Origin of the sequence: Psychrobacter sp. 1U1, from assembly GCF_051847535.1 — a bacterium.
GTDB classification, from domain to species: Bacteria; Pseudomonadota; Gammaproteobacteria; order Pseudomonadales; family Moraxellaceae; genus Psychrobacter; species Psychrobacter saeujeotis.
Genome location: NZ_JBPYDD010000003.1, coordinates 403701 through 461371, shown reverse-complemented (window position 1 = coordinate 461371; position 57671 = coordinate 403701). Strand labels below are relative to the sequence as shown.

Annotated in this window: 52 protein-coding genes (1 of these 52 only partly in view); 37 read left to right on the top strand and 15 right to left on the bottom strand. The window is 44.0% G+C overall.

The genetic code is table 11. The features are described from left to right. The 3 genes from ACS8FB_RS06475 to ACS8FB_RS06465 all read right to left on the bottom strand — a co-directional run. On the bottom strand, positions 1-848 hold the 5' portion of the coding sequence (locus ACS8FB_RS06475; protein ID WP_439261599.1) for an NADP-dependent oxidoreductase. The gene continues 202 nt to the left of window position 1, outside the view; 848 of the gene's 1050 nt are visible here — the first part of the coding sequence; it begins with the start codon at positions 846-848; its stop codon lies off the left edge, out of view. Between the two features lie 37 nt (positions 849-885). Further along, positions 886-2112 carry an iron-containing alcohol dehydrogenase gene (locus tag ACS8FB_RS06470; RefSeq protein ID WP_439261598.1) on the bottom strand — a complete coding sequence of 409 codons (1227 nt, stop codon included), beginning with the start codon at positions 2110-2112 and terminating at the stop codon, positions 886-888. 389 nt (positions 2113-2501) lie between these two features. Then, a complete protein-coding gene (locus ACS8FB_RS06465; RefSeq protein WP_439261597.1) occupies positions 2502-3146 on the bottom strand; it encodes a TetR/AcrR family transcriptional regulator in 645 nt (214 codons plus the stop codon). Between the two features lie 431 nt (positions 3147-3577). Here ACS8FB_RS06465 and ACS8FB_RS06460 point away from each other — a divergent pair, with 431 nt between their 5' ends. After that, a complete protein-coding gene (locus tag ACS8FB_RS06460; RefSeq protein ID WP_439261596.1) occupies positions 3578-5065 on the top strand; it encodes an aldehyde dehydrogenase family protein in 1488 nt (495 codons plus the stop codon). 103 nt (positions 5066-5168) lie between these two features. Here ACS8FB_RS06460 and ACS8FB_RS06455 read toward each other — a convergent pair whose 3' ends face one another. Next, on the bottom strand, positions 5169-5399 hold the full coding sequence (locus ACS8FB_RS06455; RefSeq protein WP_439261595.1) for a hypothetical protein: 231 nt from the start codon (positions 5397-5399) through the stop codon (positions 5169-5171). A gap of 156 nt (positions 5400-5555) precedes the next feature. Between ACS8FB_RS06455 and ACS8FB_RS06450 the strand changes: the two genes are divergently transcribed. Together ACS8FB_RS06450 and ACS8FB_RS06445 are read left to right on the top strand one after the other, a co-directional pair. Beyond that, a complete protein-coding gene (locus tag ACS8FB_RS06450; RefSeq protein WP_439261594.1) occupies positions 5556-6827 on the top strand; it encodes an NnrS family protein in 1272 nt (423 codons plus the stop codon). A gap of 62 nt (positions 6828-6889) precedes the next feature. Continuing rightward, on the top strand, positions 6890-7399 hold the full coding sequence (locus ACS8FB_RS06445) for an Rrf2 family transcriptional regulator (protein ID WP_439261593.1): 510 nt from the start codon (positions 6890-6892) through the stop codon (positions 7397-7399). Positions 7400-7529: 130 nt separating this feature from the next. Here the strand turns inward: ACS8FB_RS06445 and ACS8FB_RS06440 are convergent, their stop codons facing one another. Beyond that, the gene (locus ACS8FB_RS06440) at positions 7530-8360 is read right to left on the bottom strand and encodes a carbonic anhydrase (RefSeq protein ID WP_439261592.1); all 831 of its coding nucleotides are present in this window, start codon (positions 8358-8360) and stop codon (positions 7530-7532) included. 90 nt (positions 8361-8450) lie between these two features. Further along, positions 8451-9197, bottom strand: a complete 747-nt coding sequence (locus tag ACS8FB_RS06435; RefSeq protein ID WP_439261591.1) for a hypothetical protein — start codon at positions 9195-9197, stop codon at positions 8451-8453. A gap of 318 nt (positions 9198-9515) precedes the next feature. Between ACS8FB_RS06435 and ACS8FB_RS06430 the strand changes: the two genes are divergently transcribed. From ACS8FB_RS06430 to mmsB, 9 genes are all read left to right on the top strand, one after another. Then, a complete protein-coding gene (locus tag ACS8FB_RS06430; protein WP_439261590.1) occupies positions 9516-10631 on the top strand; it encodes a hypothetical protein in 1116 nt (371 codons plus the stop codon). A 430-nt stretch (positions 10632-11061) separates the two neighbouring features. Continuing rightward, entirely contained in the window at positions 11062-12216 is a 1155-nt protein-coding gene (locus ACS8FB_RS06425) for an MFS transporter (RefSeq protein ID WP_439261645.1), read from the top strand. 295 nt (positions 12217-12511) lie between these two features. Beyond that, positions 12512-14182, top strand: coding sequence for a fatty acid--CoA ligase (locus ACS8FB_RS06420; RefSeq protein WP_439261589.1), 1671 nt, complete (start codon positions 12512-12514; stop codon positions 14180-14182). A gap of 295 nt (positions 14183-14477) precedes the next feature. Continuing rightward, the gene (locus tag ACS8FB_RS06415) at positions 14478-16520 is read left to right on the top strand and encodes a propionate--CoA ligase (RefSeq protein ID WP_439261588.1); all 2043 of its coding nucleotides are present in this window, start codon (positions 14478-14480) and stop codon (positions 16518-16520) included. 319 nt (positions 16521-16839) lie between these two features. After that, positions 16840-18324, top strand: a complete 1485-nt coding sequence (locus ACS8FB_RS06410) for a CoA-acylating methylmalonate-semialdehyde dehydrogenase (RefSeq protein ID WP_439261587.1) — start codon at positions 16840-16842, stop codon at positions 18322-18324. A 166-nt stretch (positions 18325-18490) separates the two neighbouring features. Then, positions 18491-19651 (top strand): acyl-CoA dehydrogenase family protein, encoded by a 1161-nt coding sequence (locus tag ACS8FB_RS06405; RefSeq protein ID WP_439261586.1) that lies wholly within the window; start codon positions 18491-18493, stop codon positions 19649-19651. 47 nt (positions 19652-19698) lie between these two features. Further along, a complete protein-coding gene (locus ACS8FB_RS06400) occupies positions 19699-20481 on the top strand; it encodes an enoyl-CoA hydratase (RefSeq protein WP_439261585.1) in 783 nt (260 codons plus the stop codon). Positions 20482-20540: 59 nt separating this feature from the next. Then, entirely contained in the window at positions 20541-21797 is a 1257-nt protein-coding gene (locus ACS8FB_RS06395) for an enoyl-CoA hydratase/isomerase family protein (RefSeq protein WP_439261584.1), read from the top strand. Positions 21798-21908: 111 nt separating this feature from the next. After that, positions 21909-22883 (top strand): 3-hydroxyisobutyrate dehydrogenase, encoded by a 975-nt coding sequence (mmsB, locus tag ACS8FB_RS06390; RefSeq protein ID WP_439261583.1) that lies wholly within the window; start codon positions 21909-21911, stop codon positions 22881-22883. Between the two features lie 108 nt (positions 22884-22991). Here the strand turns inward: mmsB and ACS8FB_RS06385 are convergent, their stop codons facing one another. Then, complete coding sequence (locus ACS8FB_RS06385; RefSeq protein ID WP_299220082.1) at positions 22992-23750, bottom strand: IclR family transcriptional regulator; 759 nt, start codon at positions 23748-23750, stop codon at positions 22992-22994. Between the two features lie 546 nt (positions 23751-24296). On the opposite strand from ACS8FB_RS06385, the gene ACS8FB_RS06380 reads away from it, so the two are divergent. After that, positions 24297-25208, top strand: a complete 912-nt coding sequence (locus ACS8FB_RS06380; protein ID WP_439261582.1) for a hypothetical protein — start codon at positions 24297-24299, stop codon at positions 25206-25208. Positions 25209-25351: 143 nt separating this feature from the next. Here ACS8FB_RS06380 and ACS8FB_RS06375 read toward each other — a convergent pair whose 3' ends face one another. From ACS8FB_RS06375 to ACS8FB_RS06365, 3 genes are all read right to left on the bottom strand, one after another. After that, positions 25352-26116 carry a 4'-phosphopantetheinyl transferase family protein gene (locus ACS8FB_RS06375; protein ID WP_439261581.1) on the bottom strand — a complete coding sequence of 255 codons (765 nt, stop codon included), beginning with the start codon at positions 26114-26116 and terminating at the stop codon, positions 25352-25354. Between the two features lie 133 nt (positions 26117-26249). Then, entirely contained in the window at positions 26250-26792 is a 543-nt protein-coding gene (gene pal / locus ACS8FB_RS06370; RefSeq protein WP_439261580.1) for a peptidoglycan-associated lipoprotein Pal, read from the bottom strand. Positions 26793-26998: 206 nt separating this feature from the next. Then, the gene (locus ACS8FB_RS06365; protein ID WP_439261579.1) at positions 26999-27589 is read right to left on the bottom strand and encodes a DUF6231 family protein; all 591 of its coding nucleotides are present in this window, start codon (positions 27587-27589) and stop codon (positions 26999-27001) included. Between the two features lie 308 nt (positions 27590-27897). Between ACS8FB_RS06365 and pepN the strand changes: the two genes are divergently transcribed. The 8 genes from pepN (at position 27898) to ACS8FB_RS06325 (ending at position 36179) form a co-directional block, all read left to right on the top strand. Then, positions 27898-30498, top strand: coding sequence for an aminopeptidase N (gene pepN / locus ACS8FB_RS06360; protein ID WP_439261644.1), 2601 nt, complete (start codon positions 27898-27900; stop codon positions 30496-30498). A 399-nt stretch (positions 30499-30897) separates the two neighbouring features. After that, positions 30898-31410, top strand: a complete 513-nt coding sequence (locus tag ACS8FB_RS06355) for a Na+/H+ antiporter subunit E (protein WP_439261578.1) — start codon at positions 30898-30900, stop codon at positions 31408-31410. A gap of 2 nt (positions 31411-31412) precedes the next feature. Beyond that, positions 31413-31691 (top strand): monovalent cation/H+ antiporter complex subunit F, encoded by a 279-nt coding sequence (locus tag ACS8FB_RS06350; RefSeq protein WP_439261577.1) that lies wholly within the window; start codon positions 31413-31415, stop codon positions 31689-31691. Further along, on the top strand, positions 31675-31977 hold the full coding sequence (gene mnhG, locus ACS8FB_RS06345; protein WP_439261576.1) for a monovalent cation/H(+) antiporter subunit G: 303 nt from the start codon (positions 31675-31677) through the stop codon (positions 31975-31977). The genes ACS8FB_RS06350 and mnhG overlap by 17 nt, the downstream gene beginning before the upstream one ends. Further along, the gene (locus ACS8FB_RS06340; protein ID WP_439261575.1) at positions 31965-32903 is read left to right on the top strand and encodes a hydrogenase subunit MbhD domain-containing protein; all 939 of its coding nucleotides are present in this window, start codon (positions 31965-31967) and stop codon (positions 32901-32903) included. Before mnhG ends, ACS8FB_RS06340 begins: the two co-directional genes overlap by 13 nt. Then, positions 32903-33220 carry an NADH-quinone oxidoreductase subunit K gene (locus tag ACS8FB_RS06335; RefSeq protein WP_439261574.1) on the top strand — a complete coding sequence of 106 codons (318 nt, stop codon included), beginning with the start codon at positions 32903-32905 and terminating at the stop codon, positions 33218-33220. The genes ACS8FB_RS06340 and ACS8FB_RS06335 overlap by 1 nt, the downstream gene beginning before the upstream one ends. Then, a complete protein-coding gene (locus ACS8FB_RS06330; RefSeq protein WP_439261573.1) occupies positions 33220-34671 on the top strand; it encodes a complex I subunit 5 family protein in 1452 nt (483 codons plus the stop codon). The genes ACS8FB_RS06335 and ACS8FB_RS06330 overlap by 1 nt, the downstream gene beginning before the upstream one ends. Next, positions 34668-36179 (top strand): complex I subunit 5 family protein, encoded by a 1512-nt coding sequence (locus tag ACS8FB_RS06325; RefSeq protein WP_439261572.1) that lies wholly within the window; start codon positions 34668-34670, stop codon positions 36177-36179. Before ACS8FB_RS06330 ends, ACS8FB_RS06325 begins: the two co-directional genes overlap by 4 nt. Positions 36180-36362: 183 nt before the next feature. Here ACS8FB_RS06325 and ACS8FB_RS06320 read toward each other — a convergent pair whose 3' ends face one another. Both ACS8FB_RS06320 and ACS8FB_RS06315 read right to left on the bottom strand, forming a co-directional pair. Further along, the gene (locus ACS8FB_RS06320) at positions 36363-36539 is read right to left on the bottom strand and encodes a hypothetical protein (protein WP_439261571.1); all 177 of its coding nucleotides are present in this window, start codon (positions 36537-36539) and stop codon (positions 36363-36365) included. Positions 36540-37031: 492 nt separating this feature from the next. After that, the gene (locus tag ACS8FB_RS06315; protein ID WP_439261570.1) at positions 37032-38114 is read right to left on the bottom strand and encodes a 3-deoxy-7-phosphoheptulonate synthase; all 1083 of its coding nucleotides are present in this window, start codon (positions 38112-38114) and stop codon (positions 37032-37034) included. A gap of 404 nt (positions 38115-38518) precedes the next feature. On the opposite strand from ACS8FB_RS06315, the gene lpxB reads away from it, so the two are divergent. The 3 genes from lpxB to ACS8FB_RS06300 all read left to right on the top strand — a co-directional run bounded on the left by lpxB (position 38519) and on the right by ACS8FB_RS06300 (position 42300). Beyond that, positions 38519-39787, top strand: a complete 1269-nt coding sequence (gene lpxB, locus ACS8FB_RS06310; protein WP_439261643.1) for a lipid-A-disaccharide synthase — start codon at positions 38519-38521, stop codon at positions 39785-39787. Between the two features lie 39 nt (positions 39788-39826). Beyond that, positions 39827-40699, top strand: a complete 873-nt coding sequence (locus tag ACS8FB_RS06305) for a ribonuclease HII (RefSeq protein ID WP_439261569.1) — start codon at positions 39827-39829, stop codon at positions 40697-40699. Positions 40700-40986: 287 nt separating this feature from the next. Then, entirely contained in the window at positions 40987-42300 is a 1314-nt protein-coding gene (locus ACS8FB_RS06300) for a CAP domain-containing protein (RefSeq protein ID WP_439261568.1), read from the top strand. A 92-nt stretch (positions 42301-42392) separates the two neighbouring features. Here the strand turns inward: ACS8FB_RS06300 and ACS8FB_RS06295 are convergent, their stop codons facing one another. Continuing rightward, the gene (locus tag ACS8FB_RS06295) at positions 42393-43058 is read right to left on the bottom strand and encodes a DUF924 family protein (RefSeq protein ID WP_439261567.1); all 666 of its coding nucleotides are present in this window, start codon (positions 43056-43058) and stop codon (positions 42393-42395) included. Positions 43059-43148: 90 nt separating this feature from the next. Here ACS8FB_RS06295 and ACS8FB_RS06290 point away from each other — a divergent pair, with 90 nt between their 5' ends. From ACS8FB_RS06290 to betT, 5 genes are all read left to right on the top strand, one after another. Continuing rightward, the gene (locus ACS8FB_RS06290; RefSeq protein ID WP_439261566.1) at positions 43149-44363 is read left to right on the top strand and encodes a carboxynorspermidine decarboxylase; all 1215 of its coding nucleotides are present in this window, start codon (positions 43149-43151) and stop codon (positions 44361-44363) included. A 284-nt stretch (positions 44364-44647) separates the two neighbouring features. Beyond that, complete coding sequence (locus ACS8FB_RS06285) at positions 44648-45922, top strand: saccharopine dehydrogenase family protein (protein WP_439261565.1); 1275 nt, start codon at positions 44648-44650, stop codon at positions 45920-45922. A gap of 109 nt (positions 45923-46031) precedes the next feature. Further along, positions 46032-46649, top strand: coding sequence for a hypothetical protein (locus ACS8FB_RS06280; protein WP_439261564.1), 618 nt, complete (start codon positions 46032-46034; stop codon positions 46647-46649). Between the two features lie 61 nt (positions 46650-46710). After that, positions 46711-47505: a hypothetical protein gene (locus ACS8FB_RS06275; protein ID WP_439261563.1), complete on the top strand. Its 795-nt coding sequence runs from the start codon at positions 46711-46713 to the stop codon at positions 47503-47505. 99 nt (positions 47506-47604) lie between these two features. Continuing rightward, positions 47605-49806, top strand: a complete 2202-nt coding sequence (betT, locus tag ACS8FB_RS06270) for a choline BCCT transporter BetT (protein WP_439261562.1) — start codon at positions 47605-47607, stop codon at positions 49804-49806. A gap of 314 nt (positions 49807-50120) precedes the next feature. Here the strand turns inward: betT and ACS8FB_RS06265 are convergent, their stop codons facing one another. After that, positions 50121-50579, bottom strand: coding sequence for a DMT family transporter (locus ACS8FB_RS06265; protein WP_439261561.1), 459 nt, complete (start codon positions 50577-50579; stop codon positions 50121-50123). A 9-nt stretch (positions 50580-50588) separates the two neighbouring features. Next, the gene (locus ACS8FB_RS06260; RefSeq protein ID WP_439261560.1) at positions 50589-51020 is read right to left on the bottom strand and encodes a DMT family transporter; all 432 of its coding nucleotides are present in this window, start codon (positions 51018-51020) and stop codon (positions 50589-50591) included. Positions 51021-51189: 169 nt separating this feature from the next. Here ACS8FB_RS06260 and ACS8FB_RS06255 point away from each other — a divergent pair, with 169 nt between their 5' ends. The 8 genes from ACS8FB_RS06255 (at position 51190) to miaA (ending at position 57412) form a co-directional block, all read left to right on the top strand. Further along, entirely contained in the window at positions 51190-51774 is a 585-nt protein-coding gene (locus ACS8FB_RS06255; protein ID WP_439261559.1) for an HD domain-containing protein, read from the top strand. A gap of 32 nt (positions 51775-51806) precedes the next feature. Continuing rightward, the gene (locus ACS8FB_RS06250; protein ID WP_439261558.1) at positions 51807-52271 is read left to right on the top strand and encodes a methyltransferase family protein; all 465 of its coding nucleotides are present in this window, start codon (positions 51807-51809) and stop codon (positions 52269-52271) included. A gap of 62 nt (positions 52272-52333) precedes the next feature. Beyond that, complete coding sequence (locus ACS8FB_RS06245) at positions 52334-52663, top strand: DHCW motif cupin fold protein (RefSeq protein WP_299220130.1); 330 nt, start codon at positions 52334-52336, stop codon at positions 52661-52663. 51 nt (positions 52664-52714) lie between these two features. Continuing rightward, positions 52715-53044 carry a YnfA family protein gene (locus ACS8FB_RS06240; protein ID WP_439261557.1) on the top strand — a complete coding sequence of 110 codons (330 nt, stop codon included), beginning with the start codon at positions 52715-52717 and terminating at the stop codon, positions 53042-53044. A gap of 155 nt (positions 53045-53199) precedes the next feature. Continuing rightward, positions 53200-53814: a 6-pyruvoyl trahydropterin synthase family protein gene (locus tag ACS8FB_RS06235; RefSeq protein ID WP_439261556.1), complete on the top strand. Its 615-nt coding sequence runs from the start codon at positions 53200-53202 to the stop codon at positions 53812-53814. After that, positions 53814-54332, top strand: coding sequence for a tRNA (adenosine(37)-N6)-threonylcarbamoyltransferase complex ATPase subunit type 1 TsaE (gene tsaE, locus ACS8FB_RS06230; protein ID WP_439261555.1), 519 nt, complete (start codon positions 53814-53816; stop codon positions 54330-54332). The genes ACS8FB_RS06235 and tsaE overlap by 1 nt, the downstream gene beginning before the upstream one ends. A 44-nt stretch (positions 54333-54376) precedes the next feature. After that, positions 54377-56164 carry a DNA mismatch repair endonuclease MutL gene (gene mutL / locus ACS8FB_RS06225; RefSeq protein WP_439261554.1) on the top strand — a complete coding sequence of 596 codons (1788 nt, stop codon included), beginning with the start codon at positions 54377-54379 and terminating at the stop codon, positions 56162-56164. 111 nt (positions 56165-56275) lie between these two features. Then, positions 56276-57412: a tRNA (adenosine(37)-N6)-dimethylallyltransferase MiaA gene (gene miaA / locus ACS8FB_RS06220; RefSeq protein WP_439261553.1), complete on the top strand. Its 1137-nt coding sequence runs from the start codon at positions 56276-56278 to the stop codon at positions 57410-57412. Positions 57413-57671: the final 259 nt, after the last annotated feature.

Genomic DNA, 57671 nt, shown 5'->3' with positions numbered 1-57671 from the left:
ATAGTGAGACGACGGCTCAACACATTGCCCATTAATACACTCAAACGATCCTTGCCATCAGGTAGTTCAGTCGCGTTGTATTGTGAGACCAGACCACATACTGGGATACGTGCATGAGCGTTTAGTAATGGCATGACCGCGTCAAATACTTTACCGCCGACATTTTCGTAATAGATATCGATACCATTTGGGCAAGCAGCTTTTAATTGCTCAGCGAAGTCGTCCGCTTTATGGTCAATACAGACATCAAAGCCTAGCTCATTGACAGCGAAGTCGCATTTTTCTTTACCGCCTGCGATACCAACGGTACGGGTACCATATTGATTACCCACTTGACCAACCGTTGCACCAACGGGGCCAGTTGCAGCAGCAACGACCAGCGTCTCACCTTTTTGTGGTTTACCAATATCTGTCAAACCCATGTAACCAGTAAAGCCTGGCATACCGAGTACGCCTAAACCATAAGAGGGGTTTGGCATATCCTTGTCTAGTTTCAGCACACCCTCGCCATCACTGACGCTGTAATCCTGCCAGCCTGCGTTTGCAACAACCAAATCACCGACGGCAAATTTATCAAGGTTAGATTCAACGACTTGAGCAACGGTTGCACCCATAATGACATCACCAACCTCTAATGGGTCAGCATAGCTTTTGGCATCACTCATACGTCCGCGCATGTACGGGTCTAATGATAAATAGACAGTACGTAGCAACATCTCATTGTCATTTGGCGTTGGGATATCGCTGGTTGTCATGTCAAAGTTTTCAGCTTTTGGTTCGCCGTGAGGGCGACTGGCCAATTTAATTTGACGGTTTGTTTCTTGGTTTTGCTGTTTATCAAAGCTCATTTTAATAATCCTTATTTTATTTATTGGTTTAAAGTTTTTAAGCGGCACTGGTTAACGAACGCTCTAAGATACGACGTGATACTTCTAAATCATTGTTACCATGTTCGCCCAGTTTTACCATATTATGCTCCTCAAGCTGCTTGATAATAGGGTCAATCGCTGACTCATCAAGCTTTTCATCTGCCAAGCTAACTGGTAGGCCAAGGCTACGGAAGAAGTTCTCAGTCTTAACGATAGCAGTCTCGATGATGCTGTCGTCGTCTTGTTTTGTATCATTGTTGCTATCAATCGCCCAAACGTTACGTGCATATTGAAGAAGTTTGTCTTTTTTGCTTTCTTTAAGCTCACGCAGTACTGATGGCAATAAAATAGTAAGGGTACGGGCATGATCAATGCTATGTAATGATGTTAACTCATGACCAACCATATGCGTGGTCCAGTCCTGTGGTACGCCAGTACCAATGAGGCCATTAAGCGCCATAGTAGCTGTCCACATAATGTTTTTACGGGTTTCTAAGTTTTCTGGGTCAGCTTTGACCGCTGCGCCTTCTTCGATCAAAATCTTAAGTAAGCTCTCAGCAAAGGCATCTTGCACTTTTGCATTGACTGGATAAGTCAGATATTGCTCCATCACGTGGACAAAGGCATCCGCAACACCGTTCATAACCTGACGTTCAGGCAATGTGAGGGTTTTGGTCGGATCTAAGATTGAGAATTTAGGGAAGACTAATGGACTGCGAAAAGGTAGCTTTGCTTGACGCTCGCTATGATTGACCACGCCGCCATTGTTCATCTCAGAACCCGTCGCTGGGATAGTCAGTACAGCACCCAAATCGATGGCAGTGTCTATATTTGCACAACCACTAAGCAGTGCATCCCAGGCTTTTTCACGTGAGACAGTGCGGTCTGTATTGTCATATTCGGTAAGTGAGGAGACTAATGCGACAAACTTACTGCCATCAATGACTGAACCACCACCAACGGCTAATAGGAAGTCAATGTTATGTTCATTGACCATATCAGCCGCTTTAAGCAACGTATTGAACTCTGGGTTTGGTTCAATACCGCCAAACTCAAAAACTTCGCGATTTCCGCTCGCTGATAACGCTTTTCTGACTTCATCTAGGGTACCTGTGCGTTCAGCTGAACCGCCACCATAAGTAATCAGTACTTTTGCATCGTTAGGTACTAAATCTGCTAATTGTTCGATTTGACCTTCACCAAAAACGATACGTACTGGGTTGTAATATTGAAAGTTATTCATAAAATTCCTAAAACTTATTGAGTGTTAATTGAATAAATGGTTTGCAAAAAATTGAGCAATCGTCTGATTCGTTTTTGTTATGTGGGCATTGTACAGTAACTAGACCGGTCGTCTAGTGCTGTTTACAAAACTCTCGTATATTTATAATTTATGCGAAACTGAGTATAAAATAAGAAGGTGAAAATATTCGTGCAGAACTTAGGGTGCAAGCCTAATAGCTCATCTGCTGTTAAGCGCTACTCGGTTTATTTTGAGAGTATCTTAGTTAGAATTAGGTGACCGGTGACAAACAAAGGCACATATCCAAAAGAGAGTAAGTCTTAACAATACTTTTACAAAATCGAGGTTAAGTATAGGAAAGAACTAGCTACAAAGGCAAAGAGCCGCTATTAGCGACCCATCTCAGTGGTCGTCATTTGCCATACTTCTGCAAGTGGCGTATTGGTTTGGCTAATTTTAGCGATCAAGCTGGCACCAAGCCAAGCAAAGTACCATCGCTTCGCCATACTCTCTGCGGCTATATTATCCAGTTTTGGTACAGAGTTATCTGCCCAGCCTGCTTTGATTTGTTCGGCGAGCCAGCTAATGGTTTGCTGGTAGCCAGCATAGAGTACTTTACGCATGGGCTCTGACATATCGGCAACTTCAGCACTGAGCTTAACGACCAAGCATTTTTCGTGATCGCAGCCGTTTTGCTGAGTGTCATACCAGCTTTGAAAGTAGTCATAAAGCTTTTGCTGTGCGCTGATATCTTGTGCGTCAATAGTCTCAAGGCGGTTCTTATAATTAGTAAAGTAATGATTGATAATGGCTTCACCAAACGCTTCTTTTGAAGCAAAATAATGATAAAAAGACCCTTTAGGCACGCCTGCTGTATCTAATATTTGTTTGATACCGACAGCGGTAAAGCCTTTTTGAGCGATCAGCTGATAACCTATTGCTAATAGGTGAGTTTTGGTATCTAACGACGCACCACCAAGTACAGTGCTATCTGCAGACTCAATACTCGGTGATGTAGTAATCTTAGTAGACATAAGAGCTATGTTCTCCTTGGAACGTTGCTATTTATTTTTATAGTTATATGAAGTAGGTATATGAACAAGATAGATTTTAAATAAAGTATTAAGTTGTGATAGGTAAGGATCGTTACGAGATTCTACAACTCAACAATGCCATTCAATGCTATTTTATATATTTTACGATTTATCAACAATGTTTAGTGTCGAAGCGGTCTTGTTTTGGTTGCTCTCTATGTTAGCATTAGACCAGTCGTCTAGCAAGTCCAGCTTTTGACTCGCTAGGCATACAGCTTGGACTTATGGATGATTTATATTATAGATAGTCTAGCCTCTAGTAAGCTCTCTTCTGATTTGCACAAAATATTTTTATAAAGAATAATTTTAATTAATACCTCACTAACAATCATTACACTGATAATTATCAAAATCAACTAAGGATAGTAGTTATGACCACTAATACTGAAAGTAATAACAACGCGTATAGCGACTTTCATCTGCAGTATATTGCAGGGGAGTGGCAAAGCGGGCAAGATGACAGCGTCAATACTGATGTCAACCCATACAGTGGCGACACGCTGGTCGAGATTAAACAGGCGACCAAAGAGCAGCTTAATGACGCTTATCAGGCAGCAAACACAGCACAAAAAGAATGGGCGAAAAAGACGCCAGCTGAGCGTGCTGCGGTCTTATATAATGTCGTCAAGGTCTTAGATGAACGTCAAGATGAAATAGTCGATTGGCTCATTAAAGAGTCGGGCAGTACGCGCATCAAAGCAATGGTAGAGTTTGGTAGTGCGCGTGCGATTACGCTTGAAGCGGCAACTTTTCCTAACCGCGTCCATGGTGAGATTCGTCCATCGAATATACCTGGTAAAGAAAACTTCGTGTATCGTGAGCCAATCGGTGTCGTAGCCGTCATTAGCCCATGGAATTTTCCGCTACACCTCACTCAGCGTTCTATCGCACCAGCGCTCGCACTTGGTAATGCAGTCGTACTAAAGCCTGCCAGTGATACCCCTATTACAGGTGGCTTATTGCTCGCCAAAATATTTGAAGAAGCAGGTCTGCCAAAAGGATTGCTTAACATCGTCGTTGGTGCTGGTAGTGAGATTGGTGATGCCATCGTCACGCATGATATTCCAAGCTTTGTATCCTTTACTGGTTCGACCTCTGTTGGTAAGCACATTGGCGAGCTGGCTAATGGTGGTGATTATCTCAAACAAGTCGCGCTTGAGCTGGGCGGGAACAGTCCGTTTGTGGTATTAAAAGATGCTGACATCGAGCAAGCAGTCAAAGCCGCTGCTTTTGGTAAGTTTTTGCACCAAGGTCAGATCTGTATCGCTATCAATCGTATTATCGTTGAAGATAGTATTTATGACGACTTCGTAGAGCGTTTTTTAGCGCACGTTAAGAATTTAAACGTTGGTGATCCAAGTAAACAGGATACGGCAGTCGGTCCAATCATTAATGAAAAACAAGTTAAATCACTAAAAGAAAAAATCGCTAAAGCACAAGAAGAAGGTGCCAATATGGTTTTAAGCGGTGAGATTAAAGGTCAGGTCGTGCCGCCGCATATCTTTACCGAAGTGACTCGTGAAATGGACTTGTCATGCAACGAGGTGTTTGGACCATTGGTTGGCATTATCCGTGCTAAAGACGAGGACGATGCGTTATCTATAGCCAATGACTCCATGTATGGTCTATCTAGTGCGGTATTTACAGCAGATATGCAAAAAGGTCTGCGCTTTGCTCACGGTATCAGAGCTGGTATGACCCATATTAATGATATCTCAGTGAACGATGAGAGCAACGTACCATTTGGCGGTGAGAAAAACTCAGGTATTGGCCGCTTCAATGGTGAATGGATACTTGAAGAGTTTACCAGAACGCATTGGATATCAGTACAGAATGAACCACGTCAATATCCATTTTAATAGCATTAGGTTTAATTAAAATGCATAAAAAAGACCGCTCCAATGGCGGTCTTTTTTGCGTGAGTCTGGCATCTAAGCATCAGTCGTCTTATCTATGGCAGTCCTAATGAGAATGAAAACCTAGCAGAGCGCTAATTTCTTCGACAGTCATATTTCTAACGAGCGCTTGCTCTTCTACTGATAGACGATTGGTATGTTCTTTTATCATTGTATGGATGCTACGAGAAATCTCAGAGGTCGTTGCATAATACATTTGCGGCTGTTCTTTGGTAAGGATCATCAAAAACTTATTGACGATTTTGCGCTTTTCTTCCGGTGCATTTTCTTCAGTCATAGTATTCTCCTAGAAGTGAACCATTTAAGCAGCGAAGGTCATAACAGTCAATGAGACGTGTGTAATGTCAGTGATAAGATAGCATTAATATTTATAGTCATTCGTTGTATAATTTATAAGATTCATATAAAATAAATTTTATAAATATCTCCTTATATGATTGAGAAAGCAGTCATGCAATCCATCAATTTACCTAGCAAGCCGCCAAGCTCTCCGCATCCTATTCTTAATTTAAGCTTTCGCATATTTTTTAGTGCAGCAGCGATATTTGCCGTAGTGATGATGGTGCTGTGGTCATTTGTGTTTACAGGCCATACTGATATTGATGAACAGGTTTTAAATCCGCTATATTGGCATGGTCACGAGATGATTTATGGTTATGCCTTGGCAGTGGTAGCAGGGTTTTTGCTGACTGCGGTCAAGACATGGACAGGGGTAATGATGCCACACGGCTACAAGCTACTGGCTATTTTTGTTTGCTGGCTATTGGCACGGCTTAGCTGGCTTGTTTTTGGGCTTGGAATGACGATTGCAAGTGGCAGTATATCGTTGTTATATGTAGCAGCAGTATTCGATTTATTGTTCGTCGGCTCGATGGCTTTTGTTATCTTTCGAGCAGTATTGCAAGTCAAACAATATAAGCAGATGGGTATTTTAGCCAAGCTGGCTTTATTAACGTTGGGCAATGGCTTGTGTTACTGGGGTATTGTCAACGCAGACATGAGTACGACCAGAGTAGGTATCTACTTGGGTTTTTACTTAATTATCGGTTTGGTATTGACCATTGGTAGACGCGTGGTGCCATTTTTTATTGAACGAGGTCTTAGCGTAACTAATGCTGAAGGCGTTAAAGAAACCGTCACTTTACGTAATAGCAAAGCGCAAGATATCGCCAGCCTATTGTTCTTTTTGGCGTTTTTTATTGTTGATGTGTTTTATCCTAATCCGTACTTGCTTAGTGTTACCGCGTTTGGGGTAGCAGTGGTCAACATCGTACGCCTAGTTGGTTGGTATCACCGCGGTATTTGGCAAAAGCCCTTATTATGGTCGCTATACATTGCGTTTTTGGGTATGTGTTTGAGCTTCTTGTTGTACGCGTTACAGCCATGGCTCGGTTACGCGCATAGTATTGCGATGCATGGATTAGCAATTGCAGGTGTTGGGATGATGACGGTGGCGATGATGACGCGGGTCTCACTTGGGCATACGGGACGCAGTATTCACCAGCCGCCTAAGACCGTAAATATAATGTACGGCCTAATGGTGCTGGTATTTGTTAGTCGAGTATTATTACCCCTCGTTGATGTGAGTCATTATCTATTATGGATTATGATCGCTCAAGGTGCGTGGATTGCTTGCTTTGTGCTATTTTGCATAAGTTATCTACCGATGCTCGCCCGTCCTAGACCTGATGGTTTATTTGGGTGATATAATTAAAGTCTAGAGAGATAAGTCTTTAAGTAATTTGAATGAAACAGGGGCGCAACTTTATGCGACTGACCAATTATAGTGATTATGCATTGCGCTCGTTGATTTACTTAGCAGTAAGGCCAGAGCCAGAGACACTGGCAAATATCAGTGATATCGCCAGCAGCTATAATATTTCCAAAAGTCATTTGACCAAGATTATTCATCAATTAGGTCAGCTTGGTTATATAGAAAGTGTGCGCGGTAAGAATGGCGGTATTCGGCTGGCTTATGCGCCTAAAGACATTAATTTGGGTGTATTGATTAAGCAGATAGAGCCTGATTTTGATTTGGTCGAGTGCTTTGCCACGCCAGTGAGCAGTGAGGATCGAAAGCCACGCTCGATAGGATTGCCAATCACGCTTATTGATGAAGAAGTCAATAAATCTGTCGGCTGTGTGATTACGCCAGTATGCCAACTCAAGGGTGTGTTTTTTGAAGCGTTAACGGCATTTATTACCGTCCTTGAAAAATACACCTTGGCAGATGTTATTGATAATAAGGATGAGTTAAGTCAATTTTTATTCTCATAAAAGCGATATAGAAAAGATATAAAAACAATAAAAAGGCTCAAAACTAGCGACACTAGATCGCAACTTTTGAGCCCAAATGTTAAGCATTCAAATTTATCATTCTTCAAACAATAAATGATTTAGTTTACAATTAATGACTAATCTGCTCTACCTTACGCGAGCCTTGTGGCTGAATAGGGCGGTTGTTGCCTTCATACAGATCAGACATAATCGCGAACTGATCACTAGCGAGAGTCAGAGGTTGCTTGCTGACATACCATTGTACTTCTTCTGAGCAAGGCGGCGTCGTTAGCGAGCCACTATAATGATAGAAGGTAGGTTTTATAGGTGCTAAAGCAGATAAGTCAACTGCATTAGCCGTGTATTCATCGTCGTTTTGAGTTGTTATCTCAGTGCCGTTTAGTAACACCCGTAGTACGTCGTTGGCCTCACCAATTTGCAACATGATACCCACTACAGCAAGATTGCCTTCGCTATTGGCATGCACAAAATGGATCTCGCCTGGGTAGTTCTGACTACCAAATTGATGCTCGCTTGGGGCATGATAGTGAAACTGCTTGAGTACGTAGCGTTCATTGTCTAATACAATAGCATTGTCTTCAGTCGTTGGCGTATAGACGACTGTATGTCCATTGTCATGAATGCGAATGTTGGTCGATTGAGCATAGTTAATGACAGGCGCAGCTGAGCTACTGGCGGTAACGTTTGTAATGTTGATGGGCGATTGCTGTTTCCCAATCTTGCAGGCATCAGCGCCTTTAACATCACCCCAATACTCGGGACCTGTATTACCTTCGTATGACCACTTAGGATGATGGACACCACCATTGCCTTGCGGTGTCACTACGGTCACATTGGCATCAGTCGGCTGATCTGTCAAAGCCTGCTGATTAGAGGTACAAGCAGAAAAACCTAAAGCGCTTACTGCCAGCACAGCAGTCGCTAAATAATGACGATTCATATTACAGTCCTTTTTATAGTCAAAATGTCCATGTTACCGTTAATTCAAAAGTGAATGAACGATAAGGTGTGTCTGTTAAAGCTTAAAAAATTAAGACTTCTCAAGCTTAGGGCGTGCTTTTTCAATCGCTTTTAATAATGCCTTTTCAAACCCGCCAACTTCAAATGTGATCAAGCTTGAGTGGGCAGCACAGAAATTATGAGTATCGCGCCATTGATGCGCAATCTTAGTCGCCCAATCACAGTATTGCTTGCCAGCATCTGGTTCATCCTTAAGCGCTTGTTTGGTTGTAGGATGCAAGAGCAGCTCGGGTAGTACAGCCTCAAGCACCTTTGCCGGTGGGCTCATAAAAGTATCATCTACATGTAAGCTTCTGCTGGCCGGATGATAGGCCAATAACGAGCCTGCATGGATTTTTTCGTTAGGAGAGATATAGTAGATACCTTGAGATAAAGAAAATTTGAGCTCCGGATAACGTTCGGCTACTGCATCACTCTCTACTAAATCGTCTGCCCATGGTATTTGGGGTACTTGTTTGTGGTGGCGACGACTACCATAAAATTCGGCTTGCGGAAAATCTTTTGCCATCTGCTCACAATGTACGGTATGAAAAGGATGAAGATTCAACACAGCTTCGACATCTTGGCCATCGTTGGTCAAGGCCATGACTTGATCTCGCACATCACCAGTCAGCTCGTAGCTGTCCAAAAAGACAAACTTGCCTGACTCCAACTGTACGAGCGAGCACTGGGTACCTATGTCAAGCACACCGCCTAAACGAAAAGATCCGCGTATGTTCCAAAATCCTGCACCTAGATTATAAATTTTATCTGCCATCTTTATTGCCTCTTATTGTTTAAAGATTGATGTAATGGTTTATCAAAACAGCTGCTAGCTTAACTGTCATTACATTATTTTTAGAGATTATGAACTCAAGGTTTGCCAAAGTCTGTTATAAAAGGGATGTGGAATGTATAGATAGTTTAAGTCAAAGTCAGCTAAGCAACTAAAGTAGAACATAGTATAGTTATAACAATGAACAAATAGTTTTAACGAGTTTAAAAATTATGTATTGAGACATTTGGTAGGCAATGCTTGACAGTATGTACTAGCAATTGGTATAAAGCATCTACCTACACGAATATAGATAGACAAATGCCTACATCATCAGACTCAACCCTTAAAAAGATATATGTTAAAGATTACCGCTCACCGCAAGCGGCGATAGACCACGCTAAGTCTATCGGCGGTGCTCGGATTATATTCCCCAATGGCGACTATCCTTGTAGTTTGGTAATTGATAGTCCGAATATTGAGCTATTTAGTGAGGGTAATACCATTTTACGGGCAAAAACACCTTCTACTGTCGTTGACGTACAGGCAGGCGGAGTAAACTTCGTCCTAGATGGATTTGATATACGTGGTCAAACCTTACGAGATGAGCTTACCTCTAACAGAAATGGCACGCACAAAAACACCAAAGCTCTGCACTGTATTCGCATTCAAGAGCGCGGCGCTCGTCTCAGAAACTTTAAGACAAGTGGCGCACGTTATGATGGTATCTACCTTAAATATAATGGACAGATTGACTTTGAGGCTCAGGATTTTTTGTGCGATTCTACCGCTCGTAACCCAGTATCTATTATTTCAGGCCAAGGCTTTAAGTTTATACGCGGTAAAATGCGTTTGGATAATAAATTCTCTGCCGGACAAGGTAAACTAAGAAGCGGTATATATTTATTTGATTGTGAACCCAATAATATCAACGATAAATATCGTGATATTAAATTCACAAACGTGGTCTTTGAAAATGCTGGCACGCGTTACGGTAACAATCAAGTTATCTTTCAAGACACCAATATAGGCAATTCAAACGATTTGGGTGTGTACTTTAAAGACTGTGATTTTATTAAGTCTGGTACAGCTACCGGATCTGCTTATGTACGCCTCAAAGCTGATGGAAAATTGAAAGAGTTTAGTAACATTCACTTTGAAAGAACCTATCATCAAAACAGAGCCATAGCAATTGCTAGCGGTCGCGAGCTATTACTTAGAAATTCGTCCTTTAACGATGTTGTTATTGATGATCGAAACCTAACGTTTGCTATTAAGTTATCATCTGGCACGGTTGTTAATAATGTGCGCACAACAGCTGATAAATCATCGGCTAAATCTAAAGCCCCAGCTGTCCGGACATCGTTAAATAAGCCTGTCAATTTGCTCTTAGATAAAAAAAGCAATGTCAAAGTTACAGATGTTCCAGGGTACTAAAGTCAAAGTGCTGAGCAATATAAGTCGCCTTGAGCGGCTTTTTTTGTGTTTTAAGAGTGGATAGAATCATTCGTAGTGTATTAAATGGTTCATCAATGCGATAGATAGTGAATAGTGGTATATTTAGAATACAAGATTGCTCCTGTTTAAGGACCAAAATTACATAACATTTTGCATCTTAAGCTTAACTGCCAGTGTGATACCATGATGCGCTTGTCATAATGACTATAAGTTTAGGCTTTTGTATATTTATAGCCTGTTCCTACCACCCACGCCGATATCATGCGCGTATAACATAGTCAGTAACTTTGTGAATCACATACCAGATAACGCCTCAACGAACAACACGTCACATGACAGCGCCAATCAAACTGTCTCAGCGCAATCATCAGTCATACCGCATACTTCGCAGCCCAGTCCGCCGTCTTGGGTGTTGAAGCTAACTGTTGGTTTGATTGGGATGTTTGCTTTTTTGCAAGTATATTCTATTCAAGCAGTCTTACCTGTACTGATGGTGGACTTCGCTGCCACCGAAGTACAAGCAGGTATGGTCGTTGGCGCGACAGTGATGGCGATTGCTATTATGTCGCCATTTTTAGGCATGTTATCTGATGCTGTAGGGCGCAAGTCTTTTATCGTCGGAGCTTTGTTGTTTTTGGCGATACCGACAGCGCTTATAGCCCAAAGCCCAGATATTGGCTGGATGGGTCTGTGGCGGTTTATGCAAGGCTTGTCAGTACCTGGTATTACGGTAGTGACGATTGCCTATATTGGTGAGGAGTTTGAAGGACGAGCAGTCACCGAGCTGATGTCATTTTATGTCTCAGGTTCAGTGCTTGGCGGTTTTTTGGGACGGTTCTTGCTTGGGCATTTGCATGAGCTTATAGGCTGGCGTCATGGCTATTATGTGATGGCCGCGATGACATTGGTCGGTGCATTATGGGTAGGTAAAATGTTGCCTTCATCACGCCAGTTTGAGGCCAATCCAAACTTCCGCTCAGCCATGCAAACATTAGGTGAGCATCTGACCAATCGCTACGTAGTGACAGCTTGCTTACTTGGCGCGTGTGTGTTGTTCTCTTTGGTAGGCTGCTTTACCTTTATCAATTTGCATTTGGCCAAGACTCCATATGAGCTAAGTACTGGACAGCTTGCCAATATCTTTGCTGTGTACCTAATAGGCGTGGTCATTACCCCATTATCGACTACTTTATTACGCCGGTTTGGCGCAGCACGAACGGTGCGAGTTGCTGTGATAGTGTCTATGATAGGGGTGCTATTGACCTTAGTATCACCGCTGTGGGGTATTGTTATTGGACTTGCTGTTATGTCGTCCGGAGTCTTTATCACCCAAGCTGCGACCATCAGTTACATCGCAGTCAATGTCAAAAAAGGGCGCAGCTTGGCTTCTGGTCTATATTATATGAGCTATTATGCAGGTGGTACGATAGGAGCTTGGCTATGCGGTATTGTTTATGCGCGTGGTGAATGGCCAATGACAGTATGGCTGCTATTGGCCTTGCAGATTCTTGCATTACTCATAGCAAGCTTTGGTATGATTAAAACCAAGTTTCGTACTGCATGAGCCTCGTACTGTTTAAAACAAGTCTTGGCTAACATATTGTGGTAGGCAGTGGAATTACTATTCTCGAATGCTGAGTATCGTCATGCTTACGTGTGCACGCTTTACATAGTATGGGTTTTTTCTTACTATCAATAAGTAATCGGCTAAAAAGCAGATTTTTAAAAAGTAGATACCTCAAATAAAGTAAGCTTTTATCCAGATAGTAGTCTGCTTCTAAAAAGTATAAACACGACCGCACTCAATTATTTATAGTAATAAAACGTTCACGATAACGACAAACAAGGAAGTCTCATCTATGTCAAATATCTATGATAGCGCACCATCAGCCTATGAATTTCCGTTACTTATTAAACAACTACTAAACCGTGCCAAGACCGTCTCATTGGATCAAGAGATTATATATGCGGACAAAAAGCGCTTAACTTATAAGGATTTATTTACCCGCATTAACCGTTTAGCCAATGTCTTAGCAGATTTAAATCTCGATGCAGGTGATGTGGTAGCGGTTATGGACTGGGATAGTCATCGCTATCTTGAGTCTTATTTTGCAGTACCTATGTCGCAATATATTTTGCAGACGGTCAATATCCGTCTGTCCCCAGAAAAAATTCTTTATACCATTAATCATGCCAAGCCTAAAGTATTGATGCTCAATTCTGAATTTGCGCCTTTGGTTAAAGATTATCAGTTTGAAAACTCAAGTATTGAGCATATTATTTGGTTAGATGACAATGGTGTGTCGCATGAAGGTGTCTTTGGTGGTAATCAAAGTCGCGTAACAGGTGAGTATGAAGCGTTATTAGCAGCGGCTGACACTACCTTTGACTTTCCGGATTTTGATGAAAATACTATTGCCACAACCTTCTATACTTCAGGAACGACAGGTGATCCAAAAGGCGTGTTCTTTAGTCATCGCCAATTGGTATTACATAGCCTAGCGGAAGCTGCGTCACTTGGTATGCTGCCCAATAAGCAAGGCGTCAGCTACGGTGATGTCTATATGCCGATGACACCGATGTTCCATGTCCATGCCTGGGGCTTTCCGTTTACGGCCACGATGATTGGTTTAAAGCAAGTTTATCCAGGACGTTATGCGCCCGATACTTTGTTAGATCTAATCATTAATGAAGAGGTCAGTATTACCCACTGCGTACCAACGATATTACAAATGGTACTCAAAGAGGCGCAAGATCGAGATGTTAGCTTTAATGGGCTAAAAATGATCATTGGTGGTTCAAGGTTAACAGAAGGTTTAGCCAAATCCGCATTGGCGCAAGACATTGAGGTATATACAGGTTACGGAATGTCAGAGACCGCACCACTTATTAGCTTAACTGACTTTAGCCTCAATGAACCTGATATGACTGAGGAAGAAGACATTAATCGCCGCTGCATGACGGGTAAGCCAGTATTGATGGTCGATGCACAAGTCTGGAGCACAGATAATAAGCCAGTAGGTGTCGGTAAAGAAAATACTGGTGAGCTGGTATTACGGGCACCTTGGTTGACTCAAAGCTATCTTAAAAACAATGACGCAGGCAAGGAGCTGTGGGAAAATGGCTACATGCATACCCAAGACATCGCTTACGTCAAACCTGATGGTTATATCAAAATAACTGATCGTCTCAAAGATGTCATCAAATCTGGTGGGGAGTGGATCTCATCATTGGAGATTGAAACCATTTTATCATTGCATCCAGCAGTAGCCGACGTGTCAGTCATCGGTGTCCGTGATAAGCAGTGGGGAGAGCGCCCATTGGCGTTAGTAGTCTTAAAACCTAATAAGCAAGACACTAGTGCTGATGATATTATTGCAGTTGCAGAACAAGCGGTCAGTAAAGGTATTATTCCTAAATATGGTGTACCAAGCGAGTTTAAGTTCGTTGATGAGCTGCCTAAAACCTCTGTTGGTAAGCATGATAAAAAAGTGATGCGAGAGATGTATGCCAATCAGACACAAGTTTAATTGATATTAACTGTAATCACATCGCAGTTTATGCGCTAAACAGTTGACCTTTATTACTAGCTCTGCTACATTTTAAACCGATACTTATCAAACCGATACACTATGTATTGTTTTTATAGGTATCGGTTTTTTGTTTCTGGCAGGGAAAGCCAGGGCAACCATACTTAAGCAGTCATATAAATTTGCTATATTATACTTATAATATATACAGCGACTCTTCCAACTTCATTAGCTATTTCATATAGCATATATAGTCGTGTTGCATCACATTTCGTTTACGCTAAGGATAGCCATTATGAGCGAGCAAGCTACCAATATAGATTCTAACCAAGCCTTTAATAATACCGATATCTCTGTGCAAGATTCTACTTTTGCTGATATTTATAGTGACTCGATCAATGATCGAGAGCAGTTTTGGGCAGAGCAAGCAAAGCGTATCTACTGGCATAAAGAGCCTGAGCAAATTCTTGATGACAGTAATCTACCGTTTGCTAAGTGGTATGTCGGCGGCGAGACCAATCTTTGCTATAACTGCGTAGATCGTCATATCCCCGAACGAGCCGAGCAAGATGCTTTCATTTGGCTCTCATCCGAGATCAATCAAGAATTGATAGAGACTTATCCAGCAGTCGTTGATGCCTTTAAGGACTTAGGAAATAACGTTGAGTTTTATACGGACTATACCAAGCGTCGCTTAACCTATAATGATCTTTATAAAGAAGTCAATTACTTCGCGGACGTCCTACAGCGTCATGGTATCGAGAAGGGCGACCGCGTCGTTATTTATATGCCGATGATTTTGGAGGCAGCCTATGCCATGCTTGCCTGTGCTCGTATCGGTGCGGTGCATTCGGTGGTGTTTGGTGGCTTTGCGGCGCATAACCTCGCCATTCGTATGGATGATGCTGAGGCAAAAATGGTCATCACTGTCGATGCTGGCCTGCGCGGTGGTAAAGTAGTCAATTATAAAAACCTTGTCAATCAGGGGGTTGAGCAAGCAAGCATAAAACCTGAGCATGTGCTGGTAGTCAACCGCGGGGTGTTGCCGTTTAAACCACAAGACATCGATGTAGATTATGCAACCGAGCGCCGCATCAGCTGTGAAGCCGGTGCTGTGGTGGAGCCAGTTTGGCTTGAGTCAAATACGCCCTCTTATCTGCTTTATACCTCTGGGACGACCGGTACGCCAAAAGGTGTGCAACGTGATACGGGCGGTCATGCAGTTGCCCTGACTACCTCAATGGACTATATCTATGATGGTAAGGCGGGCGAGACCTTTTGGGCGATCTCGGACATTGGCTGGGCAGTTGGGCATTCTTATACTATCTATGCGCCATTGCTGGCTGGCATGACCAGCGTGATGTATGAAGGCTTACCGCATCGTCCAAACCCCGGTATCTGGTGGCGAATTGTAGAGGCCAATAAAGTCAATATCTTATTTACCGCACCGACGGGTGTGCGTATGCTCAAAAAGCAGGACGAGACTTGGATGACCCGCTATGATGTCTCAAGCGTTAAGTCTTTCTTTTTAGCAGGTGAGCCCCTTGACGAATCAACGGCCAATTGGCTGACCAAGCATTTAGGTGTGCCAATTTTAGATCATTATTGGCAAACAGAGTCTGGCTGGCCAATTTTGAGCAATACGCCCAAGTTTGATCACAAACCACACAAACAAGGCTCACCTGGCTATCCCATGTATGGCTATGATGCCCGCGTCCTCAACGAAGAGACAGGCGAGCCGTGCGGTGCAGGTGAGAAAGGATTGCTAGCGATTAGCGCGCCATTGCCACCGGGTTGTCTCACCACTGTATGGCGCAATGATGAGCGCTTTATGAGTAGCTACTTTGGTCTATTCGATGGCAAGCAGTACTCAACCTCAGACTATGCGGTAACTGACGAAGATGGCTATTTTTATATCTTAGGACGCACCGATGATGTCATCAATGTCGCCGGTCACCGTATCGGTACCCAAGAGATTGAAGAGGCGATCAGCACCCATCCAGAGATGGCCGAGTGTGCGGTCGTGGGCATACAAGATGAGCTAAAAGGGGAGTTGCCGATTGCCTTTTGTGTGCTAAAAGATCATGAGCAAGTAGCAACGACCGAAAACCGTTTCCGTATTGAGCAGCAGGTGATTGGTGCCGTGGTCAAATCCCTTGGCGGTATCGCAAGACCGGCGGCAATTTATTTTCCGCAAGCACTGCCAAAGACGCGCTCAGGTAAAATCTTACGCCGTGCTATTCGCGCACTGGCAGAGAATAAGCCTACTGGCGATATGTCAACGCTTGACAATCCAACCGCGATCGATGCCATTAAACAGTCTATGAAAGACTATTGATTGAAATGAAAGGATAATTTGTATTCGCTAGTTATAAATAACTATTTTAAAATCATATAAAAGCTCATGAGTCGTCATGGGCTTTTTTTATTGACTCAACTAATTTATCAACGAAAAGAGTTAACGTTACCAAAATTTCAACAAAGCACTTGACCCCAAAATTGATTTGTTGTTATAGTCAATAACGATACGAAATAAATCATTTTAAAATAAAACGACGTTAATAGTAAACTATTGCGCCTAATACTTTTAAGCTTAGTACTTTTAATAATCCCAGACGCGTCTAGCAGCAGTCTTAAAAACAAGATAAGGATATCTTATGCATCATGTTCAGCAGCTCATTAATGGACAATTTCTCAAATCAACGACCAATGAATGGCTTGATATTACTGATCCAGCCACACAAGAAGTCATTGCCAAAGTCCCACAAACCACTGACGATGAGATCAATCAAGCAGTTGCAGCCGCCCAGACGGCTTTTCAAACATGGCGCAAAACGCCAATTACCACGCGTGCGCGTATTTTTCTAAGGTATCAACAGCTGATACGTGAGCATATGGATGAGCTGGCAGAAACCTTAACTGCTGAACAAGGCAAAACCATTGCTGATGCCCGCGGAGATGTGTTTCGTGGTTTAGAAGTGGTCGAGCATGCAGCAGGCATTGCTAACTTGCAGATTGGTGATTTCGTTGAAAACGTTGCCTCAGGCGTTGACACTTATAGTGTTTGGCAGCCACTAGGCGTTTGCGCTGGTATTACACCGTTTAACTTCCCAGCGATGATTCCGCTATGGATGTTCCCAATGGCGATTGCTACGGGTAATACTTTTATCTTAAAGCCGTCCGAGCAAGACCCGATGGTGACCATGCGTTTGGTAGAGCTGGCTGTCGAAGCTGGCGTACCTGAAGGGGTACTAAATGTGGTACACGGCGGCAAAGCGACGGTTGATGCCATTTGTGATCATCCAGATATCAAAGCGGTTTCATTTGTCGGCTCGACCGCCGTTGGTAAGCATGTCTACGAGCGCGCCAGCAAATCTGGTAAACGTGCCCAGTGTATGATGGGTGCCAAAAACCATGGCGTTATTCTACCTGACGCCAATAAAGAACAAACCCTCAATCAGCTAGCGGGTGCTGCATTTGGTGCGGCTGGTCAACGCTGTATGGCACTGTCTGTTGTGGTATTGGTCGGTGCAGCTGGTGAGTGGATTGACGATATTAAAGCCAAGGCTGAGGGTCTTGTAGTATCAGCGGGTAAGCATGATAAAGACTTGGGTCCACTGATTTCTCCAGCTGCGAAAGCCCGCGTCGAGCATTTGATTGATACAGGGGTAGAAGAAGGCGCGAGCTTATTACTTGATGGCCGCGGTATTACTGTCGAGGGCTATGAGAAAGGCAACTTTGTAGGGCCTACTATCTTTGATAACGTCACAAGTGATATGCAAATCTACAAAGAAGAAATCTTTGGTCCTGTACTTTGTATCATGCGTGCAGCGAGCCTTGATGAGGCTATAGAGATGCTTAATGCCAATCCGCATGGTAACGGTACGGCTATCTTTACCCAATCAGGCGCAGCGGCGCATAAATTCCAGCAAGATATTCAGGTCGGGCAAATTGGTATTAACTTACCGATTCCTGTGCCACTACCGATGTTCTCATTCTCAGGCTCACGTGCCAGTAAGCTTGGCGATCTTGGTCCTTATGGTAAGCAAGCGGTACAGTTCTATACTCAAACCAAAACCGTTACGGCGCGCTGGTTTGACGATGAAGCAAGCCGCGGGGTGAATACTACTATTTCAATTTAATCGTTTATTCCTTGTATTTGCGGTGTCGTGTTAATCTTGTTTGGTATGTTTCTTACTATTTAAGCACAGTTTTACGATTGTCACGATGTCGCTGTTATACTGTATGAATGACAACGATATAAAACCTAATTCACCATATTTGTAATGCATGCACAAGGATGACCCTATGGACTTTTCATTAACGGATGATCAAATCGCCTTTCGCCAAACCGCTCGGCAGTTTGCGCAAAAAGAGCTCAAGCCGAATGCCGCTGAATGGGACCGTACCTCGCATTTCCCAGTTGATGTGATTAAAAAGTCAGGAGAGCTTGGTTTTTTAGGACTCTATACCAATCCAGATTATGATGGCTTAGGGCTACCGCGCTTAGACTCTGCGATGGTATTTGAAGAGTTGGCATGGGGCGATACTTCAGTGGCTGCCTATATGAGTATTCATAATATGGCAGGTTGGATGATCGGCGAGTATGGCAGCGATGTACTATGTAAAAAGTATTTGCCAAAAATGGTCAGCGGTGAGTGGCTTGGCAGCTATTGCTTAACAGAACCCAATGCTGGTTCTGATGCAGCGTCATTACGTACCAAAGCCGATAAGCAAGGCGACTATTATGTGCTGAATGGCGAAAAAACTTTTATCTCAGGTGCAGGCTCGACCGATGTATTAGTAGTTATGGCGCGTACAGGTGATGCTGGGCCAAAAGGGGTTTCAGCTTTTGTAGTAGATGCTGACAGCGATGGTATTGAGTATGGTAAAAACGAGCATAAAATGGGTTGGAAAGCGCAGCCGACGCGTGCTATTAGCTTTAAAGACGTCAAAGTGCCAGCAGAAAATTTAATCGGTGCAGAAGGGCAGGGCTTTCGTATTGCGATGAAGGGCTTGGATGGTGGCCGTATCAATATCGGTATTTGTGCCGTCGGTACCGCGCAATCAGCGCTAGAGACCGCGACCAATTACGTACAAGAGCGTAGTCAGTTTGGTAGCCCAATCGCAAGCTTACAGTCGGTACAGTTTAAGCTTGCTGATATGCTCACCCAAACCATTACCGCACGGCAAATGCTGTATCTGGCGGCCAATAAAGTCGACAACGGTGATGGACAAGCCTCTACCTACTGTGCGATGGCAAAACGCCTCTCCACTGATCTTTGTTTTGAAGTTGCCAATCAAGCATTACAGCTACATGGGGGTTATGGTTATCTCAATGAGTATCCGCTTGAGCGCCATGTACGGGACTTGCGTGTCCATCAAATATTAGAAGGCACCAATGAGATCATGCGGGTGATTGTCTCGCGTCAGCTTATGCAAGATGAGGCGCTAAGCCAGTTGCGCTAATCTTGGTATTAGGTTTTTAGCAATTGTATAAAAATAAAGGACTATTTATGACGGATTATACCAATCTTAACCTATCTATCGACGGAAACACTGCTACCGTCACCTTAAACAACCCACCTGCTCATACGTGGACAATGGACAGCTTACCTGCTCTTAAGCAGCTGGTTACTGATCTCAATGCCAATGATGATGTTTATGCCTTAATTGTCCATGGCGATGGTGAGAAATTCTTTTCAGCAGGTGCGGACTTAAATAATTTCTCAGACGGTGATAAAGGTCTTGCGATTAGCATGGCCATCGCTTTTGGTGAAGCGTTTGAAGCGCTATCAGCGTATCGTGGTGTGAGTATCGCAGTTATCAACGGCTATGCAATGGGCGGTGGACTTGAATGCGCGCTGGCCTGTGATATCCGTATCGCAGAATCGCATGCACAAATGGCCTTACCAGAGACCGGCGTGGGACTTCTGCCATGCGCGGGCGGTACGCAGAATCTGCCTTTACTGGTTGGTGAAGGCTGGGCGAAGCGTATGATATTGTGCGGTGAGCGTATCGATGCCGATACTGCATTACGCATTGGCTTAGTCGAAGAAGTCACGGCAAAAGGTGGAGGTTTATTAGCGGCACAAGCATTAGCGCAAAAAGTCGCTAAGCAATCACCCGTTGCCGTCACTTATTCTAAACAGCTTATCCAAGCCGCAAGAAATACCCCGCCTGCACAAAACCTTATCCATGAGCGCGAAGCTTTTGTTAAGTTGTTCGATACCAAAGATCAGCGCGAAGGCGTGCAAGCGTTCTTAGAAAAGCGCAAGCCTACTTGGCAGAATAAATAAACACAATAAATCCATTTTTATTCTAATATTCTTGTTTTCAAACTTGATAGGTCGATTTTATGACAGCGACGGATAATATTAACAATCAAAAAGCCGTAGAGACAAGTACTCAAGACGCGCCCGTATTATTTGAGACCGAGTCGACAGACTGTGGTCATCTGATTGGCATCATGACACTCAACGCACCCAAATCTCTTAATGCGCTTAGCGTTGAGATGTGTCAGTTACTAGCCCACCAGCTGGAGCAGTGGGAAAGTGACGATCAGATAGTGGCACTCATCTTAAAAGGAGCTGGCGATAAGGCATTTTGTGCTGGCGGTGATATTCGTAAGCTGTATGACAGTATGTCTACCAGTGCGCCGCTACCGAACCCTTATGCGACAGAGTTTTTTGGTCATGAGTATCGACTTTATCGGCAAATGCATTTTTATCCAAAGCCATTAATCCTCTGGGGCGACGGGATTATCATGGGTGGCGGCATGGGCTTGATGGCAGGTTGTAGTCATCGAATGGTTACTGAGCGCACCCGATTTGCAATGCCAGAAGTCACCATTGGACTGTTCCCTGATGCTTCTGGCAGTTGGTTTCTACAGCGTATGCCAGCAAAAACAGGTTTGTTTTTAGGGCTAACGGGTGCGATGTGTAACGGCAACGACGCGCTATTAGCCAATCTTGCAGAGTATGCCGTTGCCAGTAGTGATTATGACGCCATCATACAAAGTTTAAAACAGAGTGATTGGAAAGCAGCAGCTGATAACACTGATAAATGTCATCAGCACAGTGCTCATAGTATTGCTAGCCGTGCATTAGCTGCGCAATCAGGTGCTAAATTACCTGCTAGTAAACTGGCGACGTACTGGCAGCCTATCCAGCAGTTGATGAACAGTGGCGGACTGGGGGATATCGATGCGCTCCTACAAAACGATGAAGCACTCGTAAAATTAGATGAAGACTTTGCTAGTGACAGCTGGACGCAGCGGGCAGTGACTACTTATCGTCAAGGCTGCCCTGTGACTGTCGCTTTGACTTATGCGCTTTATCATAAAGTTACGGACTTATCGATAGAACAAGTTTTGTATTTAGAGACCAATGTGGCAGTACACTGTGCGGCCAATCCTGACTTTAAAGAGGGCGTACGCGCATTATTGATTGATAAAGACCGCACGCCTCACTGGTCGCGCTCATTAGCAGACTGTCTCAGCACAGAAGGACAAGAATACATACATCAGCATTTTGTAAATCCTTATGCTAAAGGTGAGCATCCTTTGGGCGATTGGTTGGGTGATAAGGCCTTGGCTAGCCAGCTTGTGCGATGAGAGCTTGTAGACTCATTATAAGAATCAGGTATAAATTGAAAAACGCAAAACTATGTATAGCACTGTCTGCATATATATGTAAATAATAAGCAATCATCAAGGAGCGATGAGATGGGTACAAAGGATACAGAGTTGAATAATAAAGAATCAAACAAGGCTACTACGTCTGACAATAACACTGATAAGCCAAATATTGCCTTTATTGGACTTGGAAATATGGGCGCCCCAATGGCAGAAAACTTGTTAAAAGCTGGTTATACGCTATCAGTCTATGATTTGTCAGCAGACGCCACTCAGCGTCTAGAGCAAGCAGGTGCTAGCATCGCAGATAGCCCTAAGAGCGCTGCGAGCAATGCACAAGTTGTCATCAGCATGCTACCCGCTGGTAAGCACGTGCATTCTGTCTATCTAGGCGAAGATGGAACCAACGGTTTGCTTGCAGAGTTACCCAAAGGTACGTTGGTCATCGATAGCAGTACCATCGCTGCGGCTGACGCAAGATTGGTGGCAGAGGCAGCAAGTAAGCTTGGGGTAGACTTTTTGGATGCCCCGGTCTCTGGCGGTACGGGCGGCGCCATCGCTGGTAGTTTGACTTTTATCGTTGGCGGCAGCGTTGAAGGATTTGCTAAAGCTGAGCCGATACTTGCCGTCATGGGCAAAAATATTTTTCATGCAGGCGAGCATGGCGCTGGACAAGTTGCCAAAATTTGCAACAATATGCTACTAGGGATACTAATGGCAGGGACGGCAGAAGCGATCAATTTAGGGGTCAAAAATGGCTTAGATCCCAAAGTATTATCAGATATCATGCTGCAAAGCTCAGGGCGCAACTGGACGCTCGAAGTCTATAACCCTTATCCAAAAGTGCTAGAAAATGTTCCTTCTAGCAATGGCTATAAAGGAGGATTTATGAGCAAGCTTATGCAAAAAGATCTTAATCTTGCCATGCAAACTGCAAAGGATACTGAGGTTGAGACGCCGATGGGCGCTAAGGCCACAGAGCTTTACGAAGCGCATGCACGCGATAATGGCGATAGAGACTTTTCTAGTATTATGGCCTATCATGATCATTCAGTATTGTCTTAAGTCTATCTAGGCGTTTTAAGACAATATATCGCTTATCGATATATTAGCGCACAAAAAAGGTCTTCATTATCATTATAGTGAAGACCTTTTTTATGCAAGACATAAAAGCTAACTTTGTAATTCATAAACCAAGGCTTGTATATCCTGCGCTGCTGTCTGTAAGCGCGGTACATGTTCGAGTAGCTCATCGAGAGACACTCGTACAGTAGGCGCATGCACATACAAGGAGGCCAAATACCGCGATTTTTTGTCTAGGATGGGTACTGAGACTGCCACCATCTCTGAGATAAATTCTTCGTTATCTACGCCGACTCCCATTTTAGCGATACGATCAAGCTCAGTGTTTAAAGCATCGATATCTATGATGGTGTTCTTAGTGAATTTATTTAACGTCAGATTACTCAGCATTTTACGACGGCTTGAAGCCGACAGCTGGCTTAAATAAAGTTTGCCAGTAGCCGTACACCACATAGGAGACTTGGCGCCAACGGGCAAGTATATTTGTAGGGGCAGTGTGGTTGTCACGCGATTGGTGTAGACCATGTTCATATGATAAGGGATACCGATACCGCAAGTTTCTTGAATATCCTCGACCAGTTTTTGCAAAATAACTTCACGCTCATTGAAGAACTGACGCTGTTGCCATAATGCCACGCTTAAGTTGCGCACTCGCTTACCAGGAATGATACCGCCGCCAATATCAACAGCCACAAACCCTTCATCAACCAAATTTTGAATCAAACGATGAATCGTCGGTTTCGGTATATCAAGCTCTTGAGAAAGCTCAAGCGGAGAGATAGGTTTGGGTGCATAGGATATCTTTTCTATGATCTCTAATACACGCGTAATTGAAGACACTTTAGGCATATAGGTAGCTTAATAATAAGTGGTAAATAACATGATGTATCGCACGATTAGACACACTAACGACTTATGGCGAATATCATAGAACAAACGCTATGATTTATATTATAAAAGAAAATAGGCTATAAATGTCACAGGTATCACAAACTTTTTTTGAGAGCAACTATTGATACATCATCTGACAAATCACAACAAACAGAAGTAATAAACTATATAACCATTATTGTATTAATTAATCGAGTAAGACATTATGTTTACATACTTTGCAGCACTGTTGCACAAGCTTTTAGTATTTAGAGAGTATGTATACATACTTATAATTACTTTGAGCGTATCTTGTAACGGTAAAGCGATTTTTTACAGGTTAGTGTAGCAATTATTACAATTTCTATGCAATCTTTACATAATGGCAAATAAAATGCCTCTATTCAGGGGTGACTTTTAAAGCCAAAATTGTTTTAATCTGCTCAACAAAAACGGTTGTTTAAAATACAAAAGAAATAATCGTTTTTTTGGGGCTAGTTATTTCATATCTTTAGGAGAACAAACATGAAACTTATTAAACTAACTGCAATTTCTGCCGCTGTTCTAGCGTCATCTGCTGCTTTAGCCGCTGAGCCTGTAATCGTTGTAGATGATACTCAAGCTGCAACTGCAGATGCTGTTGTATATGAAGCTGAGCCGGTAGCTGTTGCTTATGAAGCTGAGCCAGTTGCTTATGAAGCTGAACCAGCTCCTGCCGCTAATAATAACGACGCGGGTATCATCCGTAACACCACTGGTGCTATCTTCGGTGGTACTAAGACGCTATTTAACACAGCTATCAATCCAGCTGCTGTAAGCGCTGAAGTTGGTACTTTAGGCTATGGTGCTAACGTAGCATGGAGCATCAACGACAAGACTGAACTACAAGCTGGTTGGGCAGGTGGCGATGTTGCTGACCTTTTTGGCGGTGATTTCGATGCTGATGATGTAAACTATGATGTGGATGCTGACTTTAGCAACCCATATCTAGGCGTACAACTACGTCCTGCTGGTAACTGGTTCACGATGGGTGCTGGTGTTATTGTCCCTGATAACGATATTGATGTAACTGCTAATGCTGAAGGTGATTTCTTCGAACTTGATGGCATTCAGTATAATGCTGCTCAAACTGGTAACTTAGAAGGTAGTTTAGAGCATCGTAACAAGCTTGCTCCATATGGTACTATTGGTTTCCGTCCAAATATCGGTAATAACTGGGGTGTATTTGGTGAAGTTGGTGCAGCATATATGGGTAAAACGGACGCTACTGTTCGTTCAACTAACCCAGATGCCGATGTTAATTACACAGACGCACAAGGCGAAACTCAGTCTATTAAAGGTAGTGAAGTTGCTAGCATCGCTGAACGTGAGCTAGAAGATAAAGATTGGTTAGAATGGTTCCCAATCGTTAAAGTTGGTGCAACTTACCGCTTCTAATCTGATGACAGTCTCAGTACTGTTGTGAGAAGAAAAGTAAGTGTATAAAAAACGACCCTAAAAAGGGTCGTTTTTTTGTCTGTAATAAAGTAATTGGATTAATATAATGTGAAAATCTTAATAGCTTATCAATGTTTAGAACCTTAAAATATTATTACCGTTTGATAAGAAAACAAAATAACGATCTGATAGGGAAGTGGCTGATTGTCGGTCAAGGTAACAAGCGTCTTATTTTGTTCAAGGTTAGTGGCGATGTCAGAGATGAGATGCTGGTAGTTCATTCCAAGCCCTTGTGCAAGGGTATGATGGTTGATCTTGATAAAGCTCTCTTTTACTTGCCAAAGTAATTTGACCACGGTATCACGCTGATCTAATGGTAACGCTTGTAATAGGGTGATTTCGTTAGGATGATAAAAACGTTGGGCTACGTGCCAAGCAACTTGATTGGTCTCTATGTCAATACCGACCATACGTTGATGGCTAATGACCACTGCAACGCTAGCATTTGGATTATCATTACTATTATTGACACTGCCAGTACTTGAATGGCTAAAGCACACATAGTAATTACTACTATTAAGACGATAGGGAAACTGGGCTTCGTTTAACGTATCATCGATTTCTAATTTGGTGAGAAGCTCTTGCAATAATCGTCGTACGCCCATGCGTTGCTGTCGACGTTGTCTTTGGGCGTTTTTTTGTACTGATGAACCATGAGTAGGTAGACGGTATTGCCATTCAAGAGTGGAGAAGTTGATAGAAGAGGCATGTAAAGTATCGGCTATTGACAACCAAGGTAGCTCATTCCACAAGCGTAGACTGATAGGAATGCTCACATAAGCGGTTGCGCACCACGTCGTGGGACTGAGCTGCGTATATTGAGTGTCATAAAGATGCGGAATGTGCATAATTTATAGATCAGGTATTTAAGAAACAAAGCGTTTGCTAAAGTTAATATAAAAGCCCAACAATGTCACTCTTGTTGAGCTTTTGATATTATTACATTTTTAGTAAAAATATAATAATTGTGTCTACTAAATCTTAGTAAGAAAGCTCAGCACGGCGGTTCTGTGCATAGGCTTGTTCGGTAGTACCAGCAGCAGCAGGATGCTCTTCGCCATAGCTAATGACGCGAATGTTGTTAACGCTAATGCCTTGAGCTGCAAGGTAGTTACGAGCTGCTTGCGCGCGGCGCTCACCGAGTGCCATATTGTACTCACGGCTACCACGCTCATCAGTATGACCTGCAATCACAACACCAGCGGCAGGATTTGAGCTAAGCAAACTTGCATGTTGGTTTAGTACACTGGCAGCTTGTGGGGTGATCTCGCTGCTATCAAAAGCGAAATATACCACCGCTTGTAAGTTTTCTGCGCCAGTTACGATAGCACTTGAATTGTCTACGACCACAGCGCCAGTATAACCAGCTTGACCACCTGGGATACCTAAAGGAGCCACAACGACTTCTGAAGTAGCGCGCTTGGTTGCACAACCAGTTGTTAGGGCAACAGCGCCTGACAATAGAGCAAGGGTAGCGATTTTTGCAAAACGGCTGCTGGATACTGAGCTAAAATAAACTGACATAATAAACTCCTAAAATTTTGATAGAATTGTTTTTTTTGGAATACTTACCATAAAGCTTAGGCATAAATGCCCATAGAAAAATCAATGTTACGTTATGTAAATAACATTACCATAAATCATGTCAAAATTTGTCAACTATTACAATACGCTTTTGGCAACTTTTGGTGAGAATCAGTAATTTGTTAATTTATGCTACTACGACGCTATTACCAACGATGCTTATCCCAGTTATCAGGGTTGGCCCAATAGTCTGCATTCAACCAATTTGGCAGCTTTTTATAATCATACAAATTAAATTGCCATAGCGTTAACGATGCTGGTAAGTTTGAAGATGAGTTAGGCAAGCGAGTGTCACCTAAAAGGTTAAGGGGCGTAAATCCGTAAGCTCGTAGATCTAAAGTACTATCAAGGACGATAAGTAGGTGAGCAGCGTAGAGGTCGCGGTAGCGCATGAGCAAAGGAATAGAAGCTTGCAATATGTCTGATGATAGATTGGGTAGCCAAAAGCAGGCCAGCTGATAGCGCTGTGATAGCTGCTTCGTATTTAGTGCTGGCAATGTAGTTAAATGAACTAAAGTGTCGGTCTCATCGTCGTTCAGACTCAACTGCGTCCTCAACTCAGCTATCATTTTTTGATCTTCAGCTATCCATAACAACTGAGACGTCTTTTGTCTGTCTTCATCTGTTTTTTTATCATTCGAATCTGCAAGGGTGGGTAACAGTACCTCGATATATTCGCGCAATATTGTAAGAGCCGTCATATCAAGTTCAGGTGTGTTTGCCGAGAGGTCAGTCATGAAGTAGTGCCAGCTGATAAATAAATGAGTTTTATTATAAGGGATAAACATAAAGTTTGGCGACTGATCTTAAAACCGTTTTACGCTTGAAATTTCGTAGATTAAGCCAATCTAGCAGTATAATTAACCACTATACAATATTTATGCAATTACAATACTTTGTAAATATAGGATGCAACTTATCTTATAGTTTTATTCGATAGCCATGCTCACTATACTGACAACCATTACCTAAAATGTAAACATCCCAAATAATAGGAATCTTTATGTCTGTCTCTGAAACCGATGCGCAAATCATCAATCCTGATATGCCTGATGTACCACCACATGCCCCTAGAAAAATCCACCTGACAGACTATCAGTTACCAAGTTTTGATGTGGATACTGTAGATTTAGATATAAAGATATTTGACGACCATGCAACGGTCGATAGTAGGCTGGTCATGAACCGTCAAGCGGCAGGTGACTTGGTACTATATGGTGAAGATGTTGAGCTAGTTACTATTAAGATTGATGGTGAGACTCTTAGCTCTGAGCAGTACAACCAAGCAGATGGCAAACTCACGATTGCTAACGTTCCTGACAACTTAACATTAGAGTTGCAGGTTCGCATTCATCCGCAGACCAATACGGCACTCGAAGGTTTGTATATGGCAGGCACTGGCAGTGATACCATGTTTGTCACTCAGTGTGAGCCAGAAGGCTTTCGCAAGATTACTTTTTATCCAGATCGTCCCGATGTACTGGCGATATTTACCACGCGCGTTGAAGCGGATAAACGCTATCCGACGCTGCTTGCCAATGGTAATTTGGTGGAGCAAGGTGAAGTTGCAGATGCGCCAGACCGTCATTATGCTATTTGGCATGATCCGACCAATAAGCCAAGTTATCTGTTTGCCTGTGTTGCCGCCGATTTAGATGTGCTTACCGATCATTATACGACCAGTGAAGGCCGTGAAGTCCTGCTTGAAGTGTACGCTAAGTCTACCGATATTGATAAATGTCATGTCGGTATGCAAGCATTAAAAGACGCCATGGCATGGGATGAGGTCAATTACGGCCGTGCCTATGATTTGGATCGTTATATGATAGTCGCGGTCAGTCAGTTTAATATGGGTGCAATGGAAAATAAGGGCCTAAACATATTTAATACTGCCTGTGTCTTATCTAGCCCTGAGACCACAACCGATGCGCGTAGCTTCAATGTCAAAGCCGTCATCGCTCATGAATACTTTCATAACTGGACAGGCAATCGTATTACCTGCCGTGACTGGTTTCAATTGTGTTTAAAAGAAGGTTTTACCGTCTACCGTGATCAATCGTTTTCAGCGGATCAGCAGTCAAGTGCAGTACAGCGTATCGATGACGTAGCGACATTGCGAGCACATCAGTTCACGGAAGATGCAGGACCACTGGCGCATCCCGTACGTCCTGAGAGCTTCGTTGAGATCAATAACTTTTATACCACGACTGTCTATGAAAAAGGCGCTGAAATCGTGCGTATGCTGGCTAATACATTGGGATCAGACAATTTTCGTAAAGGCACTGACGAATATTTCCGTCGTTACGATGGTCAAGCCGTCACAGTTGAGGATTTTTTATCAGCCTTAAGTATCACTGACGATAAAATTGAGAACTTCATTGATTGGTACCGTCAACCAGGTACACCGATGCTGTCTGGTCATCAAAACTATGATCGTGAGACGCAAACGTTGACCATTACTTTAAGTCAGCAAACGCGTCACGTTAGCGGATTTGAAGCGCCTAAGCCTTTACCAATTCCAGTCGCGACAGCATTATTCGATAAAGCGTCTGGTGACATAGTTGGCGAGCGTATGTTGCTGTTAGATCAGGCTGAGCAAACTTTTAGCTTCGATAATATTACCAGTGAACCTGTCGTGTCATTGCTTCGTGATTTTAGTGCACCAGTGCAGCTTAATTATGATTACCAAGATGAAGACTTGGCATTTTTGCTCAAACATGAGACCAATGGTTTTAACCGCTGGCAAGTAACGCAGATGCTAGTCAATCGTATTTTACTGCAAGGTCAGGGCGCTAAAAGCAATCCGGAAGTGTATCTGCAAGCATTGGCACAGACATTACCAACGCTAGCCACTGATGATGCCATGTTGGCTGCACGCTTGCTCGATATTCCGTCGGCGCAAGAGTTGGCCTCTGCCATTCACAAAAACTATGATCCGGTATTGATTAAAGAGCAGCGTGAAGGCTTGTATCGCCAAGTGGCGGAGTCGCTAGCGGAGCAGTGGACAACGCTATATGAACAACTACCGCTACAGTCCTATGAAGATAACTCTGAGGCTCGCGGGAAGCGCGCATTGCGTAACGTAGTATTAGATATGGCATTGACTGCCAAAGTTACAGGCGCAGCTGAATGGGCGCAGCAGCAGTATGATAATGCTAGCTGTATGACCGAACGCTTTGGTGCTTTAAAGGCGATGGTCAATTATCAGGTCGCAAAGGCTGATGAGTATTTGGCAGATTTTTATAATCGCTTTCAAGCAGACGATTTAGTGATTGATTTGTGGTTCAGTGTGCAAGCCGCTGCTGACAATGTGAATACGGATAAGATTAACGATCTGCTGACTCATGCAGATTTCGATTGGAATACGCCCAATCGTGTGCGCTCAGTAATTAGTGCTTTTGCTTCGCAGCCAACTATACTTTGGACGCCAGACGGTTTAGATATCTATACCAATGTTATTCAAAGGTTGGATGACGCCAATCCTGTCTTGGCATCACGCTTATTGCAAGTGCTCGCACGCTGGTATACATTGGTTGAACCGCGTCGTCAAATGGCGCATGAGCAGCTTATCAGCTTGCAGAAAAAGGTATCTTCTAAGCATGTACTTGAGAGCTTAGATAGCGTGCTTGGTGCGGCTAAGTGTTAGGTTGTTTAATAGTCTTTATTAGCTAAACATAGAAATCTTATCTATTAAGCTAGACCCCATTAGTTGGATGCAACTTATGGGGTTTTTTTTCGTTACGATATATATTTTAGGTATAAACCCTCATAAGCTAACAGCTTTGAGAGATGGTTGCATAAATAGTAATCAATTAGTCTGTAATGTATTTGCATTCTTTGTTAGGCTAAATTAATAAATAAGGATTTAAAAAACAAGCGTTTAAGTCGTGTTAAGGGTTGATTTATAAGAAAAAATCAGGTCTGTATTAATAAGATTATTTGGATATCTTACGTTATTCTCGGAATAATAAGTTCCACTGTAAGACCGCAATGAATATAGCGGAAATACGTTAGAGCCAATTATCCTAAATCAGGAAGAGGGCATATGAGAATAAAGGGACAACAAATTAACAGTTCAGCGATCGTAGCGCGGCTACTACTATTCTCAATCATCTGGTGGGCTCTCTCCGATGGTTCAGCTGCTTCATGGTTAATTGGCGCGCCAGCGGTGCTCTGCGCGTTGGTAGTCAGCATTACATTGTTACCTCCGGTAAGGCTGGTATGGTGGCGGCTGGCAGCTTTTATACCCTTTTTCTTTTGGCAGTCACTAAAGGGCGGTGCGAAGGTGGCACAGCTAGCGTTTCAACCGAGTATGCCTTTATCTCCAAAGCTTGTTGAATACCACCTGCACCTGTCCTCAGGCCTAGCACGAGTAGCTATGATTAATATAATAAGCATCTTGCCTGGTACTTTAAGCACCAAAATAAACGGAGATACATTAACCATACATGTGCTGGACAGCCAAGGGGATTTTCTAGTCGCTCTACAAGATTTAGAACGGGGTTTGGCGCAAATATTTCCAAACTCTGTTGAACCTGCTTTGATGGAGGATGAATGATTATGCAAAGCATATACCTTGCACTAGCGTTGTTCTTGCTGCTCAATCTGAGTGCTGGTATGTGGCGTGTACTGCGCGGACCCACGGCTGCTGACCGTATGTTAGCGGTGCAGCTATTTGGTACTACCGCTGTCGCTGTTTTATTGCTGCTGGCCGAAGCATCAAGTAGTGCAGCCCTGCGTGATGTGGCGCTGGTGTTTGCGTTGTTGGCTGCAGTGACTGCAGTAGCCTTTGTACGCCGTGCTTGGGACTTTGTGGAGGATAATGATGACCGCAAGTGATTATTTCTCTGCCTTAATGTTGTTCACTGGTAGCGTGTTCTTTCTGGCAGGTACGCTAGGTTTGCTACGCTTCCCAGATGTTTTTACTCGGCTACACGCGCTTACCAAAGCCGATAACTTGGGACTGGGTTTTATAGTGGTTGGCCTAGCGGTACAAGCGGAATCTTGGGCTGTGGTGGTTAAATTAATATTTATATGGCTGCTGGTGTTGCTTGCTAGCGCGAACGTGTCTTATCTGGTCGCACGCGGAGCACTGCAACGGGGGATTCGGCCATGGAGACGCTGATTGGTTCTGTTATTGATTTAGTCATTGTACTGCTGGCGTTAGGGTTGGCTTGGGGTGCACTTGCTAGTGCTAAGCTGTTTAGAGCTATTGTGCGATTTATTGCCTTTGGCTTAGTGATGGCGCTGGCTTGGGTGCGCCTGAATGCACCAGATGTTGCACTGGCAGAAGCCGCTATTGGAGCAGGTTTGACCGGTGCGTTATTCCTGGCAGCCTACGCCAAGCTGCGAGGAAGTACATCGATTATCGATATAGAGCTTGCCAGCCGCTTTAGCGGTATTCGTGTGGTCACGGGTCTGGTGCTTATGCTGTTTGTAGCGGCAGCACTGGGATATGCTGTATGGATGTTACCACCAGAGGCTGCTGGACTCAGCGCTATTGTCGCCGCCGATCTTGATAACAGCGGTGTCAGTAACCCAGTGACGGCGGTACTACTGAATTTCCGTGGTTATGACACCTTGCTTGAGTTATTTGTACTGTTGCTCGCGCTACTGAGCGTATGTTCGCTGGGTTTGCCAACACCACAACGAGAGGCAGCGCCGGGATTGGTTCTGGATACTCTGTCGGGGCTGCTTGCGCCCTTACTGATTCTGGTAGCGGCGTATTTACTATGGGTGGGCGCTTATGCGCCTGGCGGTGCTTTTCAAGCTGGCACTGTACTGGCAGCTGCAGGAGTACTAATGCTCTTGTCGGGTGCGCAGTTACCGGCTGCGCTGGCCAGTTGGCCTCTGCGTTTTGTGCTGGTGCTCGGGCCGACGATATTTTTGCTGCTTGGCATTATCATGGGACTTTTAGAAGGCAAGCTTTTACAGTTTCCACCGGAGTGGGCTGGAGCACTTATCCTGGTTATTGAAACCACCGCTACTATCTCAATCGGGACTACACTTATTGCGCTATTTTTGGGCATACGCCGACAGGAGAAGCTGTAATGAGTACAGTGCTTATATATGGGCTAGCGGGTATAGGGCTTTTTGCAATTGGCTTGCATGGTTTGCTGAGCTATCGCCATCTACTACGCAAGATTTTGGCGTTAAACATAATGGGTAGTGGCGTATTTCTGGTGCTTGCAGCGTTGGCGACGCGCACTGCTACAACCATACCAGACCCAGTGCCTCATGCCATGATCATCACTGGTATTGTGGTGGCAGTGGCCGCTACTGCGCTGGCACTAGTACTCATGCTCAAGTTGACAGCAGTGACCGGTCAGCCGGTACTACCAGACAAGCACAAGGAAACAAACACCTAATGGTTGATGTTTTGTTGAATGTTCCATGGGCGGTTACCCTGATTGTTTTACCGTTTATGACTGCGATGATAGTTTTTATGTGGCCCCGCGCTGCGCGATCACTGGTGCTGCTGTGTAGCTGTTTGATGGTGGTGGCCGTGTCGGGTTTGGCCTTGCAGGTCTGGAATCAAGGCGTGTTTCAGCACTCGATTGGGGGGTGGGGAGCGCCGCTGGGCATCGAATGGTACGCCGATGGCTTTAGTCTTGTGCTACTGGCTGCGACGGCTCTAGTAGGAGCTGGATGCAGTTTTTATGCCTCGGTGTATTTCAGTGCAGAACAGGCGCAACGGTTTTGGCCTATATGGCTGCTTTTGCTAGCCGCTTTAAATGCGTTATTTTTATCAGCCGATTTGTTTAATCTGTACGTTACGCTAGAGTTGATGGGACTTGCCGCTGTGGCCTTAACAGCGTTGTCTGGCAGTCGTGACGCTCTTAGTGGTGCTATGCGTTATCTGTTAGCGACGATGGTAGGGTCTATCACTTATCTGCTGGGCGTGGTGCTACTGTATCACACCTTTGGCAGCGTCGATATTTTCATCTTGGCAGAGCGTATAACCCCAGAGCCCGCAGCTTGGGCGGCATTGGTTTTGATGATCGTTGGGCTTGTGCTTAAAACCGCACTGTTTCCGCTGCATTTTTGGTTGCCACCTGCTCACGCCAGTGCTCCATCTCCGGTCAGTGCTGTGCTCTCATCGTTGCTGGTAAAGGCTTCGTTCTATATTTTAGTGCGTTTATGGGTGTCAATTTTTGACCCTATGTCCGGCGATGTTGTGGCAGAGCTTCTTGGCATGATGGGGGCAGTAGCCATTCTATGGGGGTCTGTTCAGGCCTTGCGCCAAACTCATTTAAAACTGCTGGTCGCTTATTCTACAGTGGCACAGATCGGCTATCTGTTTTTGGTATTTCCACTAGCAGCGTCGCCACGCGCTTGGAGTGCGGTGGCGATACTAATACTATCCCATGCGTTGGCGAAGTCGGCGATGTTTTTGGCAGCGGGTAACCTGTTCCGCTTTGGCGGTCACGATCGCATCTTAGATCTTGATCGTGTTGTGCAGCGCTTGCCTATCAGTGTCTTTGCCTTTGCTTTAGCTGGAGTTGCTATTATGGGTTTGCCGCCAAGTGGTGGGTTTATTAGTAAGTGGTTATTGTTAGAGGTAGCATTGGTACAAGGACGTTGGGATTTGGCGTTAGTGATACTGCTTGGCGGGCTGATTGCCGCACTTTATGTTTTTAAAGTGCTAGGACGCTGCTTTACACAAGCTAAGGTCACCCACGAGCCCAGGGCAGTTCCTGCACGTATGGAATGGGCAGCATTCTTATTGGCATGCGGCGCCATTATTCTGGGGTTTGCGGCAGTACCTTTCATCTCTTTATTGCAGATTGGTACACCTTTTAGCGGGAGCGGATTATGAATTCCAGTGCTCTATTGCCTTGTTTGGTTGTGCTAGGCTCGCTACTACCAGCACTTATCATATTCAAACTATCTGAGAAAAGTGTGACAGTTCGTACTGTGCTCAATTTGGCTGGTGCTATCTTCAAGCTGGGGCTTGTAGGATGGATGCTATGGGGCGTTACTCAGGGTTATAGCTATGAGGTGCAGTTCGTCTTGCTACCAGGTATTGAGCTGGAATTGAAAGCTGATCCACTGGCCTTGTTTTTTATGAGCTTATCGGCATTTTTGTGGCTACTCACCACAATCTACGCAGTGGGTTATTTAGAAACTGAGCCCCACCGAAGTCGCTTTTTTGGTTTCTTCAGCCTATGTGTTACCGCAACCACTGGTGTGGCTTTGGCTGGTAATCTGCTAACCTTCCTGATTTTTTATGAACTACTAACGCTCACAACATATCCGCTGGTAGTGCATCGCGGTAGTGAAGCGGCGCGTAAAGCTGGGCAAACTTATCTGCTGTATACTCTTGGCGGTGGCAGCCTGATGCTGCTGGGGACGGTGTGGCTTTATACTCTGACTGGCAATCTGGAATTTATCGAGGGTGGTTTTCTTAGTAGTTTGAGCGCGCAGCATCATACTTCGTTGGTGGTTGTTTTTATTTTGTTGATGATTGGACTGGGTGTAAAAGCCGCGTTAGTACCGTTACATGGTTGGCTGCCAAAAGCTATGATAGCGCCTGCGCCCGTCAGTGCTTTGTTACATGCTGTTGCAGTGGTGAAAGCCGGCGCTTTCGGTATCGTGCGTGTGGTCTATGAAGTGTTTGGTATAGAGTTTGCGCAGCAGCTTAATCTTTTGAGGCCACTGGCTATTGCAGCGGCTGTGACCATTATATGGGGCAGCCTGCGTGCACTGTTTCAAAACGATCTAAAAAAACGGCTGGCCTATTCTACCGTCAGTCAAGTCTCCTATATTGTTCTAGGCGTTGCCTTATTTGGCCCTATGGGCACTATTGGGGGGCTTGTACATTTAGTGCATCAGGGCATTATGAAGGTTACCCTGTTTTTTTGTGCAGGCAACTACGCTGAGACTCTAGGTGTTCACAAGATTAGCGAGATGAATGGAATTGGACGACGTATGCCGCTCACCACAGTGTCATTTAGCATTGCCGCTCTAGGCATGATGGGCGCGCCCTTAACGGCAGGGGCTGTTAGCAAAGCTTGGCTCATGGAAGGTGCTGCAGCCGCACAAATGCATTGGGTGGTCTGGCTATTATGGACATCAAGCTTGCTGAACGCGACATATTTTCTCCCTATCTTATGGCGCACATGGTTTCGCCCAGCACCTTCTGCATGGCCGAATAAATCCTTGGCCGCGCAGCCTTGGCCAACCACTTCTTGGCTACTGCTGCTACCACCAGCGATAACCGCCGCGACAGTGATTGCCGCTAGCATATTGGCAATGTATGATATTGGACCAATCGCTTGGGCACAGCTTATTGCTGATCGTGAGTATTTTAACACTAAGCTATGACAATAAGACTGCTTCGTAACGGTGTGGCTATTTGCTGACTGCTCCAAATAGTAATACAAGCTTCGGACATAAAAGACCCTATGATCCAAAGCAAAGCATATCGACAAATGGCTCATAATAAACTGACAGTCTGGCAGTGGCATGCTTCATTGAATTTAGAAAAAGACATATATACAGTCAAAGTCAAATCAATATTATACTGTCATTAAATGAGCTGTAACTATTATAATTGTCAAAAAACCTAGGCTGCAATCGATGATACTTAGAGAGTATAATAGCAGTACCTTGCACCGTTTTAATAACCGCAATGACAGAGGCATCAGCATCATAAGCTTTATTGGCAAGCCAAGTTTGGCTCATACTACATCCAAAGCTTAATGCTTGATAAGCAAAAAAACGCTGATGCTATTGCTGTTCGCCAAACCAAAGAACAAGGGGTTATAAATCATGAAAGCTAAAAAAATAATAAAAATGGTAGACGAATATATGGAGGTTGAAAACGTAAAGAGAAGATAAAATACTTAAAGCAAGCCCTCAAAAAGCTGAGCAAGCCTGAAAAAAAGCTGGAACTAAAATTTGTAGAAGAAGATGGCAGTAAAGAGAAAATATCTAATGAGCTTGCCTTGATTCATGCCCATAGAAAAAAGGACTACGCCTATTAAAACAACTTGAAGAGGAGCGTAGAGAAGCAAAAAAGGCGAAAGAAGCCAAAAAACAAGCGAAACCAAAAGGATAAAGAAACATAACCACGAACTAATACAAACCAATATGAAATATGACAACCAAAAAGCCCATCTAGCACTTTATTGATAGCACAAGATGGGCCTGATGTTTTTTATAAACGGTTATTAATTAGCGATTGGGCAAAATGTCTTTAACCATATCGCGTAGATTATGTATAGCAGTGACGGTACTATCCCAATCGAGACAACCATCGGTGATAGATTTACCATACTCAAGCTGACTTAAGTCCGCTGTCAGTTTTTGGTTGCCGCCTTTGAGATGGCTTTCAATCATCATGCCAATGATAGACTTGTTGCCTTTTTGAATTTGCTCTGCGACATTTTGAATGACCATAGGCTGTAAATATGGGTCTTTGCCTGAATTTGCATGACTTGAGTCAATCATAATTTTGCTGTTGGTTTTACCTTTTGCTAGCTCGTTTTCAGCTTGAGCAACTGCCGTCTCATCGTAGTTGGGCTTGCCATTACCGCCACGCAGTACGACGTGTGCATAAGAGTTGCCTTTAGACTTAATGATAGAGACCTGTCCATCTGATGATAAGCCTAGGAAGCTATGACCTTCTTTTACTGCTTGCATAGCATTCACAGCGACTGTCATGCCGCCATCAGTACCGTTTTTGAAGCCTACTGGGCATGATAAGCCTGAGCTCATCTCGCGATGTGTTTGACTCTCTGTCGTACGTGCGCCAATCGCTGACCAGCTGATCAAATCTTGCATGTACTGCGGCGTATTTGGATCCAAAGCTTCAGTGGCACAAGGTAAGCCCTTCTCATTTAAATCAAGCAAGAGTTTACGAGCAGTACGCAGGCCTTTTTCGATATCGAAACTGTCGTTCATATCAGGATCATTAATCATGCCTTTCCAGCCGACAGTGGTACGCGGCTTTTCAAAATAGACACGCATCACGACAAAGATAGTATCTTCGACTTCTTTTGCTAATACGGCTAGACGATCAGCGTATTCGTGTGCCGCTTTAATATCGTGAATAGAGCAAGGTCCGATAACCACAAATAAGCGCTTATCTTTGCCATCTAAGATGTCTTGAATAGTATGACGACCCTTTGAAACAGTTTCATAAGCTTCGTTTGAAAGAGGTAGCTCAGCTTTTAACTCAGCGGGAGTAATCAAGGGGATGAGTTGTTCAATATTCACGTCATCAATATCTGCGTTGTGGGTAGCTGTTATTGTCATAATTCTACTTCATATAGCTAATATATAGGGATATTCATTATGCGGTCAAAATAGCGGGTTGGCAAGGGCAGTCGGCGAGTTAATTGACTGATAACTGGAATGTTAAAACCAAAATTTTGTTATACTTGCCTATTATTATAGGATGTAGGGCATATTTTTGATCTGTATAGCGCAGTTATAGGCTATGTTTTTATGCACTCTATATATAAACGTGCTTAGTAGGTCGATTAACATACATCATGTCTGTCGGATTTTAAGCGTATGATTATTATATGTTTAGCCTAAGCGTCGATATATTTTAAATGGTTCGTCATTTGTCTTTGCGTTGTTAATATTGAGAGTTTGTCATGATTGATTCTGCCTCACCTTTTCAAGGTACCCAAGCGTCTGCCGACCCGTTTGGTATGGTAAAGGATGAACAACATTTACCCCATAAACCGTTGGTGATTGGTATTGTAGCAGGTGAAGTATCTGGCGATAGTTTGGGCGCAGACTTTATGCAGCAAATGAATAATCTGCGTGATGATATCGTATGGGTCGGGGTTGGCGGTGCAAAAATGCAAGCGCAAGGGCTACATAGTATTTTTCCATTAGCGCGTCTAGCAGTGATGGGATTGGTAGAGGTTTTGTCGCAATTATCTGACTTGCTTAAAGCCCGCCGTGAGTTGCTATCTGCCTTTCAAACTGCGCATATAGACTGGTTTGTCGGTATTGATGCGCCTGATTTTAATCTAAGGGTTGCAAAGAAGCTCAAACCAAAAGGGGTGTTCTGCGTGCAGTATGTCAGCCCATCAATTTGGGCATGGCGTGAGTCGCGTATACATGGCATCAAGGCGGCGACCGACTTGGTACTGTGCTTGTTTCCATTTGAGCTGACAGTGTATGAGCGCCACAATCATCCTGCCGTATGCGTCGGTCATCCGCTACTACGAACCTTAAACCAAGACTTGGTAAATACTCCAACCAATCAGCTGCGTAGTGAGCTGGTTTGGCAAAATGATGGTTTACAGCAGTTCTTCGTTGAACGTTTTGATGAGGTAAGTCAGCTGATTTGTGTGATGCCAGGGTCGAGACGCGGCGAGATAACAGCGATTTTGCCACTGATGTTAGAGGGTATTCAAAAGTTATTATTGGTCGATCCTAAGTTGTGTTTTATCATACCGACTGTTGATCAAAACCATCAATATATCGTGCAAGATGTGATTGATCAACGCTCAGAGCAGTTGCGTGCAGCCATCGTCGTAGTCTATGACCAAAGTCAGCCAACCTTTAGTCAACAAGCCATGGCGGCCTCTGATATTATTATGCTAGCGTCAGGTACAGCGACACTTGAAGCCATGCTCCTTGAGCGTCCTATGGTCGTTATCTACCAATTAAACCAGCTGACTTATCAAATTGCCAAACGTTTGGTAAAAGTGCCTTATGTCGCATTGCCCAATATATTGGCAGCAAAAGCCATCGTGCCTGAGCTGATACAAGAGCAAGCAAACGGAGAAAACATTTGCCGAACAGTCACAAAACTATTGCAGCCTCGCGCCTATGCCGAGCAGCTACAGGCTTTGGTCGATACCAAGCGAACATTACAGCAGCAAAGCAACCATGAACCGGCCAATAGTGTCATTATGCAATGGTTTGCTCAAGATAGTCAAAAGCAGCAAAGAGATAGCTATTAATAGCAATCAATAAAAATATATACAAGAAGTAGGCTGTTTATGAGTCACAAAACCAGTTTAGATAATCATATTATCCATATCAAAAGCGATATTGTGCTTATAGATATCAAAGGACAATTTATAGACTTAGTCGCTCCAGTTCGTTTGCATGGTCACGTAAAGCTTACTGACGATTTATGTCAGATGATTGCAACTACAGGTCATGAAACAGAAATAATGCCGCTACAGATTGGTGTTGATGAAGCAGGGCGGGGGCCTTTGCTTGGTAGTGTGAATGTTGCTGGCGCAATTTTGCCGCGCATATGGTCAGATCTGATAGAAAATCAGCCATTGCTAAACACCCCTCTATCGATATTGACGGACTCCAAAAAGTTGAGCGAAAAAAAGCGCGATAAGCTTTATCCGTTGGTGCAGCAACATGCTTTGGGTTATGTTATCGCTGAGATCCCAGCTGCGGTCATTGATCAGCTCAATATACTGCAAGCGACTATGCTCGGTATGCGCTTATGTACAGAAGCCTTACTGACAGCAGTGGCAACGCATTGTGCAGATACTATGAGTAGTGCATCTTGTAAGCTGCAAGCCCAAGTATTATTCGACGGAAACCGCTGTCCAGATCTGGATTATCTGACACTTGCAACGCTTGGTATAGCTGAGTCCAGTATTGATTGCCAAGCTTGGGTAAAGGGAGATGCACGGCACACTAGTATTGCAGCTGCCAGTATCTTAGCAAAGGTGAGCCGCGATCAAGCTATGTATCAGCTAGATTCATTGTATCCACAATACGGTATTGCCAAACATAAAGGTTATCCTACTCGCGCTCATATGAAAGCTGTGGACCTTTATGGCCCATTGCCAGAGCATCGTCGTAGCTTTGCGCCGATAAGAAAAGCATTAAATAATGAAAGATAGAGTAACCATAAAAGGGCTATTTACTTCATTGATTCCTGTGTGTCTTAATTAAGCTAGGCAAAAGAAAATAGCCTAAGCAAAGCATTGTACTATTCCTAAAATGTCCCTTAAAACCATCCTTCAAGTTGTGTCTTTAAGCACTTACAAAATTCACGTTTTATCAAACCGTCTACTACAGACGGTTTTTTTATGGTCATAAACGGTTCTATTTATCTTCAATTGGCATACTTATTGCTCATTCTGATTATGGTCACCCAATATGCTCATTTTACGATATAGGATAAACGATGAATTTTATTACCTCAAAGAAAAGCCTTGTCATGGCTCTCTCCTCAGCGCTTCTTTTAACGGCTTGTGGCGGTGGTGGCGGTAGTGACGGTGGCAGTGACAAGAGCGCTGATACAGGTTCGAGTAGTAGTCCAGACACTTCTAACTCGTCTGAAACTGTAAGCCCAACAGTACCTAACGACACTTATACACCCTCAAAGCCTACCATCTCTCCTGAAACATCAGAACCTACTACTCCAACGCCATCAGATACTAATACGACAAATACAAAGCCTGTATTGAAGACTGAAGTTGATATGAGAGGCGTTGAAAGCAAGAGCCATAAAGGGGCTGCGCAAGTAGGATCAAATCTACTAAGCTCACAAAGACAGGCGTGTGCGCTTGGCGGAATGGCAGATAACGATGAGCTAACCAAAATAGCCACGCAGCATGCACAGTATATCCAGCATGTGTTTTCAAATAGCAGTCCGACGATTTTTAATGCTCATGGCGAAGAAGAGATTTCAGACATAAGGAATTGGACAGGAAAAAATAATCCGTTCTTTACAGGTACTAGCTTTAAAGATCGTCTGCTTAAAGCGAGGTATTCAAATTTGGCTTATGGCGTCGTGGAAAATATCTCGAGAGTTACCTACTACAGCTCAGCTGGTAAAGTTGCCTCACCAGATTATGCAGCACACTCAATGACAAAATCTTTATTGGCGGCCCCTTATCATATGCGTCTACTGGTAACGCCTAACCTTAGCCAAACAGGCTCAGGTATGATAGCTTACAAACCTTATGGCAAAGCTGCTGACAAAAGCCAAGGTTATGTCCTTGTCAACGCATCATCAGCCGATAAAAAAACAGAAAATCGTACGGTTAGTGGACTGTTTACTTATCCTTGTACTGACGTAGTAGATACTAATACAGCGCTTTACAATGAATTTCCAAGCCCAGTCGCAGGGACAGGCCGTAACCTAGGTACTGACCCTATTGGCCAGCCTATCTATATCAATATGCCATCAGCAAAGAGCATTAAAGTGAGCAACATTAAGTTTCGCGACGTCAAACGTAATATAGATGTGCCAGTTGATTTATTGGACTATAGTAACGACCCTCATAAGAGAACCGCTTATGAGTTACCGAAAAATGAAGCCTTTATTTTACCCCTTACCGATAGTTTACAAAGTTGTGAAAAAGGGCGGAGGAAAGGTAAGAACTGCGGGCTTTATGGTGATAGTGAATATCAAGTTAGTTTTGATGTCTTAGTGGACAACAAGACCCAAGAGACTAAGAAAATCACCTTTACTACAGGTGAGGTTAACTACTAGCTAAATAGTTCATATAAGTATTATATATACCTCACAAAAGAAGGGCTGAATCGCATTACTGATTCAGCCCTTCTTTTATAAGGCGAAAAGCTTTAAAACGACGAGTTCGGCTGTTTTAAAAACTCTTCTTCAGCATCAGTGGACTCTCGATCTAATACCCCGTTACGATGGGGAAAACGACCAAACTGGTCGATAATGTCTTTATGACGATGCTCAAAATCCAATGTTTCAGAGTCGTCTAATTGCTCAAACAGTGGCAGATAGCGTTCATGAATCATTGCCGATTCAGAATGCATAAACGGCATGATGATAAATTTGCGCCATGACGTTGGTAGTGTGTCAAAATGTGGTTGTTTAATAGCTTCTTGAGCCAACACCAGCGCCATTCCATCTTGTGCAAAAGCGTCTGCTTGCTTGCGACACAGATTGCGCGAAAACTGATCTAACACGATAATCTCTGCCAATCGTCCTGCCAAAGCAGTGATTGAGCTATTACTGTCTGCTGGCGCGTCTGCAATACGCCATGTTACGCATTCGCCTTGCTGGGCTGCTTGCCAAATATCACCAAACTTCTCTTTTATTTGATTATCAAAGTTATTGTTTTGTTCGAACCAATACTGCTCGTTATCTTTATCGAACCAAAAATCTAAGACCGCACGTGCATCAGCGTCAAGATATTCTAAATTAATATGTTCTAGATCAAGTTGCGATAAATTAGCTGAGCTGGTAGAGGTGGAATAATCAGTTGATAGTGACATAAGATATTCTAATTGTGATGGATTTAGTCTACTATAACGCAAATCTTTATATCTGTCATGATGCCGACAGCCGCTATTAGGTAACCTCTTATGCATTCTAACAATCCCATAAAAACCAGCCATTCGTTAACACCGTCAACGCCTTATTATTTGCTCGATGAAGCGGCAATCGTTACCAATATGCAGATTATTGCACGGCTATGTGAGTTATCAGGGGCAAAGGCATTGCTTGCGCTAAAGTGTTTTGCCACGTGGGGCGTGTTCGATGTGATGACTCCCTTTTTGCATGGCACAACCTCGTCTTCGCTCAATGAAGTACGGTTAGGCTATGAGACTTTTGGTGATAACGCGCCTGATAGTGAGAATAAAAAAGAAACCCATGCTTATAGCGTGGCTTATAGCGCGGACGAAATCGATGAAGTCTTAAGCTACGCCGATAAGATTATTTTTAATTCCATCTCCCAGCTAAACGCTTTTAAGGGTCAAGCAGTGGCAAAAAATGTCCCAGTTGGGCTACGATTAAACCCCAAGACCAGCAACTCGTCGTTTATCATTGCAGATCCGGCACGTCCTTTTAGCCGTTTAGGCGAGCATGACAAAGATAAGATTGCCGCGGTACTTGGTGACATCACAGGGGTGATGATTCATAACAACTGTGAGAATGATAGCTTTGAAGCCTTTAGCGCTAGCTTGGCTGATATCGAAGACAGATTTGGTGATGTTTTAGCGAAACTTGAGTGGGTAAGCTTGGGCGGTGGTATTCACTTTATCGCGCCTGATTATCCACTAGAAAAACTAGCGACACGGTTAAAAGGCTTCAGCGAAAAATATGGGGTACAAGTTTATCTTGAGCCGGGTGAGGCCAGTATTCATGGCGCAGGTACGCTTGTCACGACTGTCTTGGATACCATGCACAATGAAAAAAACCTCGCCGTCGTCGATGCCTCCATCGAAGCGCACATGCTAGATTTGCTGATTTATCGTGAGTCTGCGCCTATTACAGCGCTCAATGCAGAGTCAGTAGAGGTAATGCCTATCAGACAAGAACAACAAGACGCTGCGGACAATACTATTATCTATGGACGCTCTTGCTTGGCAGGGGATATTTTTGGTGAATATCAATTGGCAAAACCGTTAAAAATTGGCGATACCATAAGCTTTGGTAATGCGGCAGGCTATACCATGGTGAAGAAAAACTGGTTCAATGGGGTCAACATGCCAGCGATTATCATTCGTCGTCTAGATGGCAGTATTGATGTGCAGCGCGAATTTGATTATCAAGATTACAAAGCCAGCTTGTCTTAAATTAACCATTCTCTTAACTTATTTAAACTTTTAGAAACAAAGGTTTAGGTCAAGTTGTTAAGATTTTTAAGCAGTCTATTTTTTAAACATTATTTTTACCGTTAACTGAATAAAAATTGTTATAATCGCCTCGGGCAAATCACCATTAGCAAAATGGTGCTTGCTCGACGGGTGCGTGGGTTTTCCTCGGTCTTCCTTTTTAATTCACGCATATCATTCACTCGTTTCTGTTTTGCATAGCCAATATCAATGGTATCGACAGGGATACAAAGGAGGATTGTTCATTGAACACAAACCAACAAGTTAAGCCCAGCAAAAAAGACGTACTCATCATCGGTGCAGGCGGTGTCGCTCAAGTGGTCGCGCATAAGTGTGCGATGCATAATGATGTGCTCGGCGAGATTCATATCGCTTCACGTACTAAAGACAAATGTGATGCCATCGTTCAAAGCGTAAAGGATAAAGGTAGCTTTAAGCAAGCTGCCGTCTTGCATACGCACCAAGTCGATGCTATGGACAGCCAAGCTGTCGTTGATCTTATCAATGATACCGGTATTCAAATCCTAATCAACGTCGGCTCGGCATTTATCAATATGACGGTATTGGAAGCTTGCATTGAGACAGGTGTGGCTTATATCGATACCGCCATTCATGAAGATCCGCGCAAGATTTGTGAGACGCCGCCATGGTATGAAAACTACGAATGGAAACGTAAGCAGCGCTGTGCGGACAATAATGTCACGGCAATCTTGGGTGCAGGCTTTGATCCCGGTATGGTCAACGCTTATGCGCGTCTGGGCTATGACATGATGGATGCCGGTTCAGTGACTGATATTGATATTATCGATATCAATGCGGGTAGCCACGGCAAATATTTTGCCACTAATTTCGATCCTGAGATTAATTTCCGTGAATTCACTGGTACGGTTTATTCTTGGCAGGACAGCCGCTGGCAGTCTAACAAGATGTTTGAAGTCAAGCGTACCGACGATCTGCCTGTGGTCGGCGTGCAAAACAGCTACTTAAGTGGTCATGACGAGATTCATTCACTATCGGCCAATTTGGACGTGCCAAACATTCGCTTTTGGATGGGCTTTGGTGAGCACTATATCAATGTCTTCACCGTGCTACAAAGTTTAGGTTTACTCTCCGAGCAGCCGGTGATGACTGCGGAAGGGCAAGAAGTAATACCATTAAAAGTGGTCAAAGCGGTACTGCCAGATCCAAGCTCGCTTGCACCAAATTATACAGGCAAGACCTGTATCGGTGACAAGGTTAAAGGACAAATAAACGGCGTTGAGACTGAAGTGTTTATCTACAACGTCTCAGATCATAAAGATGCTTACAACGAGGTCGGTAGCCAAGGTATCTCGTATACCGCAGGCGTGCCACCCGTCGCTGCTGCGATGCTGGTTGCGACTGGCGAGTGGGATGCAGGCAAGATGGTCAACGTCGAAGAATTGGATGCCAAGCCATTTATTAATCTATTGAATAAGATTGGTTTGCCAACGCGTATCAAAGATAGCAAAGGTGATAGGGCGCTAGAGTTCGATATTTAAAATTGAATTATTTATGAGCACTGACACCATATCAAGTTAGCGTTTGATATGGTGTTTTTTAGTTTTAATAACTTTAATAGCTCTGCCAATATAATAAAGAGGATTGGTAATGTCCCTTACTCAATACGAAGTTGGTGATTTAATTATCAATGCTGAGAAATTAAAGGTCTTGATGGTTTTAGAGTCGCCATATGTCAATGAAATTATCCATAATCATCCAGCGGCAGGCGAGTCGGCGCTTGATCTGACGCGCTTGTTAACCCGCCAAGGCTACGTACCATCCTTTAACCCAGATGTGCCTGTAGGCTGCAATATCCAAGCCTTAAACTACGCGCCGCTGGGTATTTTAAACTGCTCACACCTGCCCATGAACGCTGATGCTTATCCATGTGGTCTGCCCAATAACGCGCAATCACAAGTCGATAATCTTGCCACTCTCAAGCAGCGTTTGGCACCGCATCATCAACCAGACGTCTCAATAACATTGGCAAATACCGCCGTTTTTACAGACTTTTCGCGGCGTCTCACGTCGGTACTGAGGCAAAACCCTAACGTGGCCATTGTTCCTTGCGGTCAGACGGCATCAGGCTTTATCGATAGCTTTGTCGCTACCACGGATCAGTCACCAAACATCATCGCACGCCTGCCGCATCCCACAGAAGACGCGTGGCAAAATGTAGCCAACACAGATTTGCATGCCATTATTGACCCTGCGATGTTGCCCTAAGCTTGTCAAAATACACTATGATTGCTTTGACAACCAAACATAGCAGTCAAGGACGATAGCCATGAGCGATAACGCGCCGCCTGTCACACCCATATGCTTAGACTCAATCCGCACCTGGCTGATTGCCACCACGCGCCTGTTTGCTAGGTTTTCGGTCATATTGATCGTGCTGGCTGGCGCTTTGATTGCCAGCTTTTTGCTGCACTTGCCGCTCATCATGTCTTATGGGCTAATTCTTAGCATATCAGCTGTCCTCTTTATCATGCTGATTATGATGTCCATTAAAAACATCGTTTATCTGTATCTAAAGTTCAGCGTTTGGGGGCAAATCGTTTTGTATTTGCTCGTCGCGCTCATCAGCGCGCGCTCGTATTTGTGGGCGATTGGGGCCATCAATCGTATATTTTTGGTCGATCCGAGCAACCTTGCGCTGACCACGACGGTATTGACCGCCATTGTCTTTTTTAGATACGCCATTATGATTTTGCTTGCAACTTATCTGTTGGCCCTCGGCCTGTATTTTTATGTGAGGCAAAAGGATGGGGTTCAAAACAACGACCGGCAAAAACTGGCCAAAAAACTATACGCGGGCGCCGCTTTTGTGGTCATCGTCGGCTTGAGTGTCATCGCTGCTGGCAATATCTCAAAATACAGCGATCAGATGATTCAAGCGTTTGCGATCCATATTGATTTTTATACCCATCATGCTTGTATCAATGATGATAAGAGCATGAAGGACAGTGATGGGATTTTGTTTTTATCAGCGCGTGATATTTTAGTGGCCAAAAAGGCGGGGCCCATGCAATGGCAATACCAACACGTCCGCTGTCAGACGCTCCAAAACCCGCTACGCTAACAAATCGCCCACCAGCCAACCCATAGTGAAACCGTGAGGCTGTGCTAAAATTTGCGCCTTTGGCACATTAATATAAACCATCCTAATGAGACCGTTATTATGAGTTCGCATCCTACAGACGACAAGCCTACCCAGGATTCGTCGACGCCCGCCCCATCCGATACAGGTGACAAAACAGCGCAAACCCCCTTTGAGCGCAAGCAATTTGGCGGCTCAGAGCGTCGATCTAAGCCTCATTTGGATGAGGATATGCCCATATCGCGTAGCGATCTAAAAAAGGGCGCCCAAGCGTTGTCACAAGACACCGAAGCGCATGTGAATTGGAGCGTGCTCATCATCTCATCAGTTGTGATTGCAGCTTTCTCCATTTGGGCCATTATCATGCCGATGGCTGCCAGTACCACGATGAAGACCGTCGTCGATTGGATCGCCACCAATCTTGGGTGGTATTACGTGATTACGATGGTGATAGTGATCGGTTTTGTTTTGTGGGTGGCGTTGTCCAAGGCGGGCAGTGTGCGGCTTGGGCCGGATGACTCACGGCCGCAGTATAAGCTGGGTACGTGGGCGGCGATGCTGTTTGCCGCAGGTGTCGGTATTGACCTCTTGTTCTTCTCAGTGACTGGGCCTGTGGTGCAATATCTAACCCCGCCATCCGGTAGCGGCGCGACTGCCGATTCGATGCAAAACGCGGTCGTCTGGACGATGTTTCATTATGGTATTGCTGGCTGGTCCGTTTATGCGCTGCTTGGTATGGCGATGGGCTACTTTGCCTATCGCTGGGGCATGCCACTATCGATTAGGGCGGCGCTATACCCCTTATTCGGCAAGCGTGTCAACGGCCCTATCGGTCATGGTATCAGTATTTTGGCACTGGTAGGTACGGTGTTTGGCGTGGCAACCACGATGGGTATTGGGGTGGTGCTATTAAACGTCGGATTCTCGAAGATTTTTGGCTTAAATGAAGGCTTGAGCTTGCAGATTGCGCTGGTGATCGGCGCGGTTGTCTTAACCATTTTGGCGACCACCTCAGGGGTTGATCGCGGTATCCGCTGGATATCAGAATTAAACCTGTGGAGCGCGGTGGCGATGATGGCGTTTATCTTAATCGCAGGTCAGACGGCGTTTTTGTTAAATGCACTGGTCGAAAACTTAGGACAGTTCTTTGTCACTTTGCCTGCGCGCATGTTCAAAACCCTAGCTTACGTGCCGGGCAGTAGCGAGTGGATGGGCAGCTGGACGCTGTTTTTTTGGGCGTTTTGGCTGGCGTGGGGGCCCTTTGTTGGGGTGTTTTTGGCACGAATATCACGCGGCCGCACGCTACGAGAGTTTGTGATTGCTGCCATCACCGTACCTGTGCTGTGTGACTTTATCATCGTCTCATTCTTTGGTAATTCAGCACTTTATGAGGTATTACAAGGCAATACAGCCTTCGCCCAGCTGGCGATTGAGAGTCCCGAGCGCGGCTGGTATGCCTTGCTTGATATGTTCCCTGGGGCGACCTTTTTAGTGATACTAGCGACGCTCTCAGGCTTGCTGTTTTATATCACCAGTGCCAACTCAGGGGCGATGGTGATGTCCAACTTCTCCGCCTCCATCCCTGATCCTAGCGAGGATGGCCCTAAGTGGCTGCGTATCTTTTGGGCAGTACTGACGGCTATTTTGACCATCTCTATGCTGATCGCAGGCGGCGTGATCACCATGGAATACGCAACGCTCATATTTGCGCTACCTGTGACCGTTATCGTCTATTTGGTGATGTTTTCGTTTTTTAAAGCGCTTAAGATAGAGCAGGCTGAGCGCGAAGGCACCGTACTGCGTCGCCCCTCTATCGCGCCTAGTGGCGGTCACGTTCCGGAGCGCTCATGGACGCAGCGTTTAGGGCAGATGCTTACTTATCCTTCTAGGCGTGAAGCTATCAGGTTCCTTGAGCGTACCGTCCGCCCGGCACTAGATGACGTCGCTGATGAGTTTCGTCGCCAAGGCTATGTCGCTGAGCGCATCAACGCCGACCACAGCCTAACCGCACCTCTTGACGCGATGAGCGGACCCTTGCTGCGCTTATCGACCGCTGCCACCGACGATTTTTATTATCAAGTGTTTATGGTTGAGACCCCAGCGCCCACCTTTAGCGGTAAGCTGGCCTCTGACAGCGACATCTATTATCGGCTTGAGGTGAGCACCCAAACCGGCTCCGGCGGTTATGACCTTATGGGGCTCACTCGCCAGCAAGTCATCGATGATGTACTCGAGCAGTATCAAGCATATCTGACATTTTTGAGCATGCCTGTCTCAAAATAAAAGCCGAGGTTAAACGCTTATTTTGTAGGTTGGGTGTTGCAAGCGCCACCCAACCTACGAGATATTGGTGCACCAAATGTGCTTTATAACCTTATTGTTTTACATGGGTAGGTTGGAGCCGAGGCACAAGACCTAACATTTTGTTGATTTTAATTAACGGTTTAATGTCGTAAGCCACCTAATATAAAGACTAAAAATTCCAACGTACGCTTTTAAACACGCCTTCTGCATTTGCGCCAGTATTTTATTCTTCTTCTGTACAGACCTCTATGAGCAAAAAGGCACCATCAACATTCGATAAGCACTCTAATCACCTAAACTGTAACCCGCCTTTTATCACTCAAATAAATCAAGTACAGCGCCCCTGCCAGCAATCCTAACGCCGCTGTGCGTTTGATATCAAGTGGCAACTGACCATTGCCAAACCAGCCAAAGTGATCAATGATTAGCCCCATCATGACTTGTCCTGCGATGATGCCCACAATCGTCGCTGCCGTACCGATGCGCGGCACGGCAATCACGATCGCCACCATACAAAAATTACCAAACAGCGCGCCGGTATATTGCCAGATAGGCACGCTAAGTATTTTCTGTATATCTAGTGGCTCAAATAGCAGTATAAGCATTAGTAAGATAACAGAGGCTACCACATTAGTCAGCCACGCTGTCGTAACCACATCGGTATGTAGGCTTAGTGACCCATTGATAGTTGACTGCACAGCGATCGCCATACCGCCTAAGAGCAACAATGGAAAAGCAAAGGTGAGTAACATCACCGCCCCTTAATAGATTAGCACCAGTGCTATAAGTATCAATACCAGCGCACCGATACGATAGCCATCAATTTGACGGCGCACGCTACCCAATATGCCAAAATGATCAATAGCAAGACTTGCGGTAATCTGCCCGCATAAGATACCTACCATCGTTGTACCGACGCCCACCAAGGGCGTGGTGATGGTCAATACAATAGTATAAATAAAACCGATAACGCCGCCTGTGAGTAACCATAATGGCTGACGCGTTAGTGCCATAATACGACTACGCTTGCGAATAAGCATGACAAGACTAAACACGATAACGCCGATGATAAATATCGATAGCGATGCGGATAATCGCCCAATCTGCTTACCTAATGGTCCTAATATCGCCGCTTCAATCGCAAGCGACATTCCGCCTAATGCGACGAATAGCAACATCAACATTTGTCTCATAGTTTATCTACTTGGTCTTATTTAGCTTTATTAGCTATTGTTTAACGACACAAAAGCGCCTATTGTATGAACAAATAATTGTAATCACAACCAAGCACATTTTGATGGGTATTATTTAATCTCTAATGCTTGTTTGCTGTCTAAAAAGTTATGTTTTAAGGAGACACTGTTGTCAAGTAACCTAACCGACATTACCAACTATCTATTAGAGCTTGACGCGCTAAAGCTTATCAATCGGCGCACCTATCTTGATGGCGGCTTGCGCGTTGAAAACTCCGCTGAGCACTCATGGCATTTGGCAATGGCATGCTGGACGATTGCTAGAAGCTTAAAGCTTGATGTATCAGAAGAAAAACTGCTAAAGCTGGCTTTAATCCATGATTTGGGCGAAATTGACGCCGGCGACACCTTTTTATATGACACCAGAAGAGGGGACGCGCACAACGCTGAGCGCGAGGGGGTCAAGCGGTTGGAGGCGCATAATGGCAATGCGGTGACTGAATTGTCCACGCTTTGGGAGGAGCAAGAAACAGGCACAAGCCCTGAGACCAAGCTATTAAAAGTGGTCGATAGACTGCTGCCGTTTTTGCATAATATCAATAGCGAGGGCAAAACGTGGCGCGAGTCTGATGTCAAGCGCTCACAAGTGGCTGGTGCACATGCTTTTATTGCCACTGATTTTCCTGAAATTCATGCATGGTTGACGCAGCAATTAAGTTTAGCAGTACAAAAGGGTTGGCTAATTGATGCATGATATTTAATATGCTAACGGTTTATTGAGGGGTGATGATGAAATTTTTAGAGCTAAAAATACCTCCAGTCGCACAAGTGCTTGCAACAGGGGTGGCAATGTACGGCGTGTCGAAAACGCTGCCAATGCTACAAACCGTTATACCAGGCGCAAAGTGGCTGGCAGGCGGGTTGACGCTCACTGGTATCGGCATTGGTATTATGGGTGTAAACGAGCTTAAAAAGGCGCAAACCACGGTCAATCCGCATAAACCAAATAATGCCACAAACCTTGTTACCGGTGGAATTTATCAGTATACACGCAATCCGATGTACTTAGGGTTGACGCTGGTGCTATTGGCTTGGGCGCTGTATTTGGCACATCTTTTGGCTTTTTTTGTCATTCTTATTTTTGTGCTGTATATGACGCGCTTTCAGATTATTCCAGAAGAGCGCGTGATGCAGCAAAAATTTGGCAAAGCATATCAAGCGTATCTAAAGAAGGTACGGCGTTGGATATGAGATATGGTAAGTAGAATGTTTCATTATTAACGAATGGACAAACAAATCAGGGAGATAATGTCATGGAAATGAAGAGCATACCGTTTGGGGTTACCGACTGGACAGAAATAGAAGCAGTAGAAGTTAAAGGCGAGACTGGCACAGGATATTGGAAAACATGTGAATTTAACAATATCAATGTGCATATGGTTGAGTATTCTGCAGGCTATCTTGCTGATCATTGGTGCTATAAAGGGCATATTTTATTCTGTATTGAAGGAGAGCTGAATACCGAACTAAAGGATGGTCGTACCTTTACTTTAACATCAGGAATGACTTATCAGGTGGCGGATGATACGATTGCCCACCGCTCGTCAACGCAGACAGGCGCTAAGTTATTCATCGTCGATTAAACCTACTGTGCATTGTTTAATGGGATTTATCACAGTCGAGGAGTAATAGTTTTGTCTGAATTAAAGACTGTTGGTCTTTTCTTTTTAACCGCACTTGCAGAGATTGTCGGCTGTTATCTGCCTTATTTGTGGTTACGAGAAGGTAGATCGGTTTGGCTTCTTGTCCCTGGAATACTTAGTTTGGCAGCCTTTGTGTGGTTGCTGACGTTGCATCCAACTGCAGTAGGCCGTGTTTATGCCGCTTACGGTGGGGTGTATGTTTCAGTGGCAATTTTATGGTTGTGGACTGTCAACGGTATTCGACCAACTACATGGGATATACTAGGCTCTGCGGTTGCATTACTAGGGATGGCGATTATTATGTTCGCCCCGCGTCAGTAGGTCATGGGTTTTATGAGTAAAGACGTTAATAAGTGCTTACTTACGGATACATATTGATTTGCTATAATAAGCAATAAGCCAACGATTAAGTCAGGCAAACTTCTATATTGTTAATATTTAGCACAACAGTGCCTATTGTTTTGGTCAAAATTATTATGCGTATACGTAAACTATTCAAATTCGAAAACGCTCATATTGTGCGTAACTGTAGCTCTGAGCGCTGCAAGCACTCTATTCATGGCCACAGTTATCAGATTGAGCTCATTCTTGAAGCCAAGCGTTTGGATCATGGGCAGATGGTCTATGATTTTGGACTGCTAAAATCTTCCATCAAAGACATTATTGATAGTTTTGATCATGCCATTTGTTTTTGGAGCAAAGACGATCCTGAATATATCGCTGCTTGCAAAAAATTCAGCGCGCGCTGGATAAGTTTGCCAGTATCACCATCTGCAGAGCAGTTTTCGCGCGTTATCTTTTTTTGGGCCGATGAAATTTTAAAACAAACCCAAATGCAAAACGGTGAGGCGGACGTTAAAGTTTACTCAGTTATAGCCCATGAGACTGCCACAGGCTATGCGCAATGCTTTGCTGATGATGTAAGCAATGAGCAAATGGGCAAGCTTAAGCTAGAAGACTTCGAGTTTAGCGAGCAAGTAAGCGCTGAGTGGCACGATCCTGAGCTGTATGCCAAATTGATTCGCGGCGAGCGTTTTGTCAATCCGTCGGTCACTATGCAGGTTCACGAACAACAAGCGGGTACAGTCTGATGTCTAACCATAATGATACCTCTTTTACTGATAAACAATTGCGAATACTAACCCTATATTCAGAAGCCGATACTGAGCGTTTGGCTGAGCAGCTTGCAGCTTTGCTACCCTCAGGTAGTATCTGGTTGGCGGGTGATTTGGGCGCAGGCAAGACCACATTGACACGCTATTGGTTGCAAGCATTGGGACATAAGGGCGCAGTAAAAAGCCCAACGTATACTTTGGTTGAGCCTTATAGTATTGAGCAGGGGGACGGTACGACTAAGCCGGTCTACCATACTGATTTATACCGTATACAAGATCCTGAAGAGTTGTCTCTTATTGGTTTTGATGAGTATCTTGAGGACGAAAATGCGCTAGTAATCATCGAATGGCCAAGTCGCGCTGATAATTATTTGCCACCGCCTACGCTGTTTATTGACATTACTCAAAGCGTTGATGAGACACGTCAAGTTGAGATACGATTATCAAAGGTAGGGCAAGCGCAAGGGCTAGATTTGTCATTACTAAAAGTTTAGTTTGATAAAGTATGTTTGTGATCCATAAAATATGATACTCATCAATGCCAGATAATTATCCTAATACACGTATCAAAAAACTATCGCCATTGCTCATCAACCAATTGGCAGCGGGTGAGGTCGTAACACGTCCAGCAGCAGTGGTCAAAGAATTACTAGAAAATGCAATTGATGCTGGTGCCTACCATATTGAAGTACATATTACTCAAGGTGGTATGGGTATGATAGAGGTGATGGATGATGGCGTTGGCATTCATCCTGATGATATGGTCATGGCCATTACTCGTCATGCGACCAGTAAAGTTGCGGATGTGGCTAATTTGCATGGTATTACGACGTTGGGTTTTCGCGGGGAGGCGTTGGCTGCGACAGCAGCTGTTTCTCGTCTGACTTTAACCAGTAGTCATGATGATAGCGGTATTGGCCGACAGCTACAGGTTGCAGGCGTATTAGAAGACATTCCAAAATTGATACCAATCGTACATAAACGCGGGACGACGGTCACTGTCAAAGACATATACTTTAACGTACCAGCACGCCGTGGCAACCTAAAGTCTATTGCAACTGAGTTTGGTCATATTGAGACGATTGTGCGTGAAGTCGCTTTGGCACGTGCTGATGTAGCGCTCACATTATTTCATGATAATAAGAAACGACTGTCGCTGTCTGCAAAGTCTATTAATAGCAGTAATGAGAATCCTAATCGTCTGCCATTATCACGCCTTGAACAAGCAACAGGGGCGTTATTAACGCCTAATGCGCTAGAAGTAGTGGTCGATTTATCCAGTCTAGTGCAGCAGCCTATGGGGCCTATTGATAACAATTACTCAGGTCAGCAGGCAAGTATTAGTGGTTGGTTATGGCCTAGTACTGATTCGCAGAATACCTTGCCAAAACTACTATATGTAAATGGACGTTTGGTAAAAGAGCCAATCGTTAATAATCAGTTACGCCAACTTGCGCACAAAGCGGGCGCTATTAGTATCGGTTACGCGCTTTATTTTGATTTGCCAATTCAGTGGCTCAATGTCAATGTCCATCCATCTAAACAGCGTATCAAAATCAGTCCACTTAATAATATTATGGCACATTTAAGCCATGCAGTTCGTTTGAAGCTAAAAACTGTTATCACAACGCAAACAATGGTGCCAGCTGACAGTCATAAGAAGCGAGCGCCAGAGACGAAAACTGCGATAACTAAATCATTTGATGATTTGTCATTTAACACCTCTACTACCAACGATTTAGGACAAGGCAGGCAAGTACAAGCGCCTAAACAACCGTATCAGACATCAAAAAGCAAGCCGTTTTCTATTCGTAAACCGGATTCTCATACAAAAAAGCCTTACATTGATGAGCTTTCAGAGTCGCGTGTCAATGTTTTGAATATGTCTTTAGATGATAGCGTTAAGCACTTAACTAGCTCAAATATAGCAACCAAATTTCTACCAGTTTGCTTAGACATTATTCATAGTATGGATAGCGGGATAAGTAAGTTTTCAAACACTGAAGCCATTAATAATAAGTCGCTGCCTTGGCTATTATTTTATAATCAAAGCCAGTGTCTGTTAATCAGTGCAGAGGGTTGGCAGTCAAAGATGCGAGTATTGTTTGAGTCACATATACTGGATAATGAGGCCTTTAAAAGAAGGCAGTTGCCGGATAGTCCAATATATATTAACCAACAGCTTGCAACTATAAGCACTCAGATGTCTGCGCAAGACTTGGTGGTTTTTATAGCAGATATGGAAGAAATACTGTTTGATGAGGCAATCATAAATATTGACCGCAATCAGTTGGTTTCGTTCATGTTGTCATCTACATCTGAATAAACCACGCTTCAGTTTAATCATAGCTCCACTCTAATTATAAAAGATAGATAACAGGCTTCTAAACAGCTAGTCTCTAGTTCGACTATTTAAATTATCCATAAAGGCAATTTTATGCAGCTTACGTCTAATAGTATCACTCCTAAATTGGCGGATAACAGCGTGGTTTGCCTAATGGCGCCGACCGCCAGTGGCAAGACCGCCTTAGCCTATGAGTTATACGATACTGGTCGTTATGAGCTAATCTCAGTAGATTCAGCACTTATATACCGTGATATGAATATAGGTACGGCCAAACCTACGACTACTGAGCTTACGCGTTACCCGCATCATCTAGTCAATATTATCGATCCTATGCAAAGCTATAGCATGGCTGAATTCGTCAGTGATGTCATTCGTTTAATTGATGACTGTCATAATAATGGCAAAATCCCGCTGTTGGTAGGCGGCACTATGATGTATTACATGGCGCTACTCGACGGGCTATCTCCAGTACCAGATAGTGAGGATGGCGTTCGCGCACACGTAGAGCAGTGGCGACAAACAGAAGGTATTCAGGCACTATTTGACTATCTTGGTAAAGTTGATCCCATCAGTCATCAGCGTCTTCATGCAACTGATACCCAGCGTATTACGCGCGCTATAGAAGTATATCTACAAACCAACATTGCTATAAGCGACTGGCAGCGTAAACCTAAGCAAGCACTAGCAAACAATCCACATCAGCAGTGGCATGCACTTACAGTAATGCCAGATCGTCCCTGGCTGCATACGCGTATCGAGCAGCGTTTAGAGATTATGTGGCGTGAAGGACTGGTAGATGAAGTACTTGGTTTGCTTGAACAATATCCGTTGACACCTAATTTGCCATCTATGCGCTGCGTTGGCTATCGGCAAGTTTTAGAGTACCTGACACATATTAATCATTCAGTATTTGAGCAGCCACATCTTGATAAGACCCAGTTTGAAGATGTTTTTGGTAGATTTGAAGACCCAAGCAAACATAAAATAAAACCACAAAGGGCGCTGCAATCACAGTCGTCAACCCTTGATAGTCAAACCGAGGCGCTTGCTTGTTATCAAATGCAAAATAAGGCATTATATGCTACAAGACAACTGGCTAAACGCCAATATACTTGGCTACGTAAGTTGGCTCAATTATCGAACGTAAATAACGATTTGCATAATAACAACGAAATTGTCATATCATCCTACGAATCTATGACGCAAGCTAGAGAATATCTGATCTGAACAATCATTTGTCATCTATTAATAATGATAGACAAGAAGCTTATGGTATTACGTTCTAATAGATTTTAATAATAGTAAAAACAAGTTATAAATATTTGCAGATTATAAGAACCAATCACAATAAGTTTCAAAATTTGGCTGAGACAGCTGTTATAATTTGTTAATCTAACAGTTACAGTATGCTTTGCCAACTATGATTGTTACTATTGTTATAAAAGCAAATAATCATTTATTTACAATAATATAGTAGTTAAACAAA

Bases quoted from the DNA above. Each gene is read 5' to 3' on its own strand.
- ACS8FB_RS06385 (WP_299220082.1), bottom strand. From the start codon at position 23,750: ATGCCTAAAGTGTCTTCAATTACGCGTGTATTAGAGATCATAGAAAAG.
- betT (WP_439261562.1), top strand. From the start codon at position 47,605: ATGAGTTCGCATCCTACAGACGACAAGCCTACCCAGGATTCGTCGACG.
- ACS8FB_RS06405 (WP_439261586.1), top strand. From the start codon at position 18,491: ATGGACTTTTCATTAACGGATGATCAAATCGCCTTTCGCCAAACCGCT.
- pal (WP_439261580.1), bottom strand. From the start codon at position 26,792: ATGTCAGTTTATTTTAGCTCAGTATCCAGCAGCCGTTTTGCAAAAATC.
- ACS8FB_RS06355 (WP_439261578.1), top strand. From the start codon at position 30,898: ATGAGAATAAAGGGACAACAAATTAACAGTTCAGCGATCGTAGCGCGG.
- ACS8FB_RS06325 (WP_439261572.1), top strand. From the start codon at position 34,668: ATGAATTCCAGTGCTCTATTGCCTTGTTTGGTTGTGCTAGGCTCGCTA.
- ACS8FB_RS06330 (WP_439261573.1), top strand. From the start codon at position 33,220: ATGGTTGATGTTTTGTTGAATGTTCCATGGGCGGTTACCCTGATTGTT.
- ACS8FB_RS06375 (WP_439261581.1), bottom strand. From the start codon at position 26,116: ATGCACATTCCGCATCTTTATGACACTCAATATACGCAGCTCAGTCCC.
- ACS8FB_RS06265 (WP_439261561.1), bottom strand. From the start codon at position 50,579: ATGTTACTCACCTTTGCTTTTCCATTGTTGCTCTTAGGCGGTATGGCG.
- pepN (WP_439261644.1), top strand. From the start codon at position 27,898: ATGCCTGATGTACCACCACATGCCCCTAGAAAAATCCACCTGACAGAC.
- ACS8FB_RS06455 (WP_439261595.1), bottom strand. From the start codon at position 5,399: ATGACTGAAGAAAATGCACCGGAAGAAAAGCGCAAAATCGTCAATAAG.
- ACS8FB_RS06350 (WP_439261577.1), top strand. From the start codon at position 31,413: ATGCAAAGCATATACCTTGCACTAGCGTTGTTCTTGCTGCTCAATCTG.
- ACS8FB_RS06290 (WP_439261566.1), top strand. From the start codon at position 43,149: ATGCATTCTAACAATCCCATAAAAACCAGCCATTCGTTAACACCGTCA.
- ACS8FB_RS06410 (WP_439261587.1), top strand. From the start codon at position 16,840: ATGCATCATGTTCAGCAGCTCATTAATGGACAATTTCTCAAATCAACG.
- ACS8FB_RS06245 (WP_299220130.1), top strand. From the start codon at position 52,334: ATGGAAATGAAGAGCATACCGTTTGGGGTTACCGACTGGACAGAAATA.
- ACS8FB_RS06260 (WP_439261560.1), bottom strand. From the start codon at position 51,020: ATGAGACAAATGTTGATGTTGCTATTCGTCGCATTAGGCGGAATGTCG.
- ACS8FB_RS06395 (WP_439261584.1), top strand. From the start codon at position 20,541: ATGACAGCGACGGATAATATTAACAATCAAAAAGCCGTAGAGACAAGT.
- ACS8FB_RS06450 (WP_439261594.1), top strand. From the start codon at position 5,556: ATGATTGAGAAAGCAGTCATGCAATCCATCAATTTACCTAGCAAGCCG.
- ACS8FB_RS06300 (WP_439261568.1), top strand. From the start codon at position 40,987: ATGAATTTTATTACCTCAAAGAAAAGCCTTGTCATGGCTCTCTCCTCA.
- ACS8FB_RS06275 (WP_439261563.1), top strand. From the start codon at position 46,711: ATGAGCGATAACGCGCCGCCTGTCACACCCATATGCTTAGACTCAATC.
- ACS8FB_RS06335 (WP_439261574.1), top strand. From the start codon at position 32,903: ATGAGTACAGTGCTTATATATGGGCTAGCGGGTATAGGGCTTTTTGCA.
- ACS8FB_RS06430 (WP_439261590.1), top strand. From the start codon at position 9,516: ATGCCTACATCATCAGACTCAACCCTTAAAAAGATATATGTTAAAGAT.
- ACS8FB_RS06380 (WP_439261582.1), top strand. From the start codon at position 24,297: ATGAAACTTATTAAACTAACTGCAATTTCTGCCGCTGTTCTAGCGTCA.
- ACS8FB_RS06250 (WP_439261558.1), top strand. From the start codon at position 51,807: ATGATGAAATTTTTAGAGCTAAAAATACCTCCAGTCGCACAAGTGCTT.
- ACS8FB_RS06295 (WP_439261567.1), bottom strand. From the start codon at position 43,058: ATGTCACTATCAACTGATTATTCCACCTCTACCAGCTCAGCTAATTTA.
- ACS8FB_RS06460 (WP_439261596.1), top strand. From the start codon at position 3,578: ATGACCACTAATACTGAAAGTAATAACAACGCGTATAGCGACTTTCAT.
- ACS8FB_RS06400 (WP_439261585.1), top strand. From the start codon at position 19,699: ATGACGGATTATACCAATCTTAACCTATCTATCGACGGAAACACTGCT.
- ACS8FB_RS06305 (WP_439261569.1), top strand. From the start codon at position 39,827: ATGAGTCACAAAACCAGTTTAGATAATCATATTATCCATATCAAAAGC.
- ACS8FB_RS06280 (WP_439261564.1), top strand. From the start codon at position 46,032: ATGTCCCTTACTCAATACGAAGTTGGTGATTTAATTATCAATGCTGAG.
- mutL (WP_439261554.1), top strand. From the start codon at position 54,377: ATGCCAGATAATTATCCTAATACACGTATCAAAAAACTATCGCCATTG.
- tsaE (WP_439261555.1), top strand. From the start codon at position 53,814: ATGTCTAACCATAATGATACCTCTTTTACTGATAAACAATTGCGAATA.
- ACS8FB_RS06315 (WP_439261570.1), bottom strand. From the start codon at position 38,114: ATGACAATAACAGCTACCCACAACGCAGATATTGATGACGTGAATATT.
- mmsB (WP_439261583.1), top strand. From the start codon at position 21,909: ATGGGTACAAAGGATACAGAGTTGAATAATAAAGAATCAAACAAGGCT.
- ACS8FB_RS06420 (WP_439261589.1), top strand. From the start codon at position 12,512: ATGTCAAATATCTATGATAGCGCACCATCAGCCTATGAATTTCCGTTA.
- ACS8FB_RS06435 (WP_439261591.1), bottom strand. From the start codon at position 9,197: ATGGCAGATAAAATTTATAATCTAGGTGCAGGATTTTGGAACATACGC.
- ACS8FB_RS06365 (WP_439261579.1), bottom strand. From the start codon at position 27,589: ATGACTGACCTCTCGGCAAACACACCTGAACTTGATATGACGGCTCTT.
- mnhG (WP_439261576.1), top strand. From the start codon at position 31,675: ATGATGACCGCAAGTGATTATTTCTCTGCCTTAATGTTGTTCACTGGT.
- ACS8FB_RS06445 (WP_439261593.1), top strand. From the start codon at position 6,890: ATGCGACTGACCAATTATAGTGATTATGCATTGCGCTCGTTGATTTAC.
- ACS8FB_RS06320 (WP_439261571.1), bottom strand. From the start codon at position 36,539: ATGAGCCAAACTTGGCTTGCCAATAAAGCTTATGATGCTGATGCCTCT.
- lpxB (WP_439261643.1), top strand. From the start codon at position 38,519: ATGGTAAAGGATGAACAACATTTACCCCATAAACCGTTGGTGATTGGT.
- ACS8FB_RS06340 (WP_439261575.1), top strand. From the start codon at position 31,965: ATGGAGACGCTGATTGGTTCTGTTATTGATTTAGTCATTGTACTGCTG.
- ACS8FB_RS06235 (WP_439261556.1), top strand. From the start codon at position 53,200: ATGCGTATACGTAAACTATTCAAATTCGAAAACGCTCATATTGTGCGT.
- ACS8FB_RS06415 (WP_439261588.1), top strand. From the start codon at position 14,478: ATGAGCGAGCAAGCTACCAATATAGATTCTAACCAAGCCTTTAATAAT.
- ACS8FB_RS06440 (WP_439261592.1), bottom strand. From the start codon at position 8,360: ATGAATCGTCATTATTTAGCGACTGCTGTGCTGGCAGTAAGCGCTTTA.
- ACS8FB_RS06465 (WP_439261597.1), bottom strand. From the start codon at position 3,146: ATGTCTACTAAGATTACTACATCACCGAGTATTGAGTCTGCAGATAGC.
- miaA (WP_439261553.1), top strand. From the start codon at position 56,276: ATGCAGCTTACGTCTAATAGTATCACTCCTAAATTGGCGGATAACAGC.
- ACS8FB_RS06470 (WP_439261598.1), bottom strand. From the start codon at position 2,112: ATGAATAACTTTCAATATTACAACCCAGTACGTATCGTTTTTGGTGAA.